Here is a 57,671-nt window from a genome sequence, read left to right as displayed (position 1 = left end):
GCACTTCCGGAAATTGATCGCGAACGGTCTGCAACAGCGGCATGGTTAGCGATGAAGCCGCGGTGCCTGGGGCAAGCCCAATCGATACCTGCCCACTCAGCACCTGACCGGCGTTAATTACCGCAGTCTGGGCCTGCTCACACTGGCGCAGAATGGTGCGCGCATGACCATAGAGAATCTTACCCGCCTCAGTTGGCGTAACACCGCGCTTGGTACGAATCAGCAACTGCTGATCCAGTTCATTTTCCAGCGTCGCGACCTGCTGACTGAGTGCAGGCTGGGCGATGTGCAACACTTCTGCTGCCTGCGTCAGACTGCCGATATCGACGATTTTCACAAAGTACTTCAGTCGTCTTAAATTCATCTTGCCTCCGTCACTCACCCCGAATAGCGAAATGGGTCTGACCCCATCGCCCTGATAACAGAAATTTTGCAAGATGCAGGCCAGGTTTAATAAATTCAGGCCATCAGGCAGCCAGATTTTTCCTAACGGCCCGGAAAATAAGCGTTTCTGATTACCTCTTATGGGTTAATAAGGATCAGGAATGGCTGAGAAGAGAGAGTAAAGCAGTCAGGCGCACTGTGACAGTGCAGACGCTGCGAGTAAGACGTGCAGAAAAGTGATGACAGGCTGTACAGTTTGAGTGCAGTGGAAACGCATTGCACCTGATGAAGGCTTGCAGGGCCTGAACAGAGGCGTGAAAAGCAGGGAGTAAATGTAACCGCTATCAGCAGGATTTCTTATCGCTGGCGAATGCCGGATGATAAAAAGCAACCGTTGCCCTCTCCCGCATCCGGAAGAAGGCAACGGCTACCAGTTAGCGTTTTTTGCGGTTACGGTGCATGTCGATAGAGACCGCAGCCACAATAATCATCCCTTTGATGATGTCCTGAATGTACGCATCGACACCGACGAAGGTGAATCCGCTTTTAATCAGTCCAAGAATCACTGCGCCAATTAATGTTCCGGTGATACGGCCCACGCCACCCATCAGGCTGCTGCCACCGATAACGGCTGCGGCAATCGCATCCAGCTCGTACGACATCCCCATGCTTGACTGACCGCTGCTGACGCGCGCCGCCAGTACTACACCCGCCAGGCCAGAGAGCGCGCCTGCAATGGTGTAGACGATAATAAGATACTTATTAACGTTGATACCGGAGACTTTCGCCGAGGTCATGTTGCCGCCGATGGCGTAAACATATTTACCGTAGCGGGTATGCTTCAGGGCGATATGGAACAGCAGCGCCACCACCAGGAAAATCACTACCGGCATGGCACCCTGTCCGATTGAGGTGAAGCCATCGGAAAGGAAGCTGATCGGATTGCCCTGGGTGTAATACTGCGCCAGACCGCGTGCCGACACCATCATGCCCAGCGTGGCAATGAAGGGCGGAATACCGGTGCGGGTGATCAGCACACCATTGACCACGCCCGCCAGCAAACCGACGCCGATACCGGCTGCGATAGGGATCACCGCAGGCATATTCACCAGCGACGGATACATTGGCGACAGGCTGTCAGAGGTCTGCGCCAGGCTCGCGGCCACCACCGCCGCCAGGGCGATAACGGACCCGGAGGAGAGATCGATACCGGTGGTGATGATGACCTGGGTCACGCCGACGGCGATAATCCCGATAATCGCCACCTGCAATACAATCAGGATCAGACGGTTGGTGTTGAGCAGGAAAGACTGGTCACGCACGTACCAGCCGAACATTTCAAAAATTAACGCAATCCCCACCATCACCACGAAAATGCCGGTATCTTTCGGCAATTTATGACGCAGGCTGGCAAAAAAAGAGGGTTGCTGCGGGGCTGCCGGGGTGGCAGTAGCTTTCATATTGCTCATAGTGGTCTCGCGCCTCACTCGGATGCCAACGACAGAATGGTTTCCTGATCGGCTTCTTCTTTATCGAGGATGCCGGTTATACGCCCGCCGTGCATGACCATTACCCGGTCGCTCATGCCAAGAATTTCCGGCAGTTCAGAGGAGACCATGATGATAGCCACGCCACGGTTGGCAAGTTCACTGATTAAGCGGTAAATCTCCGCTTTCGCCCCGACGTCAATGCCGCGCGTAGGTTCGTCCAGAATCAGAATCTTCGGTTGCGCCAGCAGCCAGCGGGCAATCAGGACTTTCTGCTGATTACCGCCGCTGAGGTTATTGATGATTTGATCCATGGTCGGCGTTTTGATGTTGAGACGACGGATTTGATCCATGCAGTCCTGCGCCATCTTCACATGGCTGACAAACCCGCTTTTGCCGCTGTACTCCGGCATGTTAACGATGCTCATGTTCTCCATTACCGATAGCACCAGAAACAGGCCGGACTTTTTACGGTCTTCGGTGAGGAACGCCATGCCCTTTTCAATCGCGGTTGAGGGTGAGTCGATTGTCACCGGCACGCCATCAATCAGGATCTCGCCGCTGTCGAAGCTCTCCATGCCGAACAGGCTCTCCATCACCTCGCTGCGACCCGCACCCACCAGTCCGGCGACGCCGAGGATCTCCCCCCGGCGCACACTGAAACTGACGTCGGTGAAACGATCTTTACAGGTGAGATTGCGCACCGTCAGCACCTCTTCACCAATTGCGCTGTTGAATTTCGGGAACAGCTGGGTCAGTTCGCGTCCCACCATCTGGGTAATCAGCGACTGGCGGGTATATTTCGACGTCTGATCGCTGGCGATCCAACTGCCGTCACGGAAGATACTGACTTCGTCGGTGATGGTGAAAATTTCATCCATCTTATGGCTGATGTAGATGATCGCTTTGCCCTGCTCCCGCAGGTCACGAATGATGGTAAACAGATGCGCTACTTCGGTTTCTGTCAGCGCGGAGGTGGGCTCATCCATGATCACGATGTCTGAATCCCATGACACTGCTTTGGCAATCTCAACCATCTGCTGCGACGCGATGCTCAGCTCACCCACCATCCGATCGGCTTTCAGGCGGATATTCAGGCGGTTCAGCAATTCCTGCGTCTTCTGATTAAGTCGGGCGTGATCGACAAAGCCAAATCTCATCGGTTCGCGACCCAGCCAGATATTCTCGGCGACGGTCATGTAAGGCACCAGGTTGAGTTCCTGGTGGATCATTGAAATGCCGGAACGCAAAGCGTCCATGGTGTCCTGAAACTGCACCGGCTCCCCTTTAATTTTGATGGTGCCCTGATCGGGACGATACATCCCGATCAGGCACTTCATTAAAGTGGATTTGCCCGCGCCATTTTCGCCCATCAAGGCATGTACCGTTCCCGGACGCACCCGCAACGACACGTTGTCGAGGGCTTTAACGCCGGGGAAGAACTTGCTGATGCCTTCGGCTTCAAGCGCAAAAGCGTTCATACATCACCTCCGTACAGCTGGGTCGGGAACGACTATTTCAGGTTACGCTTGGTAAACTGTTCCATGTTTTCTTTAGTAATCAACTGGTAGGGGATATTGATGACTTTCTGGACTTTCTCGCCATTCACCAGTTTGATTGCCGTCTGCACCGCACCTTCACCCTGGCCCTGCGCATCCTGGAATACGGTCGCGACCATCTTGCCCTGCTTCAGCATCTGCAGCGCATCGGGTGTGCCATCGACGCCAGCGATCAGGATTTTGTCCGGATTTTTACCCAGTGCCTGCAGCGCACCGATCGCCATTTCATCGTTGTTAGAAGCAATGGCATTGATCTCATCACCGGCAGTCATCCAGTTACTGACTACGTCTACCGCATCGTTACGGGTAAATTTGGCGGTCTGTTTCTGAACAATTTTGATGCCAGGGAATTTAGCCGCAACCTCTTCCACACCTTTGGTACGGTCACGGGTCGCTTCATTCGCCAGGTCACCCATCAGGATGGCAACGTTGCCTTTGCCGTTCATCGCTTTAGCCAGCGCTTCCATCTGTAAGCGTCCGGCCAGTTCCGAATCGGACCCGACGTAGGCCATTTTGCCGGTCAGCTCAGCCTGTGGACGGCGGTTGACAAAGATCAGCGGGATACCCGCTTTGCTCGCCTGGTCCATAATCGGTTTCACCGCATTGGTATCGACCGGGTTGACGATCAGCGCATCAACACCCTGACCGATAAAGTTCTGAACCTGCTGCAGCTGCTGTGAAACGTCGCCTTTTGCATCCTCAACCTGCCCTTTAACGCCATCTTTCTGCATCTCTTTCTGCATAGAGGTACGCAGAATGGTGAGGAAGTTGTCATCAAACAGCGCCATGGAGACGCCAACTGAGATATCTTTTGCCATAACCGCGGCAGGTAACATGCAGGCTAACAGTGAGGCGACAATCGTTTTTTTAATGTTCATAGGGACCCTTCTTATTTGTTAACTTGCTCAGCGGCTGTGACCGCGAATGAAAAATATCTTTTACATTCACCCAGCCTGTCTGGCGTCTGTTTCGGGAAATTTGAGGTAAGACTTCAGGTTCTGACTATTTTTGTGATCGACCACTCCTTTTCACAATCACTTGATCTGCAAACAGTTAACTTCAAAATAGCGTTTCACTTTCAGACGATAATGACGACCGTGATGATAAGCAGTTTATTTATTCCATATAATCACGTTTTGAAATTTTTATCATAAAAGCACTGAAACGGTTGTTTTAACATCGGCAAACAACAAAACTTTGACATGCCTCTAACATCTGCGGAGAAATGCCCGCAAAGTGAGATCCTGTTGGCAGTTTGAAAATCCAGCAGAATCGGGTAAAAATCGCCAATCCGCTGCTTTTACGAGCATCTGAACGCAATTCGGTAAACAGGGCTTTGACAAGCGGGATCTGCGCCGCTAATATTCGCCCCGTTCAAGCGATTCCTCTGTAGTTCAGTCGGTAGAACGGCGGACTGTTAATCCGTATGTCACTGGTTCGAGTCCAGTCAGAGGAGCCAAATTTATGTTTTCATGCATCTTCACGAATCTTTATACGATTTAGATTCAACGAGTTAGTGTGAAAAGTCTTCCCGATGCATTTTCAGTTTTCCCTCCGCATCGGGAGAATTTGGTGGTCAGATTTGGGGTCATGTTGGTTCGATGACGCAGCGACCCCCAAATGTCTCTTAACGACTCAAAAATCCGCAACTTAAAATCATCTGCAAAACCCTTCAAAATTTCCGATTGCCATGGTCTGTACCTGTTGGTTAATCCAGGCGGTTCACGTCTCTGGTATCTCAAATATCGTATCAATGGTAAAGAATCCCGTCTCGGCTTAGGAACCTATCCTGATGTCTCTCTGGCTGACGCTCGTCAACAGAGTGATGGTATCCGTAAATTGCTGGCGCATAATATCAACCCAGCACAACAGCGCTCCGCTGAAAGAGCCACTGCGTTGCCAGAAGAAACCTTCAAGTCTGTTGCACTGAGCTGGCATAAAAGCAACCGTACATGGTCAGAGTGTAAGCACACCCGTTTTAGTTCCACGCACTTTTTGAGATTTCCGGATTTTCAGCCATCAGCCGGTATTCTTCCGGCGTCAGGTTGTTCAGGGATTCATGGGGACGTTCACTGTTGTATTCATTCAGCCAGCGATCCGTTATTTCCCGTACTTCATTCAGTGTTCTGAACAGATAAAAATCCAGTATTTCTGTCCGGTACGTCCGGTTAAACCGCTCGATGAAGGCATTCTGTGTTGGCTTTCCCGGTTTGATAAATTCCAGCATCACACCATGTTCTTCTGCCCATTGTGCCAGCGTCAACGAGACCAGCTCGGGGCCATTATCCATCAGCATCTTCAGCGGATAACCACGGTTTGCCACGATCCTGTCCAGCACTCTCACGACCCGCTGAGCCGGGATGTTCAGGTCAATTTCTATCGCCAGCGCTTCCCGGTTAAAATCATCCACCACATTGAAGGTCCGGAAGCGCCTGCCGCACACCAGCGCATCGTGCATAAAATCGATGGACCAGCTCTGGTAAAGAGACTCTGGTGTCGCCAGCGGAGCCGGATTACGCACCGGCAGGCGTTGTTTTCCCTTACGGCGAAAATTCAGTTTCAGCAGGCAGTAAATCCGGTGAACTCTTTTGTGGTTCCAGCTGTTCCCCTGCCTGCGTAGCACCTGAAAAAGCTTTTTAAATCCGTATCGCGGATAGCGCTCAGCCGCCACGGTCAGCGCCATAATCACCGGCTCATCACGTCGCGTATCCGGCTGATAACGAAATACCGTCCTGCTCAGCGACAACGTCCTGCATGCCTGGCGTATGCTCATCGTAAACTGCGTGGTCAGATAGTCGGCGAGCTCACGTTTTATCGCTGGTTTTAAAGCTTTTTTTCGATGACGTCTTTCAGCGCCCGGCATTCCAGACTCAGATCGGCAAACATCTGCTTCAGACGACGATTCTCGTCCTCAAGATCTTTCATCTTTTTGATATCAGAGGCTTCCATACCGCCGAACTTTGCTTTCCAGTTGTAGTACGAGGCCTCAGAGATCCCTGCCTCGCGGCAGACGTCTTTAACGGTGCGTCCGGCTTCGACGGACTTCAGAACGGCGATGATCTGGTGTTCGGTGAATCGTGCTTTACGCATGGCGATCTCCTCCGGGGACATAATCAGTATGCCGGAAGATCTTTAAAAGTGAATGGTGCGGATTACAGGGATACTTACACTCCGTTCAGGGGAGTGTTTATCATGCCGGAATTCTGTTTCTGGATGGAGCAGGATTTCGGGTCAGGGTCAGATAGCGTATTTGTTGCAAATCTCCCGGGTAAAAACCCCGCCTTTGGCCTCGCGGAGGATACTGATGATCTTTTCGTCGGTAAAACGTTTCTTCATTTGAATGTCGTCACATTGCTGATGAAGACATTACTAACATCGCGGTGTATTAATCAATAGGTGAGAAGGTCAGCTTAATTGTGATAGCGACAATATAGCGTCCCTTTCTTGTAGAGGGCAGTTATCTGTTATAAACTTAGTTTTATCTAATACGTTAGATGCCAAGAAAAAAAGTAAGATAAGACAATGATACTTGTTATTTTTCACCCAAAGAGACGGGAGTTCGGCGACGGTGTTCATTCCAAATAATATAAAAATAATAGTGGAAGATGATAATGGAGAAACGCGTTTTTCTCAGGGTTATTCCGATTATCTTTCAAATCCTTCATCCGATATAAACATGTCACTTTATGGGTCAACTCTATTAGATGTTTTGGTAGAGGAGTCTTTAATAAATGAAAATTTGCAACTAAAGCATATTTTCACAGGAAATCCTCATGCTGACGCAACCAGACTAGTTGGCAGTATTGCTGAGGCATTGGTAGTTAAGACATGTAATAATAACACTGAAGTAAATAGAACACTGGGAAAAATAGCTCGTGGAGGAACAAGAAACAGTTCCACACTAGATAATTTTGTTGCTGTAGCAACTGGCTCACAGAACACAAAGAACTTGTATCCAAACTATTACAATCCATGTGATACTCAAAGAGATATTATATGGGTTAAAAAAGACGAAACACAAAATCAATTACTATGCTTATCACCAGCGCAGACATCAAACTCAGCAAAACCAGCAGGAATACAGGTTAAAGCTAGTCATGATGGGATTAATTACGTAGTAAACTCAATTACTGACTATCATTACCCCGTTTTGTACTTTGACTTAAACAATGACTTCGAAGCCGTAAAACAAGCTATACAACGCACACATCAATATGCAACCCTCATACATCCGAGCGATTTACAGCATGAGTTGAAGCATGTGTTGAAAGGTTTTTTTTACATTGTAGTGGATATTATTAATGGCAGTGTTCCAATCCGTAGGATAATAGATCACTGCAAGTACAACGGACTCACAGAAGTTTTATCAGGAATTGATGCATCAGATGTAAAAGGTGGAAGCAACTTAATACTCCCACCATCAGTTAATAGTAGAAGATAAGCTTGAATTTAAAATACTTGCAAAGCTTTTTTCATCTCTATCACTTATAAAGCTTTGCAATAAAACCCAGTCTACCCATGCTGACACAAGAGGTTTGAGGGCTAACCGAACGAAAATGTGCATTAAGAGATAAATAACCATTATAAAAAAGGCTTTGTTGAACAAATCGAACTTTTGGACGCACTCAGGATCAGATCGGCACATTCCTGATCCTGTAGCGGTATCTAGTGGGAAAAACAAGTTCAAAATGTCTAACTGGAATGCCTGCAACAAAGCACTTGTCAATCGGGACTATTGACAGTCTGGTTGGCTGAACTACCTTAAAATATTTGCCAAGTAATAATAATTTTCAAATCACAGTTACTTGATAAACATTAGCATTTACCGCTTCTATATTGTACTATACACTTTAACTCATCCGTTAGACTTTATGTATCCACCTAGAATTAAGATGGAAGAACACCTTTTCCCCCAGGAATTCCGCTCTTGATTTTTTGCATATATTCATTCATACAAAACACTATTCCATATCCAGTTTCATCTGCTGTCCCATTTGCGCAATATATACTAAACATTTTCAAAATAGTTGGTGTTTTATTGCTTAAAAGTGTCGGCAATGTAATTAGAGTTTGTCCCATAAAAATAATAGGCCGAACCACTTTATCTGCAAAAATATCATCCCATTCTTGTTGTGGACGATTTAAATTTGCTTGCTCAGCTAAATTATCTAACTGAGCTTTGAGTGCTACAATACCTTCACTCAGATTATTGTAATTCCCGTTCCACAGAGCATCGTGGTCCAATGCACTCTTAGCATTGATAACAACCATTCCTCTATCTGCAGAGCATTTAGGATCATCTATCTGTAAAGCACCTTCACGAATACGTTCAAAAATTGTCTGTCCTTGAATTGTAGAAATTGTCTTAATTGCTAACGCCCATCTTTGGGAGGTTTCCTCACTATTATCTTTTTTTAAAGTAAACATAACATCAGGATTGTCGCCTTTCGCATTTGTTGGTGAATCAAGTTGTACATCTGTCCCAACATGTACAGCTAGACATCCAATGTAAAGCTCTGCTATTTTTCTAGCTGTATCATCGGAAGGTCCACTAGCTACATTTTGTCCTAGTGAGGCGTAATCATATTTTTGTTCTCCAATAAGCCGAAGATGTGGTAAGAAAGTAGGAAAATCCTGTAACGGTTCAACCGTTAATACTTTTGCACCTAGATCATAAAGGCCAGCAGCACTGCGCAGGATATCAAGTTTACATTCTTCATCTTTAATTAAAATTGGGTTTTCCCAAATTTCAATCAACGCAGTTAGTGAAAGAAGTTCATTTTCCAATTTAGAGCTAACACCCGGATTAATTCCATGTTTCCGCAACATTTCAAGAAAACGGTCTCCAATATTATTTGCGAGACTAAACGGCACAATACTCATAAAGAATAATCCTTTTTGTAAATGCTATTATTGTTAAATAATTAATACGAACATAGAAATGTCAAGGTTCAAAGTGTATCCACTATATCAAACGTATCTCAATGAGACTAAAAGGTAATTTGTGTGACCCGCATAAAGATGAAAAAACGGCGGCCATCCATAAAACGCTGGACGAGTGCAGTGCAAAACATCCGGTCTTTTAGAAGATTGGGGTTGCTAGCGGCTACGCCGACGCTAGCAATTGGCCGCTGACTATCTACTAAATGTCGGCCATAACCAATCACACGCGATAAATCACGGACGAATAAATCCGTAGTCAGTCCAAAGATGGAATCTTCACTGACATCCCAAGGATTGAATTAATTTCTGCTTTGAAGTCGAATCCAAGCCAGTTTTGAACTGGCTCGCCAAATTCGTCGTGCTTCGCACCAAAGAGGCTCATTCGTCCCCCCTCCAGTATTCCAAATTGCAAGGTGCCACCTACTGTGTCATGTTTCCTAGCCCGCATTCTTGCTTCAAGTGCGACTCGTGGCTCCCTGCCTTTATGGTTGTCACTAGGACAGGCTAACAACCGATCAATGTCAGCACGGAGGCTATCTGTATCGTCTCCAATAACGGCCACCTCTCCACCCAGGAGATCGACCCGCTCAGCAATCTGGGAAAACTCCCCAATTGAATTGAATTTTGGATGAATCCAGTAACAATCGAGAGGAAGACTATTGAGCTTGTCATCCGGCGGTAAACCGAATATGACGAACTCGCAGAAAGGCGCTCTATTGCTGGCATACCCAACGCTCGCATCACGCGTATAACGTTCAGATAAGTACCGAATCAGGTCAGCAACAGCGGCAAGGCCAGGGGTAAAAATTCTACGATCTTTTTCAGTCTGGGGATGAAGGTTAGGGAGCATCATTGCTGCTGCCGAATAGGTCATAAGCGCAGGGGTTACCGCGCCAGCATATACAATACCGACGTCGTAACAAATAACCGGGCCGCCTACAATAGAGCCAGGGAGAGTACCCCAAGCACCTACTTGTAACCGCAGGACCTTCATCGCTTGATCCGTGACTCTGCTTATGGATGTGTGCCCAGCAGAAGTGGTTTGCGCCGTAAGCAAAGAATCTGCAACTGCCCATACTTTCGATGAATCATGGTCGAACCAGACCACTGCATTTGTCATCTTGACTTTTCCTATCAGGTAGGCTTGCCGAGCCTTCCCATTTTGTTGGCTCTATGAGCTGATTCGTAAGTTGAAAAGCTAAAAGCTGAGACGCCAAGCCTTGCAGTGCCATCTGGCTTCAAAGTTCTACATAAGTGGGCCAGTCGATGGTTTCTTAATCCTACCCAGTTGGGAAAGGAAATCCAACTGCTCTCGCTACCTGTTATCTAGATTTTACCCCGATTTATGGCATTACCTGAATTTAAGTAGAGAAGCCTGCGCCCTGATACGCGGTGTCTACGAAATTCCAGGGCGCGGCTATGGCGACAACCCCACCGCACAGATACACACAGTATCCAATCTTGACTGGCGCTGACGAGTGCCACGGTCCGGAACGGTCAAACGCGCCCTCGTACGCCACCTGGTCAAAATCGTACGTGCCGATGTTGACCCGGTCCGTAACCCGTTTGGCCTAGTGCTCAACTGCTTCGACAGTGCCCCGAAACGTATCACAGCCCCCACACCTGAGCCACCGAGTCGTGGCGGTTTGGTTACACAGGGAGAAATCCCATGAAGCATCACCCTCTCCGTCTCATCTGGCTGGAGTTGTTGACCCTGATGGTGACTCCCGTTGCCCATGCCGTGGAGATACTGCGCTGGGAGCGACTTGAATCGCCACGGATAATATTCATAGCCAGCTTGTTGAGGACAACTATTGCACCAATCCACCAAGATTAGCCACAATATTACTGCGTTGCTACTTTCTCTAAAGGTGGTCATTCTGGTGGTCTTGACAGAGAGGGAATTCAGGTTTATCTTATTTATTAAACAGTTACTGGCAAAGGCGATCCCAGTCAGAGGAGCCAGAATTAGAAAAGCCCGCTCAGGGAAACCTGAGCGGGCTTTTTGCTTTTATGTTTTCGGTCACTACGGCATGACATCCCCGTCTGAATGGCTTACACCTCAAACCCGTAGTGCGAGCCGTCCGGCAGTTCCACCACCAGCCGCAGCTTACCCCCTGCCGCATCGATATAGCGCTTGAGCGTGGAGAGCTTCAGGTCGCGGCCCGGCTTCTCCATGCCCGCCACGGTAGGCTGTGTAATGCCCAGCGCCTTTGCCATTTCGACCTGTGTTTTCTGCACTTTCTCGCGCAGCTCGGCAAGGTGAATGTTGAGCAGGATATCCGTCGCCATCGCCTGTGCGTCGGCAACGACTTCCGGTTTTTCATCCGCAATAAGCTGTTCAAGCGTTCTGCCCATCTGGTTACTCCTCATCTTTAAAGCTATTCAGCCAGTGTGTGAATTCCCGATCGGCAACCGGAAGCATCTCCTGATAAAAACGCTTTTCATTGCCCACCTTATTTCCGGCACAAAGCACAATCGCCGTTCGGTTTGGGTCAAAAGCAAAGAAAGCCCTTATCGGATCGCCGCGGCTCTGAATACGCAGCTCTTTCATGTTGATATAAACAGAGCCTTTTAGCGTATCCGCATATGGCCTGGACAACCCCGGCCCTTTTTCGCGCAACACCATTAATGCTGCCAGTACGCAGGCGCGATCGCTCTCATTAAGCAAGGTAAACCAGCGATCGAACCTCTCCGTCGTTTTAATCATCCACACGAGATCTCCTTATTAATATAGGTTAAATACTATATAGGTGTAAAGCGATAATCGAGTGTGATGCAGGGGGATTTCAGATGCCTGTGCTTTTAGTGCAAAGTGAGAGAAGCGTTCAGCCGGGTCAGTGATGAATCCACACAACCTTCATCGTTTTGCGAGCTGTACCGGATTGGTTATGGGGTGAGATGATGTGAGGCGTTGTTATCAATAAGAAAGCCCGCTCAGGCTTCCCTGAGCGGGCTTTCACTTTGTTTGCATCGCTTCCCTGCCAATGCAGAGTGACGCTTTTAGCGCGTGATTACGGCAGCGCGATACGGGCAATCTCGTCAGTGCCTTTGGTGGAGGAATCTTTGTTGAATTCCGCCTTAAGCGTGACATAGAGCGTGTTGTTGTCCGGGCCAATCAGCAGGCTGTTTGGGTTCTTGTCAAACGACCAGCTGTTTTTCACCGCGTAGGTGGTGGCATCCAGTTGCAGCACTTTCTTCGATTCGCGCTGGCTGATGTAAAGCTCATTGCGTTTAGCGTTGAACTTGATGCCCATCGCATCGCCTTCGATACGCTTGATCACTTTGCCGGTGCGCTCATCAAAGATCAGCGTGGTTTTGCCTTTGGAGTCGTCAGTAACAAACAGGCGACCGGTAGCAGGATCTTCCGCCATGTTCAGGAACAGATACTCTTTGCCATCGCCTGCGGTCCAGCGCTTCTCGATTTTATGGCTGCGTGGATTGATCACCAGAATTTCACCCGAGCCGTTAGCCGCATAAATGCGCTCAGTCAGCGGGGAATAGATGATACCGGTGACCCATTTCCCGGCGTTTTTAATCTCGGTTTTCAGCTTAAAGGTTCGGGTATCCACGACGGAGATATAGCCCGGTTCGGCTACGCGACCGACATAAAGCTCGTTGCCGTGCCACAGGACTTCACGCGCACCCGCCGGATAGCCCTCTTTACTGATCTTGCCCGGGAACACCAGACGCTGCAGCACTTTGCCACTCTGGGCGTCCACTTTGGAGATCGCGCCATCCAGTGAGTTGGTGGTGTAGAACACCTGACCGTTTTCATCGATAGCGGTACCGAAGTTTTTCATGTCGGTATGCGTTTCGCCTTTGGTCGTCAGCGTGGCCGGATCGAGACGATAGATCATGCCGCCGTTCACATCCTTAAACGCCTGCGCGCTGGCGACAAACAACGCTTTTGACGCAGGGGAGTAAGCCATTTCGTACAGACCATCACCCAGAGCGCGTTGTGTCACTGCGGTATTAACCGGTTTTGGGGCTTCAGCGGCAGGCGCATCGGCTTTTTTAGCTGGTGCCTGACACGCTGTCAGGCTAAAGGCAGCGGCAACTGCCATGGCAACAGCGGCTTTGCGCGGGCTTAACGATTTCATGCTGAACTCCGTCAGGGAATAAAGAATGAGAATCATACGCATTAACAGCCAGTAATCAAATGACGATGCTGCTATCCATGCCTGTCCGGTCATTTAACCCGCATTAAACCGCTTAACTGCCCCGTGAAATTCCACCTGAATGCCCCTTTTCTGCTTTCAAATCTGATAAACACCAGCAACTAAAAGGCTTTAAATTTTCCTATCACATTGAATTATAAATAATAAACATAAAGTTACACTTTCGATTGAATCCTTTGAAGAATATATAAAGCAAATGATTATCATTGGCGTTCTCATAACTGGCTGAGCGTCTTTTTCCAGAAGATGAGTGGATAAAAAATAACAACCAAAGACACAACGGTTTAACTCAATACCAATTTTTAATGGAAAATTTTATGGCTCGTAGTGGCAGGGAATCAGGTTTCAGAAACAGCTTTAGCGTCTCATTACTGACACTGGCGATACACACCCTCTTCCACCCCGCCCTGGCGGCGGAGGAGACATCGCAGGATATGGTGGTCAGCGCCACGCCTGACGAAACCAGTGACAGCGGTAAGCAGAATTACGCGGTGCAGACCACCCGCGCGGGCACCAAATTAATGCTGACACCGCGAGATGTGCCTCAGTCACTCAGCGTGGTGACGCAGCAGCGAATGCAGGATCAGGATCTGCAATCGGTTAATGATGTGCTGACCAACGCCACCGGTATCTCCACCAATCTTATCGACAGTGAACGCTCCGAGTACTATTCACGCGGCTTGAAAGTCAGCAACTTCACTTTCGATGGCATTCCGACCTCGGTTAACGATACATGGAATTACGGCGACGCGGCGTCCGACACGGCAATCTATGACCGTATTGAAATCGTGCGCGGTGCGACCGGCCTGATGACCGGAGCGGGCAGCCCTTCGGCCTCGATCAATATGGTGCGTAAACATGCTGACAGCAAAACCGCGACCGGCACGCTGAGTGCCAGCTATGGCAGCTGGAACAAGCAGCGCTACGTGGCGGATCTCTCTGCCCCGCTTAACAGCGATGGCAGCCTGCGCGGCCGTGTGGTGACCGGTTATACCGATCAGGAGAGCTGGCTGGATCGCTATCAAAAAACCAAAAAATTCATCTATGGCGTGATTGATGCGGACCTTACCGAGAAGACGACGCTGTCACTGGGCTACGACTATGAAGATGACAACACCGGCAATCCAACCTGGGGCGGCCTGCCGATGTTTTACAGTAACAACGCCACGACACATTACGACCGCAGCATGAATTCATCAGCTAACTGGGCGCGTTACAACACTAACTCGCGCAAAGTTTTTGCGGATATCGACCATAACTTCGATAACGGCTGGAATATTCATATTAATGGCACGCACGCCGAGAATACCTTCAGCGATAAGCTGCTCTATGTGATGGGCAATCCCGATCAGGAGAGCGGTGAAGGCACTACCGGTTATGGCAGTATGGATCGCGGCAAGCGTAAAATGGATTCAATCGATGGCTTTGCCAGCGGCCCGTTTGAACTGCTGGGTCGTCAGCACCTGTTGATGGCCGGAGCAAGCTACAGCCGCCAGCATAATGCCGCTTACAGTCAGGATGGATTCAGCGATGCGGAGGCGGGTGAAATCACTGCCGCCGATATGGGGATTTTCAATAATAGCTGGAGCGGTAACGTTGCGGAGCCGGAGTGGCAGGGCTGGTATCTCAACGCTGATGACACTGTTCGTCAGAAATCGGTCTATAGCGCTGCACGTCTGTCGCTGGCCGATCCGCTGTCGCTGATTATTGGCGCTCGCTATACCCAGTGGAGCACCCATGGCAGCAGCGGAGAGATGACTAAAAATAACACCACGCCTTATGCAGGGCTGGTGTATGACATTAATGACACCTGGTCCGCCTATGGCAGCTACACCGCCATTTTCCTGCCGCAGACTTATCGCGATACTCACGGTAGTTACCTCTCACCGGTGACAGGTAAAAGTTACGAGACCGGTCTGAAATCGGCCTGGAACGATGGCCTGCTGACCGCCAGCGTAGCAATTTTCCGCATCGAGCAGGATAACGTTGGACAGGCAATTGATGGTGTTTATCTGAGCGGCAATGAGCAGGCCTATGACGCCGCCAAAGGTGCAGTGAGTAAAGGTGCCGAGTTCGAGCTGAATGGCGCGCTGACCGATAATCTGCAGCTGACCTTTGGCGCAACCCGCTATGTGGCACGCGATAAAAGTGGCCGGTTCAACAGCTATCAGCCGCAAACCTCATTCAAACTTTTCACCCGTTATCAGTTAGCCGCGATCCCCGAGCTCACCGTTGGTGGCGGAATTAACTGGCAGAACCGGGTGTTTAAAGATGTGACCAATGCCAGCGGCGACAGCGTACGGGTATATCAGGGCAGCTACCCGCTGGCCTCGTTGTTTGCCCGCTATCAGGTGAATAAGCAGGTTGCCGTACAGGCCAACGTCGATAATCTCTTCGACCGTGAATATTACAGCTATATGAACAGCTACGTTTACGGTGAGCCACGTAACCTGAATGTCAGCGTTTCTTATCAGTTCTGATAATGGTGAGCTGAGAGGCCAGACAGCCCGCGATTGCGGGCTGTCTGAGGGCTGATTTAACGGGCAGGATGCGTGTCAGGGCTGTCCTTCCATATTCCAGCGCGCTGATCCCATCACATCGAAAACATGCTGGTCGGTGAAAGCCGGAAATCTGGCGCGTTTTGCCGCCACTTTGAGCGCGTTGCAATAATCTTTATCGCCCCCTTTGATAATAAAATTATCCAGGGTGCCATCAATTTTGAAATCCAGATGGGCATTACAGCGTTTCCCCTTCCAGGCGTGCGGCTCTGATAGTGCAGCATCCAGCGCTTTTTTTATGCCAGATGCCTGCTGACCATAGATATCGTTGTCCCCGACTTTTCCTGAACGGTTATAGCTGCAGGTTTCGAGTGCGCTTTTTTTAATGCATTCGTGTGGAGTGAGAGGCGCACAACCGGCTAACAGGGCACAGCAGAAAATGGGAATGATCTTTTTCATGGATAAGTCCTTTTAGGTGAAAAGGGAACGGCGTCCTGCTCCCTGGTTATTCTGATATCAGGCTAAGCTAAACCCCTGCAAAGTGAATCAACACAGGGTTATTTTCCCGTTTTTTTTCGCCAGAAGAGAGAGAAAGCAATCGCTGTTAATACGCCAATCAGGGGCATCGTGGCCGCGCCCGCCAGAAAGTTGTGCTGGTCGATGCGTTTGTCCCTGCGGATATCCGCGAAGCGTGCGAGTGCCTGTTTTTCATCTGAGGCACGAACTTCCTCGAACTGTTTTTTATAACCCTGCTCTGTCAGATCGAAAGCTCGTGTTACGTCCGATCTTTCAAGTGCAACAGTGTATTTGCCTTTGGTATAGAACCTGTATTCTGACATTCAGCGATCTCACATCCCGGGGATAGATTTGCACTATATCGGGTATGAATGGGTTTGCAGAACGCTTTTGGAAAATAGTGCGGCACAATACAGGCTCCAGCCTCCCTGCTGAGTTAACCGCATCTCCTTTTCCAGCAAACTGCATGCAGTATTGCGGTAATATTTCCCGTGATGACCGTGGCTGTTAACTCTCTTCGGTTATCACTTTAAGCCCCAGATTCTCCCGCAGCGTAGCAAACTCATACTCATCGCGAAACAGTCCGCGACGACGCAGTTCCGGGATCACCAGCTCCACAAACAGATCCAGCTGTTCCGGCATAATGGCTGGCATGATGTTAAAGCCGTCCGCCCCGCCCTGCTCCAGCCACTGCTGGAAGTCGTCGGCGATATCTTCAGCGGTACCGACAATCACGCGGTGTCCGCGTGAACCGGCGGCGACGGCGGCCAGCTCACGCAGCGTCAGATTCTCGCGCTTTGCCATATCGGTCATCAGCTTAACGCGGCTCTGATTACCTTCGCCCAGCGGAACCTCCGGTACCGGGCCATCCAGTGGATATTGGCTGAGATCCATACTGAACCGCAGTGAGAGCTGACGAAGCCCGTTCTCAATATCCACCAGCGTATTCAGCTTTTTCCACAGCGCCTTCGCCTCCTCACGCGTGCGGCCAATAATCGGCATGACACCGGGCATGATCACGACATGATCCGGGTTACGCCCGGCGGCAATGACCTGCTCCTTTTGAGTGCGATAGAACGCTTGCGCTTCCTCCAGACTGGCGGAGGCGGTAAAGATCACTTCCGCTGTCTCAGCCGCCAGCTTCTGACCATCAGCAGAAGAACCTGCTTCGATAATCACCGGACGTCCCTGTGGCGAACGCGTGATGTTCAGGGGGCCTTGTACCTGAAAATGCTCGCCCTGATGGTTGATCGGTTTGATCTTCTCATCAACAAAATAGTCCCCGGTCGCTTTGTCGGGCTGTACTGCCCCCGCTTCCCAACCCCGCCACAATTTGTCTGCCACCTCAAGGAACTCCCGCGCACGGGCATAGCGGGAAGCGTGGTCGGGCATATCGCTGCGGCTGAAGTTACGTGCAACGTCAGTGGAAAACGAGGTCACGACGTTCCACGCGGCCCGGCCACGGCTGATGTGATCCAGTGACGAGAAACTGCGCGCCAGCGTAAAGGGATCGCTGAAGGTGGTAGAGGCGGTTGCGGCCAGGCCAATACGTCTGGTGTGGACCGCCAGCGCCGCCAGCATCGTCAGCGGTTCAAGGCGTGCCATGGTCGACGGCAGACGATACATGCTGGTTGCCAGTGCATCACCCACAAAGAACAGGTCGAACTTACCCGCTTCGGCTTTTTTAGCCAGCGTGATCAGCCAGTCGATGTCAGTGGGATCGCCCAGCTGTTCCGTCAGACGCCAGCCGCTCACGTGCTGACCCACCGGTTGAACAAACAGGCCGAGCCGCAGGCGACGTGATGGAGTGAAATGATTCATGAACGATTCCTGGTCTGTAAGGTGTAAAGGCGCGCCGCAGCGCGCGCTTAAAAAAGGGTGTCCGTCGCCAGCAGCGCCTGCTCCAGCGCGCGGGCGGAGACGCTAAACGGCAGCCGTTCTGCGCAGGCCTGGGGGAATTTAATCTGCTGCGCGAGGTTGCGCAGCGCGCTATGGCGATCGCCGCGTAACACCGGCAGCTTCAGCGGCATATCGTAGTGACGCAGCAGCGCAAGGAGTTCTGCATCCGCGACACCGTCATGTTCCATCAGCGACTGCACCAGCAGGCTGAAGCCGACTTTCTCACCGTGCAGCCAGTGATGCAGCTCCGGCAGGTGCGTCAGTCGATTGTGAATGGCGTGCGCAAAGCCCGGCGTCGGCAGCAGGTCGCGCACACTATTCGCCAGCCCGGCGAGCACGATAGTGGCATCAATGACTCTGACCAGTTCAGGCGTGACCCGCTGCTGCTGGCAGGCCAGGATCGCGGCGTCTCCCTGCTGCCGAAAAGTGTCCAGCGCCTGCCGCGCGGTCATCACCTTAAGATCCAAAGCCAGATCATCAGGGTTGTGCTGCTGATAAGGCCGGAATTCATAATATTTGGCCAGCGCATCCACAATACCCGCTTTCAGGTAGCGCACATCGCTCCGGGCGATCACTTCACTGTCCACCAGCACCAGCTCCGGCATTTTCCCCAGCGGCTGGCTGTGCAGATGGCCGCCTTGCTCGTTATAGATGATGGCAATCGGTGACCAGGCCGCGCAGGTTGCCGCCTGGGTCGCAAAGTTAACCAGTGTGACCGCCGGCAACTGGCTGGCAGCGGCTTTAGCCGCATCCAGCACGCGTCCGCCCCCAATCGCCAGCAGCAGTTCTGCGCCCTGCTGTTCGGTATGGTGTTTTAAGCTGGCGATGGCCTGTTCTGTACATTCGCCCTCTAAATAGTCGAGCTGCCAGCGGATGCCATTCTCTTCAAGACTCTGGCTTAATTCCGGATTAACCGCCTGCCACGCCTGAGGAGAGGTAAAAATACGAATATGGGTGGCATAGGGTTTAATAAACTGACCGGCGCGGATGCGCAGGCCCGCCTCATGCGCATAGGCTCGCGGAGATGTAATGGCTAACACAGCAGCATCCTGATTATATAAAATAGAAAAAGACTTTTATTACAGTGAGTTAATAGCGCTTCATGGAATTTAATTTCTTTTCTGAATACTACGACAAATAACAATTTAAGCAATCAAAAACCGGCCATTTCATATTCACAAATCCGCATTAGGTTAGTTATTTTTCACACATAGCGACCCGGCTTTTACTGTTAATCTCTCATTCTGGCTGAATGAATTAACTGCCTGCCTGGCAGTTTTCCGGGAAATATTATGCAACTCGATTTTCGTCAGGTCAGAGAAGATGAGGTAGATGTTTATCTGGCGCTGATGCATGCCGCCTATGCACCCGTTAAAGCACTGGGCATTAAATTTGATGCCGCCACGGCTGACCGCGCTACAGCATTACGCCATCTGCAGAATCATGGCGTGTATGCGCTCTACATGCGTGACCAGATGGTTTCATCAGTGACCGTTCGCTATCCCTGGGGGCCGCTGCCCGGCCCGTTTGGGCTGCCGCATATCGGCTGGTTTGGCGCGCATCCCGACTATCCCGGCCACCATTTTGGTCGCCAGGTTCAGGATCGGTTAGAGCAGGAAATCCTGATCGATCAGTTGCATGCCCCTGCGGTCTCGCTGGGCACCGCCACCCATCACCCCTGGCTGAAAGAGATGTATCTGAAACGTGGCTTCCAGCCGATGCATACCCGCGATCTCGGTAAAGGTCACATCACCCTCTATATGAAAAAAGTACTGGACCCGGCGGCACATGATGCCTGGCTGAGCCGCCAGACAGCAGCAGAAGGAAACCCGCTATGAGCAGCGATAATCCCGCATCACTGGGCGAACAGCCGATCGCGTTTCGCCACGAACTACACCGTTTTCCGGAGCGACCGCAATGAACCTGAGCGTAATGCTGGCTGAACATATCCTTTATGGTCAGCCGGATGAGTCAGCGCACCAGCACGCGCGTGAAGGTGTGCGGGACTTCCTGGCGGTGAGCTGGCCGGTGTTACAGGGCGAGGTGCCGGATAGCGGCTTACCGGCACTGCGCACAATCTACCGCGACGGCAGCGTGCGCTCGCAGGCGCTGCTGCTGGGCTATGCCGGACATGCGCTGGACTACGATGATTTTCATGCCGATTTTCGCGGTCACCCCAGCGTAGTGATCCTGCCCGCCCTGCTCGCCTGGCAGCAATATCAGCCAAAGCGCCTGAACCGTTTTCTGGATGCTTACGTCACAGGTGTGGAAATGGCTGGTCGTCTGGGACTGGCTGTCAGCCAGCAACATTACGCGCTGGGCTATCACAACACGGCAACGCTGGGCACCCTGGCAGCGGCGGCGGCACTGGCGCGTTTGCTGGCGCTGGAGAGTGATGCAACCGCGACCCTGCTGGGGATCGCTGCCACCCAGGCCAGCGGGCTACGCGCGCAGTTTGGTTCGGCGGTGAAACCACTGCACGCTGGTTTTGCCGCCGAACGTGCGGTGTCAGCGGCTCTGCTGACACTGGCCGGAATAGATGGCCGTCAGGCGGGTGTGATTGAGGCTTTTCTGGCAGCCAGCAGTTCGGGTCAGGCGCAGCCGGAGAAATTGCTGGAAAACTGGGGCCGCCCCTGGCGGATTAGCGCGCCCGGACTGGAGTTCAAACCTTTCCCAACCTGCGCAGGCACCCACAGCGCAGCGGAAGCGGCACAAATGCTGCGCCAGCAGTGGCTGGCAGCCGGCAAACCTCTTGATGCGCTGCTGAGCCAGATTGTCGATATCACCGTCGCCTTCCCGCCAGGCGGTGACATCGCCGCTTCCATATCCGTTCCGACGCACGGCATTGAAGCGCGTTTCAGCCTGGAATATGTGATTGCTGCGATGCTGATCTACGGCGATCTGCGTTTGCAGGATTTCGCCGAAGGCGATCTCAATCATCAGATTATGCCACTGGCCGCCCGCGTCCGTCGTACTCCCGATAACAGCGCGCCGCCCGATGCGATTAATCCCGCCCTGCGCTTCCATGACGTCACGCTGACGCTGAGTGATAGCACAAAGCTGCATCAGCGCCGCACGCGCCAGCAGTCACTGGCAGAGAGTGTGGATGTAAACAGGAAACTGCAGCTGGCGCTGAAGGCGTCGTCGCCCGATCTGCTGGCAGCCAGTGAGCTGCGTTCAACGGCAGATTTGCAGGCGCTGGGCCGCGCAGTGCTGAGCGCCCTGTAACCGACTCATAACGGGGGAATAAAGGCCTGCACCGGCGTGACTTCCCCGGCAAATTTACGTACCTGCACCACCGTAATCTGCCCGCTACATCCCTGTGCCAGAGATGACGTCCCGATATCCAGCGTCAGCACATTGGGATTACCGTGACGACAAAGCGGACGGGCGGCAGTGGCGTCGACCGGATCGTACCAGGCACCGGTTGGCAGCTGTACCACGCCAGGCATAACCGTGTCGGTGAGACGTGCGCTGGCGAGCACATGGCCCCGATCGTTATAAAGCTCAATGATGTCGCCATCCGCGATAGCCCGGGCTGCGGCATCCTCGCTGTTGAGGCTACAGACTTCGCGCCCGCCACGCTTGCCACTCTGACTGAAATCACCAAAATCGAGCTGACTGTGCAGGCGCGTCGCGGGCTGATTGGCAATCAGCCAGAATGGGTAGTCGGCGCTGGGTTTTTGCTGGGGTTCACGCCATACCGGATGGCCGGGACAGTTGTCATAACCAAAGCTGGCGATAGTGGCGGAGAAGATCTCAATTTTGCCGCCTGCTGTGGGCAGCGGTGCGGCGTCAGGGTCAGCGCGAAACGCATTGATCATCCGTCCACCATCCTTCACCTGCGGCAACGCCAGGATGCCCTGCTGCCAGAACTGATTGAAATCCGGTGTCTGCACCTGATGCGCCGCCAGTTTTTCCTGTAGCTGATGGTAAAGATGCTGCAACCAGCCTCGCGCATCGCGCCCTTCGCTAAACGCTTCTTCCCGGCCAAGTTGCCTGGCCAGCTCACGGAAAATCGTGTAATCGTCCCTGGCTTCGGCGTAAGGCTGTGCCACTGGCTGCATGGCGATTAAATGGCGATCGGTCGGCGCACCGCCGATATCCTCACGCTCCAGGGTCATGGTGGCGGGCAGAACGATATCAGCATGACGCGCACTGGCGGTCCAGACGCTCTCATGCACGATGAACGTATCCAGCTGGCAAAACGCCTGACGCAGCCGGGCCAGATCCTGATGGTGGTGAAACGGATTGCCGCCCGCCCAGTAAGCCAGCCGGATATGAGGATAAGTAAGCTGACGGCCATTGTAGTCAAACCTGGTGCCGGGATTGAGCAGCATATCGGCAATACGGGCTACCGGAATAAAGCGGTCGATGCCATTTTTGCCCTGCGGCAGGGACGGAAAGCTGACCAGATTGTGATGTTTGCCATAATGGCCCAGCGCACCCAGTGCATAGGTATAGCCGCCGCCGGGCAGCCCGGGCTGTCCGAGTGCCGCCGCCAGCACCAGGCCAAGCCAGACCGGTTGTTCGCCATGCTCGGCGCGTTGTAAGGCATGGGCGACCGTAACCAGTACGCGCTTGCCGTGCAGCTGTCGGGCGAATTGCCTGATCAGGTCGCTGCTGACGCCACAGATCGCGGCCGCCCAGGGCGCGTCACGCACCACGCCATCCTCTTCACCCCGGATGTAGGCCACCATCTGAGGCCAGCCGACACAGTAGCGCGCCAGAAATGCCTCATCGGTTAACCCTTCGGTGATTAATACCGCCAGCAGGCCGAGTATAAACGCCGCATCCGTTCCGGGTCGCAGCGCCAGCCACTCACCCTGTGCTTCCTCTGGCAAATCGCTTTTCAGTGGGCTTACCGAGATAAAACGGGTGCCGCGCTGTGCCGCACGCTGCATAAAACCGCGCTCGGTATGCTCACTCAGGCCGCCGCTGGCCACCTGGGCATTTTTCAGCGCCAGCCCGCCAAACGCCAGCACCACCTCGCTGTGACCGGCAATCTCTTCCCAGCTCACGCCACGCCGGGCGACTTCATTCATGTCGCCCACAATATGCGGCAGCAATACCGATGCCGCGCCGGAGCTGTAGCTGTTAACTGAGCGAACATAACCGCCCAGCGTGGTGTTCAGGAAACGGTGCACCTGACTTTGGGCGTGATGGAAACGGCCTGCGCTTGACCAGCCGTAAGATCCGCCAAAAATCCCCGCCGGGCCGTAAGCCTCACCGACCCGCTTAAGCTCCTGTGCAACCCGATGACTGGCTTCCTCCCAGCTAACCGCGACATATTCATCTGCCCCACGACGCCGATCCGGGCCAGGCCCGTTTTCCAGCCAGCCACGCCGTATCATTGGCCGTGCGACGCGTGCCGGGTGATTAAGTGCATGACGGAAGTTTTGCAACAGCGGACTGGGGTCGGGATCGCCCCCGAACGGCTCAATAAGCAGTTGATCGCCGCTGCGCTCAGCGTGAAAAGCGCCCCAGTGGGCGCTGTGCATTACCGGTTTTTGCGTCATCCTGCTTCCTGGTTATCACAAAAGAAACGGTGCTCAGAGCACCGTTGCGATAAAGTTTCTGACGCGTCCGTTGTCTGGATCGTCAAGTACCTGCTGCGTCGGGCCAGCCGCCACAATTTTGCCGCTCTCCATAAAGACGATGTTATCGGCGACCTCGCGGGCAAATCCGATTTCATGGGTGACAACCACCATGGTGATACCGGAATGCGCCAGCTGTTTAATGACCTGCAGCACTTCACCCACCAGTTCCGGGTCAAGCGCCGAGGTCGGTTCATCAAACAGCATAACGCCAGGATCCATCGCCAGTGCGCGGGCAATCGCAACGCGCTGCTGCTGACCACCGGAAAGGTTTTGCGGCCACTCATCTTCGCGACCAGACAGCCCCACCTGTTTCAGCAGCGCCAGTGCTTTGCTGGTCGCCTGATGGCGACTCTGCTTTTTCACCCGCATCGGCGCATCCGTGATGTTCTGCAGCACGGTACGGTGCGGGAACAGGTTAAATTGCTGAAACACCATGCCGATTTCCGCCCGCTGGCGTGCAATGGCACTGCTGTTGAGTTCGTGCAGCGCCTGGCCTTTTTGTCGGTATCCCACCATCTGGCCGCCGATACGGATGGTGCCACCATCCAGCTTCTCAAGGTGATTAATGCAGCGCAGCAGCGTGGATTTACCGGAGCCGGATGGCCCCAGAATCACCGTGACCGACCCGGCAGGTATATCCAGGTTAACGTCGTCGAGGATGGTTACGCCAGAGAAGCGCTTAGTGACCCTGCGCAGTGCAATTGCTTCAGCCATTGCTCACACTCCTTTGTGTTTTCGGCAGCGAAAAGCGCGGCAACGACGGCCAGAGGCTGCGCTTTTCACGCCGCGTGACACCGCGGCCAAAATAACGCTCCACGTAATACTGGCCCACCGACAGCACTGAGGTCATCAGCAGATACCACAGGGTGGCGACCAGCAGCAGCGGGATCACTTCATAGGTGCGCTGATAGATAATCTGCGCCGAAAACAGCACATCCTGCAGAGAAATCACTGACACCACTGCCGTGGTTTTCAACTGGCCAATGATCTCGTTACCCGCTGGCGGCATAATGGCGCGCATCGCCTGCGGTAAAACGGTATGACGGAAAATCTGAGCCGGGCGATATCCAAGCGCGCGTGCCGCTTCAATCTGCCCATTACCCACGCTCTGGATACCCGCGCGCACAATTTCTGCGGCATAGGCGGACTGGTGCATGACCAGCGCGATCACTGCCGCACTAAACGGGCTGACCAGCGCGTTGGACTGTGCACTCCAGATCTCACCTAAACCGGGAATCGACAGCGCTATTCTGGGATAGAGCGCCGCGATGTTGTACCAGAGAAACAACTGCACCAGCATCGGCACACCACGGAAAAACCAGGTGTAGGCCCAGCTCACCGCAACCAGAACCGGGTTTGATGAGAGACGCATCAGCGCCAGCACCGTGCCGAAGGCAAAGCCCAGCACCACTGAAATGGCGGTGAGCTGCAGCGTCATTAACACCCCCTGCAGAATGGAGGGCGCAGTGAAGTTTTCTGCGATGATCCCCCACTCAAAGCGCGGATTGTTAATCATCGAATGTGCCATCGCCACCACGCACAACAGCACCACCAGCGCACTCAGCCAGCGTCCGTAGTAGCGTTTACTGACGATTTTCAGATCGTCAGTGTGGTTCTGAATCGCACTCATTTAAAAATCTCTTCGTTGCGTCGGGCTTCGGTCACAGCACCAAATCCGATTCCCCAGTTATCGAGGATTTTCCGGTAGCTGCCATCTTTGATTAAGGAGTTCAGCGCGGCCTGCACGGCAGGTTCAAGCGGAGAGGCTTTCGGGAAAGCGACAGAGACCGGTGCATCGTTAACGGTGATTTCGCCGCTCATAGTCAGCGGTTTGATTACCTTAACCTGCCACAGCAGCCCCTCATAAGGCCCCAGGAACAGCGGTACGCGCCCGCTGACCACCGCCTGCACGCCAGCCGGACGATCCGGGAATATCGCTACCTTGATGGGCTGCTTACCTGCGGCCTCACAGGCTTTACTGGCTTCTTCCAGCCGCGTAACCTGGGTGGTACCGGAACCGGCGCCGACCTCTTTGCCGCAGACGTCACTGAGTGATTTAAACGGGGCGATACTGGCGTCTTTTCGGGAAATAATTCCCAGCAGGCTGGCGTTGTAGTAGCCGACAAAGTCGATCTGTTTCAGGCGGGTCGGTGTGGCATTTATGTTCGACAGCGCCACATCGTAACGTCCGGTTTTCAGACCGGGAATGATGTTGTCGAAGCCGCCCGTGTCGCGCCACTCTACCGCGATACCCAGACGTTCACCCACCGCATTCATGATGTCGATTTCGCGACCGGCCAGCGTCTTATTATCTTCTTTATAAAAGGTAGTTGGCGGCGTATTCGGGTTTGTTCCTGCCACAATGTAGCCACGCTTGAGGATATCCGCAGGAATCAGCGTTTTCAGCGCCGGATCGGCTTTAACATGTATGCTGCTGTCAGCAGGCACTGAGGGTTCTGCCGCAAAGCTGACGGATGCGTTGAGCACGAGTGTGAAAAGGGTCATTCTTTTTATCAATTTCACCGGAACCTTTCTCCTGATATTTAAAATGTTCCCCCAGAGGGAAAAGCGATCGTGACCTGTTGTCAGCGCTGAAAGAAAGCCAGATAAGCGGCGGGCTCCAGAGCTTTTATCATCCTCGTAACGTTCTGTTGTCATTCTCAGTGAAGACCGGCGGCGATCACAAATGCTAAAACCGGGAATATTTTGCTGGAATATGGCAATGGCGCGCGTTGCGAGGCTGTTGAACAGGCGCTGGCATCCTGTGACCGAAGAGATGAGCAGTTTGGTAAGGATTGGCGAGGCGAGAAAACGTCATACTGCGGTTAATTAATTGGCACAGCCAGGCTCTGATGATTAATAAAAATATAATTTCATTGATAAGTATTTATTGAAAAATCATCCCTCTGCGCCTGACCGATTCTTTTATCCGGGACTTATTTGATCAAAATCAATAACTATTTATTCAGGTAATGTAAAGACTGCAGCAGGCACGGGAATCATAATTTTAATCAAAATTATCAATACATTACACGAAGTAAATCAAAGATTAGCAGGCAGATAGTTTCCCTTGAGAATAATGAAAGCCTCAATAATCAGATCATTGAGTAAGCATAAATAATATTAAAGATTAGTCTGGCGCTGACGATAAGAAGATTATCTTTGAATTATTTAACAGCCTCTTCTCTGCTTCTGATATCTCACTAAAGGTGAACCTTATGGGCCTTGCTCAACGCATCTCCGATATTAAAATTGGGAAAAAACTGGGCGTCGGTTTTATCGTCGTCATTGCTGCCTCCCTCGCCATTACTTTTATCGCTTTCGATTGTTTTCGCAGTATTAAAGACAACTCCGCCCGGCGCACGATTACCGTGGAGATGGTAAACACGTTAAGCAAGGCACGCCTTAACCGCACCCTCTACCAGTACACCAAAGATCCCAAATTTGCCACGCAGAACGTTCAGGCCCTGAAGGAGTTAGATGCCCTTTATAAACGGCTGGATGGATTCAAATGGGATGAGATGGGCCAGCAGAAAGTCGCGCTGATGGGGCAGTTACTTAACGATTATCAGAATCAGCGCCAGACATTCGTGACGGCTGCGCAGGCGACAAGCAGCGCCTTTGATGCCATTAAACCGGGTGCCCTGATTGCGCTTGCGCATCAGTTTGAATCACTCGATATGGCTCTGACACCCGATGCGGCGCTGCCGGTCATGCACCTGGCCGCAGCGCTGTTTGATGCGGCCAATGTTGAAAAAGCGTTTCTCGATAAGCCGTCTGAGGCCAGCAGAGAGGCGATTCTTGAAGAATACACCGCTATCAACACCCTGAGCGAGCAACTGGATATTTTCGCCCAGCCGAATATTAATGACGTAACGCGAAATGTGCTCAGCACTCTGACGCAGCAACGCCAGGCTTTAACGCGCTATGTCGATGCGACAGAGAAAGAAAAGAGCGAATCGGCGGGCCTGACCACCACCGCAGAGCGGCTCAATGCGGTGGTCTCCGATACCTTTGCCTATCAGTCCCAGCTATCCTCTGAATTTATCAAACAGGCGGAGTGGCGCATTGCTTTTGCCGCGCTGATTTGTGTTGTGCTGAGTCTGCTGATTGCCTGGCGGATCACCCGCAACATTACGCTGCCATTGAAAGAGACGCTGAACGCAGCGCAACGTATTGCCAGCGGTGATTTAACAACCTCACTGAAAACCACACGTGGTGATGAGTTAGGTCAGCTGATGCAGGCGGTAGATGCAATGAACATCAGCCTGCAGAACATCATCTCCAACGTGCGTGATGGCGTCAGCAGCGTGGCGCGTGCCTCGGCGGAAATCGCGGCAGGTAATACCGATCTTTCATCCCGCACAGAACAGCAGTCTGCCGCAGTGGTTCAGACCGCGGCCAGCATGGAAGAGCTCTCTTCAACGGTGAAACAGAATGCGGAGAACGCTCACCATGCGAGTCAGCTGGCGACAGACGCGTCAGTGAATGCCGGACGTGGTGGCGAGATTATCCGTGACGTTATCGAAACCATGAACAACATCAGCCAGAGTTCGGGCAAAATCGGCGAGATCATTCACGTCATCAACAGCATCTCCTTCCAGACCAATATCCTGGCCCTTAACGCCGCCGTCGAAGCGGCACGAGCCGGAGAGCAGGGTCGCGGATTTGCGGTAGTTGCCGGTGAAGTCAGAAATCTGGCCCAGCGCAGTTCACTGGCCGCCAAAGAGATTGAAACGCTGATACGCGAGTCACTTGATCGGGTTCATGATGGTTCTGAGTTTGTGGAACGCGCCGGTACCACCATGGATGACATCGTCCGCTCTGTCAGTCAGGTTAAAGATATTATGGGTGAAATTGCTGCCGCCTCTGACGAGCAAAACCGCGGCATTTCTCAGATCGCCACGGCAATGGCCGAGATGGATACCACGACGCAACAGAACGCCGCGCTGGTTGAAGAGTCCTCCGCCGCAGCCAGCTCACTGGAATCTCAGGCTGATGAACTGGAAAAAACAGTGGCCGTATTCCGTCTCTCTCCCGGACAAAGCAGCGTCAGCCGGGGCGCACCTGCCCTGTCGCCGCGTTTAGTGCCCGCAGTGCCCGTTAATGCATCAGCAGACTCAAGCTGGGAAAGCTTTTAACGGTTAGCGAAGCGTTAATTCTGTCTGACCGTAAATAGAGCCAGCCTTAATTGATTGAGGCTGGCTGAAATAACAGCCCTCTTCAGACAAATAAGTGATCTGATTAATCAGAAGATAATAAGCCGTAGCGGTTAACGCGGGAATGACAGGGTCAGGCGAGCATCCGGAAACTGAGGGAAGGTCATATTTCGGCCACGACAGCTGAAACAAGCTGGCTCGTGCCTGATGATTCCGGTTTATATCCCGGCTGGCTTTGAAATGAGGGTAGATAAGAATCGCGATCGGTCTGTACAGAAAGCGATGGAGAGAGAGTTGTCGTCCCTGACAGCTTCTCCGGCCGGTCTACGCTTTCGCGCAACCGATGAGGTCATCCGCTTCGTCGTTTTCCGGCCGGAGCCGGACTACGTCCATTGGCATCAGTTCCGTTACTGCTAGTTCAGCTCTTCGTTCAGGCTTGCAAGCGTCTGCAGGTACGGCACCTGCTGTTGAGCAATCGCCGGTGACTCAAAACTACTCAGCCAGCTTCTGGCTTCGGCGATTTTCGTCAGCCGATCCGCGTTGCTTTCAGATTTCGCCATATAACCCAGTTGGGTAAAGAGTGTTGCGATACTGATTTCTTTTTCACCCAGGGCAAGGCTTAGTGCCGCTTCGCCAATAATGACGTGGCCTTTCTCGTCGTTTTGAAATAACACAGAAAATCCTCCATTAGATACGAATTGATGACAACCTCACCAGAGACTGTAGTCGTAAAAGAGAGAACTGCCCGAATTTATCACTAAAAATCGCGCAACTTGCTGAACAAATGTACTTAATGTTTTTTTTCCGGATTGTTCTGTTTGTCTCTGCCGCCCTTCCTGTCAGACTTGCTTTTAAATTCACGATGGGATGTCACCATGAAACTTTCCATTCTCCTTACGCTGCTGGCTGCGACGGTCTGCTCCGTTTTTGCTGCCCATGGCAAATTTGAAACGCAGCAGGCTGGCCAGTCACTCTTCACGCAAAGCGGGGGAACGATCAGCGAAGAATAATGGCTGCGCGCAGCATCGTCAGTGACCGGCCAATCGGTTATGATCCGTTGCCATTTACCTGCCGGTTGCCCGATGTCTGCCATTATCGATACGTTTATCGCCCCGCCATGCTTTGATGAGATAACCCTTCTCTTTCAGGACGACCATCTGCTGGTGATCAATAAACCCAGCGGTTTGCTGAGCCTGTCAGGCAAAAATCCGCAAAACCTCGATTCGGTGCATCATCGGCTGGTGAAGCTTTTTCCTGGCTGCGCGCTGGTTCATCGGCTCGATTTTGGCACCTCCGGGCTGATGGTCGTCGCACGCAGCAAAACGATTAATGCGGCACTCTGCCAGCAATTCAGCCAGCGCAGCGTGCGTAAAGCTTATCAGGCGCTGCTGTGCGGGCACCTTGCCGATGACGAAGGCGTCATTGATGCCGCGATAGCGAAAGATCCGGCGCAGTTTCCCCGGATGGTGATTTGCCCGATCCAGGGGAAACCTGCGCGCTCACGCTACCGGGTCATAGAACGCGGTTATTATCAGGAAAAAAAGGGAAAGGGATTGCCGGTCACGCGGGTTGAACTGATGCCGGAAACCGGGCGCACCCATCAGCTGCGCATTCACTGTCAGCAGCTGGGGCACCCGATTCTGGGCTGTGATCTCTACGGCGGGCTTTTGTTGCCTGGCGCGGATCAGGCAGAGAGACTGATGCTGCACGCCAGCGGATTGACGTTTGTTCATCCTGTCAGCGGCAGCACGCTGCAACTCTCTGCCGACAGCCCGTTCTGAATGCGTCAGCGCGCTGTTACCACATCAAATCATCGGGCACTTTGAAATCAGCATAAGGATCATCTTCGTCCTGTGCTTCTTCACTTAATGCACTGTTTAATACGATGGCACTGGCATCACGCTGCGCAATTTTATCCGCTACGCTGGCCGGGATGATGGCGTACTGGCTCTCGCCATTATTGTCAGCCGCCAGGCGGGCAATGGCGAGACGCCCATTGATCAGCTGAGTCTGCGTCAGCTTATCCACCATAATCTTTTTGATCAGGTTATTGTCGGTGAAGTTGAAGCTGATGTTGCCTCTTGCCACGTCAATTTTGTTCATTTCGATCAGCTGTTTGACCTGCGCTTTGTACTCTTTAGACAGCACAGCCAGCTTCTGCTGCTCGTTCAGCTGCTTATCCCGCTCAAGCTGCGCTTTTTTGTTATCTTCCACCGCCGCTCTGGCTTCACGTGCCTGAACCCTGGATTTCTTCGCTGTCCGCTGAACCTTGTCCATTTTTTTGCTGGATACTAATCCCGCTTTCAGCATCTGCTCTTGCAAGGTGAGTTTTGTCATTGTCGTCTCTGAACCCGTGAAATAATGTCCGGGATTATACCTGTAATCATCCGGGCTGTACCAGGTTGCCGCACCTGCCACGCCCGCGATTGCGGGCAGCCTCTCAACACTGTGCTAACATTCCCCGGTCAAAATCACCTTATTGAGCACCATGTCAGAGCTAACAAAACGTAAAAATGACCCTGAAGGGCTGAAAAAACGCATCATCGCAGGCGCACTGAAAACCTTCGCGGAGTTTGGTATGCAGGGTGCCAGGATGGAGCAGATTGCTGAGCATGCGCAAACCACTAAACGCATGGTGGTCTATCACTTTGGCAGTAAAGAGCAGCTTTATATCCACGTGCTGGAGCAGGTTTATCAGCAGATACGTCAGCATGAAACCGGCCTGAACCTGGCGGCGATGGAGCCGGAACTGGCCATGACCCGCCTGGTGGAAGCCAGTTTTGATTACCATGTCGAGCATCCCGATTTTATCCGGCTGGTCTGCAGTGAGAACCTGTTGCGCGGGCGCTACATTACCCAGTCGCCGCAGATTAAAGCCCTTAACCGCAGCGCGCTGGATCTGCTGGATGACATTCTGGCACGCGGTCAGCAACAGGGCGTGTTCACTGCCGATGTGCAGACCATCGATGTCCATCGCCTGATCAGCAGTATCTGCGTTCATCACGTCTCAAACCGCTACACCTTCAACGCCCTTTTCAGCCCGGACAACAGCGAAGCAGAGAGTATCCGCCGCAATCGTCAGCTGGCTGTAACCGCAACGTTACGCTATATCCGCAAATAATTGCCCGCAGGCCGGGCTGCGCTTAGCCATAGTCTACGCTTACTGATACTTGTCACTAAAATGCAATAATAAGGAATGCTGTTGTGAGCAGAGATGCACGCCTCTATCCGCTTCGTCAGACCCATGTTGAACCCGATGATGATGCGCTGTGGAACTGGGCGCAGAACGCGCAAATCGGCAGCCGTCACCAGGTTCAGCGTCCCGCCAGTGAAGCGGAATTACAGAGACTTATTCGGGAGTCACACGGCCAGATTCGGGTGATCGGCAGCAAGCTGTCGCCTGGTCGTATGCTGCATGTCAGTGATGACGATGTGCTGCTCGATCTCAGCGCCCTGAGCGGCCAGCTTGCCAGTGATGAACAGAGCGTGACCTTTGGTGGCGCGACCCCGCTTGAGCAGGTCTATCGCAGCCTGACCGAAATGAACCGCATGCTGGCTTCATCGCCAGGCGTGATTGCGATTCAGACACTGGCGGGCGCGATGGCGACCGGAACGCACGGCCAGGGATTGCAGCAGAGTTCGATTGCCGACGAAGCGCTGGCAATCAAAATGGTGCTGGCCGATGGCAGCGTGCGCGAATTTGTTCGTGGCGACGCTGACTTCCCGGCAGCGCAGGTCTCACTGGGCGCACTAGGCATTGTTACCGCGGTAACCCTGCGTACCCAGCCGTTTAGCATCTTCACCTGCCACAAATATGCCGTCTCTGCCGATACCCTTGAAGAGGATCTGCTGCGCTGGAACAACGACTATCCGCTGAGCAAAGCCTGGTGGTTTGTCGATGACAACCTGATGCACGTCTGGAACGCCCATGAGGCGAGTGACGAAGAGCGTCAGCGCTACGAAGCGCAGGGTCGTCAGGTGGTGGAACATGAGGGCGATGTTGACGAAAGCCTCAACGACACCATCGACCAGACGCTGGCGCATATGCACCGCGATACGCAGATTGAGGGCAAAGGGGGAAAACAGTTTCGCACCGTCACCCGTTTTCGTGATTTCACCGATGTTACCGGTGACATTTACCAGCTCTTCTGCCGCGGCATTGCGGTGCCGCAGATCAATGTGGAAATCGGCGTGCCGCTGGCAAAAACCCCGGCCATCATTCGCCGCATCAAGCAGTGGTATGCCGAGAACCGTCCGCATATGCACTACCCGATTATCCTGCGCTGCACCGGTGCATCATCGGCCTGGCTCAGTCCGGCCGCTGACCAGCCAACCTGCTTTTTCGGCTTCGTGGTCTATTACGCCGACGATGGTTCGCTGTCACAGGAAGGCCTGCACTTCCTGACTGAAGTGGAAAAACTGCTGGCCGAAGAGGGCGGACGCCCGCACTGGGGCAAATATTACGATGAAGAACGCTACAACTGGCGTGAGATCTATCCGCAGTGGGACACCTTCCGCGCCCTGCGCAGCCAGCTCGACCCAAATGGCCGACTGGGTAACGACTACATCACGCCACTTTTTGACTGATTGAGGAAAGCTATGTTTGCCTGGGTAACGCTGTTAACTCAACCCGATTATCTGGTGGGCGTGAAAGCGCTGCACCGTTCGCTGCAACAGAGCCACAGCCAGTGGCCGCTGGTGGTGATGACCACGCCGGCGATTTCAGCGTCTGACTGTCAGATTTTGCAGGATGAGGGCTGTGTCATTAAACCGGTCGACCCCCTCTATCCGCGCGACGATCTGGATCAGCACTACGCATCGGCGCAGTTCGGCGAAGTCTGGACCAAGCTGCGCGCCTGGCAGCTCACCGATTATGAGCGCGTCGTGTTTCTGGATGCCGATATGCTGGTCCTTCAAAACATGGATGAGCTGTTTACCCTGGATCTGGGCGATAACCCGCTCGCCGCCTGTCACGCCTGCCGCTGTAATCCCAACCAGATTGCCTCTTATCCGGCAGAGTGGCAGCCTGAGCAGTGCCACTATACCTGGCAGGCGCGCGGTGAAAAGGCGCCAGAGAGTGTGGATCTTTACCTGAACGGCGGTTTTCTGGTGCTGAAGCCCGATAATGCGATGTTCGACGCACTGGAAAAGCGTATTGCCGCCATTGATGATCTCAGTAACTATCCCTTCTCCGAGCAGGATCTGCTGAACGAAGTGTTTGCCGATCGCTGGAAGCCGCTCTCTTACATCTACAATGCCTTGAAAACGCTGCCGTTTCAGCACAGCGGTCTCTGGCACGATGAAGAGGTGAAGAACCTGCACTATATTCTGGCAAAACCGTGGAAACGCGATCTTGGCCAGCCCGAGAGTCAGCGCGATCGCTTTTATGCGCTGGATAAATTGTGGTGGGAAAAAAGCGGTCTGATCTGATCGGCTGCGGGCGGGAAGCCAACGTTTCCCGCCCTGCCCGCCAGTGTTAATCAACACATCGGCAATACCCTTTATCCCTCTGATTCTGCCCTATACCTCAATCCAGCGGCGTTGCACTGCTGAGTGAGCAATCGCTTCCAGCACCTTCTGAACCTGCAGTCCCTCTGCAAAATCGGGCCACATGCGATCGCCCGCCGCGATGCCGTTGATCAGGTCGCGAATCTCCACCGTTTTCTGGTCGTTAAAGCCGATGCCGTGTCCGGCAGAAACACAGAAGTTCGCGTAATCAGGGTGCGCTGGTCCGGTCAGGATAGTTTTAAATCCCTGACGCCCGGCCGGTTCGTCATGCAGATAAAGCTCCAGCTCCGCCATGCGCTCCTGGGTGTAGCGCAGTGTGCCTTTAGTGCCGGTGACAACGTAAGTCAGGCCCATTTTTGCGCCACAGGCGATGCGTGAGGTTTCAATCACGCCGTGCGCGCCGTTATGGAAGCGCAGCAGCGCGCTGGCCTGATCTTCGTTTTCGACCGGTAACTGCCGCGCAGGCTCTTTCGGGTCGGGCCGGGAGGCGATCACCGTCATCATGTCGCCGCTGACCTCAGCAATGTCACCCACCAGGTAGTGCGCCATATTAACGATATGCGCCGCCAGATCGCCCAGCGCACCGAGACCTGCCAGCGCTTTCTGACAGTGCCAGTCGAGCGGCGTTTCCGGTCTGGCGAGATAATCCTCGTTATGGGTGCCGTAGAAATGCACCACGTCGCCTATCTCACCATTGGCAATGATCTCTTTCGCCAGCTGGCTGGTAGGGTTTTTCATATAGTTGAAGCCCACCAGCGTTTTGACTCCGGCCGCATCGGCTGCCGCCACCATCTCCTGCGCATCCGCCACGCTTAATGACAGCGGCTTTTCTGAATAAACGTGTTTGCCATGGCGTATCGCCTCCAGCGCCATCTCTTTATGCAGGAAGTTGGGGGCGCAGATATCCACGACATCAATCGCCGGGTCGCTGACCAGCGCGCGCCAGTCACCCGTCGAGCGCGCGAAACCAAAGGTCGCCGCCTGACGGGCGGCCAGCTCCGGGTTCACTTCAGCCAGCATCTCCCGCACGATTTTGCCTTTTAGTGCAAATACGGTGGGGGCCTGCGCATAAGCAATCGCGTGGCAGCGTCCGATATAGCCGCTGCCAATCATGCCGATTCTGACTTTGTTCATTTCAACTCCGGAGATTCAGTTCAGGGTTGAAATGGAATCTACGTTTCGTTTTTATTGCTGACAAAGCCAGAATCCACACTTTGTGACGCCCGTAAAAAACTATCCGGTTAAATCACGCGCCTGGCCGCCTGACAAGGGCTAGACAGCGCCATAACACCTCATAAACACCTCAGTTTTACACGTGCCGTTTTGCCGGATGAGTCAGCCGCACAGGCCGCTCTTTCAGTGCTTAAAACGCCATAATGGCGACTATTTCAGCAGTCGCGCTAATTTATGAAAAAGAGCTTTGACATGGCCCGGCGTGGCCGTTACTATGCGCCCCGTTCAAACGATTCCTCTGTAGTTCAGTCGGTAGAACGGCGGACTGTTAATCCGTATGTCACTGGTTCGAGTCCAGTCAGAGGAGCCAAATTTGAAAAGCCTGCTTAGGAAACTAAGCGGGCTTTTTGCTTTTCATACTTCTGAAAAATTTCTGCGTCTTACTAAGTTTGTTTCCTCTTCAAATCCCCGGTTCTTTTCGTTATTGCCTGATACTTACACATTCGGTTCCGCCCTCACTTAAAGGTTCATTTCTGACCCCTACATCTCATACTCTCTTTAACAAATGCATTAGTAGTGACTTAAAGTGTCATAAATGACCTTTCATCAGCATATTTCGCATTCTGGCGGTAAGATGAGAAGATGCTGCCGTTAATAGGTTCAAAAATGACCCTATTAGCACTATAGTCGGACCATATCGTTTCAAAAAACGTACTGAGAATGCAGAAAAGGTCAAAAATGAATCTTGATGAGATTAAATCTTCGTTGCTAAGCCTTTCTGAGTCAGAGCGGCAAAAGGTATTGGCGGGGTTCGCTTTGAGTAGAGAAGCCACAACAGAAGCGGACAAACCGGACACCCGATCGGAGCTGAGTGATCTAACGTTTCCGACACTGCCACAATTACTGGCCAATGAACTCAAACGACAAAACATCACCTATGAAGAGATGGCGATTCAGATTGGTGTATCACTCTCAACATTTAAACGACTGATTGCTAAGCCATCTTCTGCAAAGGCAATAAATCTTCACGCCTTGCTTAAAGAACTGGGTATAAAAGTATGGCTCGAAAAATAGAGGTGTGGCTTTACAACACGCTGGCAGGAACACTGAGTGAAGGGCAAAGCGGTTATACTTTCTGCTACCTGCCCACTTATGTCGGCTGTGCGATATCTCTCAGCATGCCGGTAAGACCTGAGCCCTATTTAAGTGAAGAGCTACATCCCTTCTTTAAAGGTTTAGCGCCGGAAGGCTGGTTGCGAAAACGCTATTCTGAAATTCAAAAAATTGATGATAAGGATCTGTTCGGCTTACTGATGGAAAATGGCAACGATTTGCTTGGGGCAGTCGTCTTTAAAGAGATAACATCATGAATTCAGAACGCTGCCTGATCACATTAAAACGGCTTAAAGAATCTGAGCTAAAAACCGGCTACTCAACAAAAGGCATCCGGCATCTGCTGGGTAGTCTGAATGTGGCTCTTAGCCTGCCGTTTACGCGCAGTCAGTTTATTCAGGAACTCCCTGAACGTCAGAAAGGCATGAGCATTTCAGGCTATCAACCCAAACTGTCGCTTCGCCTGGCAAAGGGAGAACTGGTGGTCGTCAGCAATGATGGCACCTATATCCTGAAACCCTCTCCGGAAGAATACCCACACCTGGCAGAAAACGAGCATGCCACTATGTGCGTTATGCAGCGTCTGAAATTTGACGTCCCCCCGTTCGGGCTGATGCCATTCAGACACGATGAAAATCGGCCAGGCGAACTGGCGTTTGTCATTAAAAGGTATGACCGGACAGCGTCAGATAACGCGAGATTACATCAGGAACAGCTGGATGGCGCGATGGGTCTCGGCGATAAATATGGCAGGATTGATAATCATAAAGCCATCAGTTACGAGAAAGCCGCTAAATTCCTGAATACCAGAGTGAACAGCAGTTTAAAGAGTAAACGTGACCTCTTTTTGCGCATCGTGTATGCCTATGTGCTGGGAAACAATGATTTTCATCTGCGCAATATCGGGATTATCCTGCCTCCGCAGGGTTCACCCTGGCTGGCACCGGTTTATGACTTTATCAGCGTTGTGCCCTACCCTGCAGCGTTTGGAGAGTATTTAGCTTTGCCCCTGCTGGAACGCGAAGAAAATGATGCAGGAAACGCACCGGGGATGAATTCAGAGTACGGAGAATATCTGGGTGCAGACTTTATCCTGCTTGCCCAGGGTATGGATATTAATCCGACACTGGCACGAAAATGGCTTTCCGAGGTGGTGAGTCATCATCAGCTTATTATCGATACTTATAATGAAAGTCATATGCCTGAATCGCAGCGGGAAGCCGTACTTGCCTACGTGGCCCGAAGAATCACGTTACTGGCAGTGACCGAAATTTAAATGATGCCATTAACCTGTTGTGCCTGGGTTGTAAAAGGATAGTTAAGCGGTCGAATAACTCACCTGCTCTCATAAAAAAAAACCCGCTAATATCAGCGGGTTTCAGGTTTTATAACGTCAACAGCAATCAGAGTTCAAACCGATCCAGATTCATCACCTTGGTCCAGGCGGCAACAAAGTCTTTGACGAATTTTTCACGGGCGTCGCTGCTGGCGTAGACTTCCGCCGAGGCGCGTAACACCGCATTGGAGCCAAACACCAGATCGGCACGCGTGGCGGTAAAACGGGTTTCGCCAGTGACGCGATCCCGTCCAATGAATTTCTCATTGGTCGAATCGGCGGCTTTCCACTCGGTGCGCATATCCAGCAGATTCACGAAGAAGTCTGTGTTCAGCGTCCCTGTGTGGTGCGTGAAGATGCCGTGCTGGCTGCCATCAAAGTTAGCACCCAGCGCACGCATTCCGCCAACCAGCACCGTTAACTCCGGCACGGTCAGGGTCAGCTGCTGCGCTTTATCGATCAGCAGATTTTCGGTGGTGGTTTTGCCGAAGCCAGTACCGTAGTTACGGAAACCATCTGCACGCGGTTTCAGCAGATCGAATGACTCGATATCAGTCTGATCCTGACGCGCATCAACACGGCCCGGAGTAAATGGCACCTCAATTTCAACGCCAGCTGCTTTCGCCGCCTGCTCAACGCCGACCACACCCGCCAGCACGATCACATCTGCCAGTGAAGCCTTGTGCGCTTCGCGTTGCACCGCTTCCAGCGTCGGCAGCACGCGTGCTGCGACGGCATTGACGTCCCACTCACGCTGCGGCAGCAACGCCAGGCGGGCACCGTTGGCACCGCCACGTTTGTCGCCGCCACGGAAGGTTGATGCCGAAGCCCAGGCAACCGAAACCAGCTCGCTGACGCTGAGGCCGGTTGCAGCAATCTTCTCTTTCAGCTGCGCGATATCCGCCACGGTTGGATGATAAACCGGTGCAGGCAGCGGATCCTGCCAGATCAGATCTTCCTGCGGGACTTCAGGTCCGATGTAGCGCGCTTTTGGCCCCATATCACGGTGAGTCAGTTTAAACCAGGCACGGGCAAAGGCTTCGTTGAACGCCTGCGGATCGTTGTGGAAACGACGCGAAATCTTTTCAAACTCCGGGTCAAATCGCAGCGTCAGATCGGTCACCAGCATGGTCGGCTTGTGTTTCTTCGCGGCGTCAAACGCATCCGGGATAATATCCGGGGCATCAGCTGCCACGAACTGGATGGCACCCGCCGGGCTGCGCGTCTGAACCCACTCATATTTGAACAGGTTCTCGAAGAAGTAGTTACTCCACTGGGTTGGCGTCTGAGACCAGATTACTTCCAGACCAGAGGTAATCGCATCTGCGCCAACGCCCGTGCCGTGGCTGTTGACCCAGCCCAGGCCCTGCGCCTCAATCGGTGCAGTTTCCGGATCGACACCGACGTGGCTGGCCGGTGCGGCACCGTGGGTTTTACCCAGCGTATGTCCACCAGCAATCAATGCCACGATCTCTTCGTCGTTCATGCCCATGTTGCCGAAAGTGGCGCGAATAGCCGGGGCCGCAGAGGCAGGATCGCCGCTGTGTTCCGGACCTTCCGGGTTCACGTAGATCAGACCCATTTCGGTAGCGCCCAGTGGCGATTGCGCCAGGGATTCCGGGTGACGGTGTTCCAGCCAGGCGGCTTCTTCACCCCAGTTCACATCCATATCCGGTTCCCAGACATCTTCACGTCCGGCACCAAAGCCAAAGGTACGGAATCCGGAGTTTTCCAGCGCGACGTTGCCCGCCAGAATGTAGAGGTCGGCCCAGGAGATCTTCTGACCATACTTCTGTTTAACCGGCCACAGTAAGCGGCGCGCTTTATCCAGACTAACGTTGTCTGGCCAGGAGTTTAGGGGTGCGAAGCGTTGCTGACCACGACCTGAACCACCGCGTCCGTCCACGGAGCGATAGGTTCCGGCGCTGTGCCAGGCCATACGAATAAACAGGCCGATGTAGCTGCCCCAGTCAGCGGGCCACCAGGCTTGTGACTCGGTGAGCAACCCTTTGATGTCAGCTTTCAGCGCTGAGTAATCTAATTTGGCAAATTCTTTACGGTAATCGAAGGATTCATCAAGCGGATTCGAACGGGATGAGTGCTGGTTCAGCAGGTCAACCCGAAGTTGATTAGGCCACCAGTCGCGGTTGGTTGTTCCGCCGCCCGGCGCCTGATTTTCCTGAGAAGGCTTACCAGCATGAAAAGGACATTTGCCCTCGGGCGCTTCGCGATCGGCTTCGACAATAGGCTTTGCATCTTTTGCATCTTCATCAATGGAATTGCTCATGGTCACACCTCTTTTTTGTATTTTCATCGCTACTCTATAGAGGATTTTCAGGATCGCACACCTGTCTCATCCTATCTGTTTGATAGCTTTTACCTTTTCATATACCTTCTTCAAAAGCTTAAAACAATGAATTGACGGTTGCTGCCAGGCTGCAGAGAGCAGCGAAGCGGCAACCGTCACCCTGAGACTATTCCGACAGCGCCGGTTTCACAACTGCCGTTTTGCTGCCCGGCAGGCGGATGCGGAACCAGATAGCGTACATTGCGGGCAGGAAAACCAGCGTGATCAGGGTGCCGCCCAGCGTGCCACCAATCAGGGTATAGGCCAGCGTTCCCCAGAACACCGAGTGGGTCAGTGGAATAAACGCCAGAATCGCCGCCATTGCCGTCAGCAGCACCGGACGGGCACGCTGCACTGTCGCTTCGACCACTGCATCAAAGGGTGCCAGACCCTCCAGTTCATTGTGGTGGATCTGCCCTATCAGAATCAGCGTGTTACGCATCAGTATGCCCGACAGGGCAATCAGCCCGACCAGTGCATTAATACCAAAAGGCTGACTGAACAGCAGCAGCGTCGGCACGACGCCAATCAGCCCGAGGGGCGCAGTCAGAAAGACCATGATCATCGCCGACAGAGAACGCACCTGCAGAATGATGATCAGCAGAGTGATCGCAATCATGATCGGGAACAGCGGGGCCATCGCCTGGGTCGCTTTACCGGACTCCTCTATTGAACCGGCCAGTTCAATGCGGTAGCCCGCGGGCAGCGTCGCGATGATCGGTTGCAAGGCTTTGTTCAGCGCCGTCGAGACGTCAGGCGGCTCCAGGGAATCGGCGATATCACCCCGAACGGTGATGGTCGGCGTGCGGTCGCGCCGCCGCAGCACGGGATCTTCCATTTTCACCTGCACATCACCAATCTGCGATAAGGGGATACGCTGACCCGCGGTGCCCACCAGCGTGAAGTCGGCGATTTTAGCCGGATCGAGGCGGGCTTCTCCGGCCGCACGCCCCACCACCTGGACCGCGCGGATATCTTCCCGCACGGTAGTGACAGGCACGCCCGACAGCAGAAACTGTAATTGCCGGGCGACGTCACTGGATGTCAGCCCCACTGCCTGCAGCCGGTTCTGATCCAGTGAGAAATGCAGCGTCGGCACGGGGGCGCCCCAGTCAGTGTTCACCGTCCTCATCATCGGGCTGGCCCGCAGTACGGCTTCCATCCGATCGGCAATCGCGCGCAGATGGGCTGGATCAGGCCCCATCACCCGCCACGCCACCGGATAAGGGGAGTATGGGCCAAACACCAGCTGCGTTACACGAACCTGCGCTTCAGGCACCAGACAGCTGGCAATGGCGGCGCGCAGCTGCGTTTTCAGTGCCTCACGCGCGTCCTGACTGTCGGTCAGTACCACCAGCTTAGCAAAGGCCGGATCGGGCAGTTCCGGTGCCATCGCCAGATAAAAACGCGGTGGCCCCTGACCAATATAGGTGGTGACGATTTTTGCCTGCTGCTGCTGTTTAAGCCAGGTCTCAACCTTTTCAGCCGCTGCGCGGGTCTGTTCTATGGCGCTGCCGTAGGGGAGCTGAACTTCAACCAGCACTTCAGGCCGGTCTGAGGTCGGGAAAAACTGTTTTTTCACCAGCGCCATACCGAGCACAGCGGCGATAAACAGGGCAATCACCACGCCTGCCACCCAGCCTTTACGGGCAATCACGCGGGTCAGCAGGCGGCGAAAGCGGTTGTAGTGGCGGGTGTTGTAGATCGCTGCGTGGCCGCCTTCTACCGTTTTGATGGCTGGCAGCAGCTTTACGCCGAGATAAGGGGTGAACACCACCGCGACGATCCAGGAGGCGATCAACGCGATGCCGACTATCCAGAACATATTGCTGGTGTACTCGCCCGCCGTGGACTGCGCAAACCCATTGGGCATAAACCCGACGGCCGTAACCAGGGTGCCTGCCAGCATGGGTGCCGCCGTATGACTCCAGGCATAGGCAGAAGCCTTAATGCGGTCGTAGCCCTCTTCCATTTTCACTACCATCATCTCAATGGCGATAATGGCGTCGTCCACCAGCAGGCCCAGCGCCAGAATCAGCGAACCGAGCGTGATGCGGTCAAAGTTTTTGCCGGAAGCCTCCATCACCACAAACACCACCGCCAGGGTGAGCGGCACCGCAGCCGCGACCACTACCCCGACACGCCAGCCCATGCTGACAAAGCAGACCACCATCACCACCAGCAACGCCACGACGAACTTAACCATAAATTCATCAACCGCCGAGCGGATATTGACGGACTGATCGGTGACCTGAGTCAGTGAGAGCCCCAGCGGCATCGCCTGGTTAATGCGGGCGGTTTCAGCCGCCAGTGCCTTGCCGAGTTCCAGACCGTTCCAGCCTTCACGCATTACGATACCCAGCAGCAGCGCCGGTTCGCCCTGATTGCGCACCATAAAGGTGGCGGGATCTTCGTAACCCCGGGTCACCGTAGCCACGTCCGCCAGCTTCAGGCTTCTCCCCTGCGCCACAATCGGCGTCTCACGGATTTTTTCCAGTTTATCGAACGCGCCATCCAGCCGTATAAAGACCTGCGGCCCCTGCGTATCAATCGATCCCGCTGGCGTCAGGACATTCTGATCGTTCAGCGCAGCAAAAATTGCCTGCGGAGTGATGCCGAGTGTCGCCAGTCGATCGTGTGAAAACGACACATAGATGCGTTCACTCTGCTCACCGATGATATTGACCTTTTTCACGCCAGGCAGATGCAGCAGTCGCTGACGCAGTGATTCCGCTTCACGAACCAGCAGGCGCTGCGGCTCCCCTTTTGCCTTCAGCGCCAGCAGTGCAAAGGTCACGTCGGAGAACTCGTCGTTGATCATCGGCCCGATGACCCCGGCAGGCAGATTTCTGCTCTCATCACCCAGCTTCTTACGCGCCTGGTAAAACTCCTCCTGAACCTGGGAAGGCGGCGTTTTGTCCTGCAGGGATAACATAGTGAAAGCCAGACCGGGGCGCGTGTACGTCTCGCTACGGTCATACCACCTCAGCTCCTGCAGACGCTTTTCCAGCGGCTCGGCCACCTGATCCTGCATCTCCTGAGCCGTCGCACCTGGCCAGGCGGAGATAATCGTCATCTGTTTTACGGTGAACGGCGGATCTTCTGCCCGTCCCAGTTCGAAAAAGGACAAGACGCCCGCCACGGTAATCAGGATGATCAGAAACAGCGTAATAGCGCGCTCGCGCACGGCCAGCGCTGACAGATTAAAGCGTCCCTGGCTCATGGCTGGCTCCCGGCAACGGCAGCGTCATCGGGGCGCACGCGCTCCCCCTGCTGCAACAGATGCGCGCCCAGCGCCACTATCTGATCGCCAGCATTAAGCTGACCCGTGACGGTGGCCGCCTCGTCACTTATCGACACCACCGTCACCGGCCGCCAGGCAACGGTAGCGGGCTGGCCGGTAATATCCCAGACGCCTGGCCCTTTACCGGCATCGTAGATCGCCGCCAGCGGAACCTGCAGCAGCGGTTGCGACGGTTTATTCGGCAGCGTGATTGTGACGGTGGCTCCCAGCGGTGCGCTGGCCAGTGCGCCCTCCAGCACATATCTCGCCTCAAAGGTGCGCGTCATCGGATCGGCCACATCAGCCAGTTGGCGCAGCCGGGCGGAAACCGGCGCACTGTCCGCACCATACAGCGTTGCCTTTGCCTCACTTCCCACTGCCGGGCGCAGGGTCTCCGGCAACTGAACACTTGCCTCGCGCTGTCCGGCTCTGGCCAGTCTGATGACAGCCTCACCGGCACTCACAACCTGACCCGGCTCCGCCAGCGTTGCCATCACCACGCCATCGTCATCAGCCAGGAGCAGCGCATATCCGCTGGCGTTACCTGCAACGCTGGCCTGCGCCTGGGCGGCTTTCAGCTCAGCCTGAGCGGTGGCCGCAGCGGCCCGAATCTGGTCGTATGCCGACGCAGAAACTGCCCCGGTTGCCACCAGAGTGCGGTAACGCGCCTGATCGGCGCTGGCCTGTCTGACGCGTGCCTGCGCGGCGGCAACGGCCTGCTGCTGAGCCTGGGCCTGCAGCCGGAGATCTGCCGGGTCGAGCCGCATCAGCGGCTGACCGCGCTTCACCCGCTGGCCGCTGTCCACCAGCCGTTCGAGGATTTTTCCTGAGACCCGAAAGCCGAGGTCGCTCTGAACCCGGGCAACCACGACGCCACTAAACGCACGGCTGCCATCGGTGGCGCTGATGACCTTTGTGACCCTGACCAGCGGCGGCTGCGTGCGCGGATCGTCTTTGGGTGAATTATCCCGGCAACCCGCCAGCGCCAGTGGCAGCAGACAAACAACCAGAATGGCAGGATTGAACCTGAGCATAGATTACCTTCAACAGTAAGCAGGAGAGTGACGCCATTCTCTTATCATGTGACCAATACTGTCAATAGTCACAAATTGCGTAAAGGCATTGTCCGTTCATACAGGTTATGAAAACACGTTAAACCAGGGAAATGCGTTGATGAAGGGTTCAGGCCTACCCTGAGCAGAGGAAACATCCCATTCAGCAATAAGTGACGAAATAAATTATAAGTCACAAAATCTGCATATTCCGTACACTGGAAACAGAGTGACGAAAAGGCTCTGTCAGGGCATGGAATGGCTCATCAGAGAGAAGTTCAGAGAGAATAAAGCAGAAAAAGCGGGGAGTGATGACGCGCGTTTACAGAAGAATCACCGCAGGCGCTTTGTCATCTGCGCCTGCGGTGGATCTCACAGCGCCCTGCTCTTCAGGGCGCTCTGTCACTTAACGCCAGCCGAGTTCCGGGGCGACATACTTCAGGATCGCCTCAATCACATGGGCGTTGTAGGCGACACCAAGCTGGTTTGGCACGGTGAGCAGCAGGGTATCGGCTTCGGCAATCGCCTCATCCTGCGCAAGCTGCTTAATTAACGCCTCTGGCTCTGCGGCATAGCTGCGGCCAAAGATAGCGCGGGTTTTCTCATCGAGAAAGCCGACGGAATCCTGGTCGTTACCGCTGCGGCCAAAGTACGCGCGGTCCATATCATTCACCAGCGCAAAGATGCTGCGACTGACGGAGACGCGTGGCGCATGCTGATGCCCCGCCGCTTTCCAGGCCTCACGGTAGGCGCGGATCTGTTTAGCCTGCTGAATGTGGAACGGCTCGCCGGTTTCATCATCTTTCAGGGTTGAACTTTGCAGGTTCATGCCCATTTTTGCCGCCCATTCTGCGGTGGCGTTGGAGCCGGATCCCCACCAGATGCGGTCGCGCAGGCCTTCAGAGAGCGGCTCAGGACGCAGCAGGCCTGGCGGATTGGGGAACATGGGCTGTGGATTTGGCTTAGCAAAACCTTCGCCGCGCAGCACCTCCAGAAACTCTTCGGTGTGACGACGGCCCATATCCGCATCGCTTTCTCCCGCTTTCGGTTCAAAGCCGAAGTAACGCCAGCCATCGATTACCTGCTCAGGTGAACCGCGGCTCAGACCCAGTTGCAGACGACCATTGGAGATCAGGTCTGCCGCGCTGGCGTCTTCCACCATGTAGAGTGGGTTTTCGTAGCGCATGTCGATGACACCGGTGCCGATCTCAATCGTTTTAGTGCGCGCTGCAACGGCAGCCAGCAGCGGAAATGGCGAGCTGAGCTGACGGGCAAAATGGTGGACGCGGAAGTAAGCGCCATCTGCGCCCAGCTCTTCGGCGGCGACCGCTAAGTCGATCGATTGCAGTAACACATCCTGCGCGGTACGGGTGGCGGACTGCGACGAGGGCGTCCAGTGACCAAAGGATAAGAAGCCAATATTTTTCATCTGTATTTCTCCTGACAGGCGGTAAACGCCCGTGGATGCAAGGCGATTTCTGATAGAGAAAGGTTACGCCCCCGGAGCCGCGACTGATAGTCAATATCTTTCAGCGCCATATTCAGGAATTTCGACATAGCTAAGCAGATTATCCACTTTGCCTTTGCCCACCCTTTCTTTCACTGTTCAGATTCCCGCTTCCGCTGTCAGGTGAATCATGCACACCGGTTATCTCTCTCTACAGCAGCGCGCCTGGCTTAAAGCGCGTGCACGCAGCTGGCTCTGGCGCAGCGAATTGCCGACCTGGCTGCTAATCGGTGTGATCTATGGTGGCTGGTTTGCGGTGATGCTGAACGCGCAGACGCTGGGACGGCTGCCCGCCACCCTGCTGCTGATCGTCTTCACTGGCTGGTATATGTCGCTGCAGCATGAGCTGATCCACGGCCATCCCACCCGCTGGCCGCGGGTGAATCAGCTATTTGGCACCCTGCCGCTGGCGGTCTGGTATCCCTACGGACTCTATCGCGATTCTCATCTGGCCCATCATCGCAATCACACCCTGACCGAGCCGGATGAGGATCCGGAAACCTACTACCTCTCCGCTGCTCGCTGGGCGAAGTTACCGCGCTGGCAGCAGCAGCTGATTCATCTGCGTAACACTTTTTTGGGACGGTTGCTGCTCGGCCCGCTGCTGGATGTGGCGGCGACCTTCGGCGGGATGTGGCAGGCACTGCGCCGTGGCGATCGGCCCGCGATAGCGATGTGGCTGCTGCACGGGACGCTGCTGGCACTACTGTTTTTCTGGATGGCGCGGCAGGGATTTTCACCGCTGTGGTATCTGCTGGCGGTGAGTTATCCGGCGCTGGCGCTGACCAAAGTGCGATCCTTCTATGAGCATCGTGCGGCGGACGATCCGCTGGCACGGTCAGTGAATAATGAAGCGGCGTGGCCGTGGCGCATGCTATTCCTGAATCTGAACTACCATTCAGTGCATCACGACCTCCCCGGCGTCCCCTGGTATGGCCTGCGCCGCCTCTATCTGCGCGATCGCGAGCATTACTACCACCGCAATCACGGCTTTCGCGTGGCGGGCTATCGGGTCTGGCTGCGTCAGTTCTGGGTCAGACCGGTCGGGGTCAATGTCCATCCGGGACGATCAGCGGAGAAAACGCATGAATAACCTGCTCGCCTTGCCGATGTATGCGATTCACCCGCCCGCCACACGGGCACTGATACAGGCTGTGGTTATCCTGCTGACGCAGCACGGCATCGCTACGCAGCCGGTCTGGCCTGAGGATCTGCTGACACACTGGCAGGATAACCGATTGCTGCTGAGCCAGACCTGCGGCTATCCGCTGGTCAGCCAGCTTCCTGCGGTTCAGCTGGTTGGCACCTTTCACTATCAGGCCCCAGGCTGCACCGGCCGTGACTATCGCAGCTGGCTGGTGGCGCGGGACAAACAGGCGACGCTGGCCGATTTTAACGACCAGCGGGCCGTAGCTAACAGCCTGGACTCTCACTCCGGCTATAACGCGCTGCGGTTTGTGGCTGCGCTTCAGGGCGTGAGATTTTCGCAGCTGTTGCTGAGCGGTGGGCATCGTCAGTCGCTGGCAGCACTGCGTGATTCACAGGCGGATATCGCGGCTATCGACTGCGTCAGCTGGGCGCTGCTGGCGCGCTATGAGCCGGATGCGCTGCGCGGCCTGCATATCATCGGTGAAACGCCAGCCGCACCCGGATTGCCGTTGATCACGGCAGCCCCGACGTCAGTGGACCGGCTGGAGAGACTCCGCTCGGCGCTGCATCAGCTGGTGAACGATCCCGCCTGGCGCACCGTCTGCGACGACAATTTGATCGGCGGATTCAGCCCGGTGCAGCGAGACGATTATCAGGGCGTGCTGGCGTGGGAACAGCAGGCTGCCGCGCTGGGCGTCACCCGGCTGTAACACACCCCTCTGTTTCGAACTGCTTACCGGGCAGGGAAAATCTGATTTCTCTGCATCGTCACCTCCCTGCCCGCGCTTTCCCGACCTCTCATTTCATGCTCCCCGACGCGCTCTGACCGAGGCTAAGACTGGTAAGCCCGGTCACGGCGTTCTAAGGTAGAGGTTTTCAGCAGAGGGAGAGAGGGATGCGCATTCTGATGGCAGGCGCCGGCGCGACCGGTGGATATTTTGGTGCACGGCTGGCTCAGGCGGGCCAGGATGTGACTTTTCTGGTCCGTGAACGGCGTTATCAGCAGCTTCAGGCCAGCGGCCTGGTGTTGCAGACGCCGCAGGGCACTGAAACGCTACAGCCGCAACTGGCCCAGGCGAGCAGCCTGACAGGCCACTATGATCTGATTATCGTGACGGTGAAGAGCTTTGCCCTTGATCAGGTGATGGAGGATATTTCACCTGCAGTGGGTCCGGAAACGCTGATCATGCCGATTCTGAACGGATTGCGGCACATCGCAACGCTGCAACAGCGTTTCGGCGAAGATAGGGTGATTGGCGGCCTGTGCAAAATCAACGCGACGCTGGGTGACAATGGCGAAGTAATCCAGATGACGCCGCTGCATCAGCTCTATTATGGCGCGCTGGACGGTAACAACGATGCGCGACTGCAGCGGGTTGATGCGGCGCTGCGTGACTGTCAGGTCGATACCCGATTCAGCGATAACATCATGGATGAGCTGTGGGAGAAGTGGCTGCTGCTGAGCACGCTCGGCGCGGTTTGCTGCCTGGCGCGCGGGAATACCCAACAGATACTCACCTCGCGCGGCGGCGAAACGCTGTTACAGGGTGTTTTCTCGGAGATTCTGTCAGTCATTACTGCCGAAGGCTATCAGACGCGTCCGGCGGCCACTGCCCGCATTCTTGAGCTGTTAAGCGATCCGGCCACCCCGATGACCTCCTCAATGTACCGCGATTTAACCCAGGGCTTTGATATCGAAGCCGATCAGGTGATAGGTGACCTGCTGCTGCGGGCGAAACGCCATAGTCTCGCCACGCCACTGCTTAACGCGGTGGATGTGAACCTTCAGGTCTATCTGCAGCAGCGTTAATGGCCCTGCCAGATACCGTGACCGGGTGCTGCAACGGACCCGGTTTTTGTGGTCGTGAAAGTGTGGTGTGCAGCAGCAGTGCAGCAGGAAAATTTGCTACACTCGTCGCTTCATCTTTTGGAGAGTTCAATGACTTCCCGCTCCGTGACCCTCGATGATGTCGCTCAACTGGCCGGCGTCTCATATCAAACCGTTTCACGTGTTTTAAACCGTTCTGAACAGGTGTCAGCCCGCACGCGGGAAAGGGTTGAGGCGGCGATGCTGCAGCTCAATTATGTGCCCAATCGTGTGGCGCAGCAGCTGGCCGGTAAGGCGACGCGCACGCTGGGTCTGGCCACCAGCGACCTGGCCCTGATGGCTCCTGCGCAGATCGCCTCGGCGATCCAGCAGCGCGCCGCCGGGGCGGGTTATCATCTGGTGATCGCCATGGACAGTGGTAACGATGCGGCAGCAACGGTGAATGAACTGCTGGCACAGCGGGTCGATGGACTGCTGATCAACCTGCCACTGGAGGCAGATGAGGCGCAACAGATCCAGTTGCTCTGCGGCAGCAAACCGGTGCTGTTTCTGGATGTCGAACCCCAGGCGGCGGTAGCGCAGTGTCAGTATCCGAATGAGTCTGGTGCACGTGCCGCCGTTGAACATCTGGTGGCGCTGGGTCATCGTCAGATTGGTTTGTTAAACGGGCCGCTTCGCTCGGTCTCGGCCCGTCAGCGTGAAAATGCATGGCGTAAGACGCTGGCCGATCATCAGCTGACACCGCACTGTTCTTTACGCGGCGACTGGAGCGCGCAGTCGGGTTACCAGGCGCTGCTGGCGCAGCTTCCCGACGATCTGCCGCAGGCGCTGCTGGTGGCGAACGATCAGATGGCGTTGGGTGCGATGCGGGCGCTGCATCAGTATGGCGTAGCCATTCCTGGCGAGATATCGGTGATTGGATATGATGACACCGCCGAGAGTGCGTGGTATCAGCCGCCGCTGACCACGGTGCGGCAGGATTTGCACGCTCTTGGCGCGCAGAGCGTCGAGCGGATGCTGGCCCGGCTTCAGGGAGCAGAGGCGTCAGACAACGCGCTGGAAACCACGCTGGTGATCCGGGAGACCACCGCCCCGCCTGCTGATGAGCGGGTCAATTTAGTGGCGCTGTCACAGCAGTTACAGGTGATCGCCCGCAGGCTGGCGGGAAAATAACCCTGCGCTGACGCAGGCAATAAAAAACCCGCCCCACCGGAGTGGATGCGGGTTTGCATAGGACGTCTGGCGCTTGCGCGCTGCTATCTGCCCTTACGCTTTCGGGTGTTCGCCCACGCCCATCGCTTTGATCTTTTTCGACAGCTCGCGACGCTCTTTAGACAGGTCGGCGTTTTTGATGATGTACTCATCCACGCGATCTTCATAATCCACACGCATGCTGGCGATGATTTCCTGAATAGCCTCAACGCTCATGCCGGGTTTGATATATTCGCTCAGGTTGTCGAGCAGCAGTACACGCTTCTGGTTGTCGCGAATTTTCTTCTCGTTGTCGACAATTTCACGCTGCAGTTTGTTTTTGCGGCGGAACATACGCACGAACTCCAGTACGTCCTGAAATGATTGCTTGGCATTTTCCATGATGGCACCTTTCTTTGAGCCTGCTGACGCAGGGAGAGAGTCAAAACGATCAGCTTAGCGGCTAGCCCGCCAGGTAAGCAATTTTCACAGCTAAATTCAGACTGGCTCTTATCTTAGCGCAAAGAAACCCTGTTTCACATTAAGTCATTGTCTGAGGTGATTATTTGCGCAGCGCCATTCGCATCAGGTCGGTCATCCGCTCCAGCTGTTTTGCCAGTTCCAGTGTCAGCCAGACGTAGCCGTAGATCGGCGTCTCCTCCAGACCTTCGCTGCCCGCTTCCGCGATCAGTCGCCGCAGTTCGCCACTGATTTCGGTCAGCTCGTGACTGTTAGCCACCACCTCTTCCGTTTCCCCTTCAATCGCCATGACCGACAGCGCCCGCAGCGTGTTCTCAGTCATCTGCTGGGTGCGGCGCAATGCAGGCGCGTTAAGCATAATCAGATGGCTCTCGCGCGATGCCCACCAGGCATTAATCTGCATCTCAATGGTGTAAACCATATTACGGTTGATGGTCTGGATCGCTTCAAGCACCGATTTTGGAATGCGCGTCTCTTTGCTTGACGGCTCCAGCAGCGCCCGCATTTTGATCACGCTGCTCAGCAATTTGCCCAGCGGCTTGTTCAGGCGTGGCTTTTCAACCAGGTTGGGTGAGAAACCGGCGTGATAGATTTTTGCCATTTCCGCCAGCGCGTCGGAGAGCTGAATGCGCCAGTGTGTATAGGCACGCTGCGCCCAGATAGCGGTAAACAGCAGCGCCATCAGCGAGCCCAGAATCACATCACCGCCGCGCCACAGTGCCATCGTGAAATCGCCGGTTGGTGCGCCCACGACCACGCTCAGCGTAATCCCGATCAACAACGCCATGTAGGGATGTTTGCCCAGCGTCAGGTAGCCGCTGATCATCATGATGATGCCGCACCAGGCCAGCATCATCGGCATCGAGATCAGCTCCAGCTTCAGGGCGATCAGACCGGATATTGACCCGGCGACCGTGCCGCTGATGCGCTGCAGTGCACGTGGAAAGACATTTCCCCAGGTGGAGATGGGCCCCATCACCACCACCAGCGTAATCAGTGGCCAGGTGCCTTCAGGGATATCGGTCGCCCGCACAAAGATAAAGCAGAGCAAAAAGGCGATGGCAATACGCACACCGTGGACGGAGCGATAATGGCGATAAAACCAGAACTCCAGTTTTGATATGGGCTTATCGGGACGCAAAATGACTTTCCGGTTGCGGGAACATGGTGTGGCTATCTTAACGCTGAACGCGGCTCAGGCTTAGCGCGGGCCGGATATTTAAAACAGTTTTGACGTTCGCTTACAATTATCAACATCCGCCTCACATACTTTCCCGGTAGTTAAAAACAACTTAGTGCGATTTTTTAACCTTTATCAGCTCTCAGTAACACATTCAGGGCAGCCAGCGTGCAAGTAAAAACGGGCAGCCCGCAGGCTACCCGTTTTAGTGCTGACAATCGGCTAATCAGAACTTCTGCTTGAGATAATCCGTCAGGCGGGTAATCACGCCTGCAGGTTCAACCGCACTCAGCGCCACCAGCGGATAGTGGGCAATCTGCTGATCTTTATCCATCACCTGAATTTCACCAATGACTTCGTTGGCTTTCAGTGGGGCTTCCAGATCTTTGCGATCGATAACATACTTCGCCTTCACGTTCTGCACTTCACTGCGCGGCAGTGACAGATAAACATCTTCTGCGGTACCTACATCCACCTGATGAGGATTGCCGTACCAGACGTTTTCGCTGCCAATCTTCTTACCGGCATGGAACAGCTGAACGGTATCAAAGGTGTTCTGTCCCCAGACCAGCAGTTTACGCGCCTGCTCTTCGCGGCCTTTCGGGCTTTTACCGCCCATGACGACGGCGATCAGGCGATGCTTGCCCACCACATTCGAGGCGATGATGTTAAAGCCCGCGGTCTCCGTGTGACCGGTTTTCAGCCCATCAACGTGGAGATTATTATCCCACAACAGGCCATTACGGTTGTTCTGGGTAATGCCATTCCAGGTCAGGGTCTTCTCACTGTACATGGCGTAAAAGTCAGGCTCACCATCAATAATGGCGCGTGACAGTTTCGCCATATCCAGCGCGCTGGAGAACTGACCCGGCGCATCCAGACCATGAACCGTTTCAAAATGGGTATTCTGCAGGCCGAGCTTCTCAACGTAGTGATTCATCATGCCGACGAAGTTCGCTTCGCTGCCCGCCACATAATCAGCCAGGGCAACGCAGGCGTCATTACCGGAGTCGATGATGACGCCACGGCTTAAATCCCGGACGCTCAGCTTATCGCCTGGCTTCAGGAACATCAGCGAGGAGCCTTTGAACACCGGATTACCCGCCGCCCAGGCATCTTTTCCGACCGTAACCATGTCGTCACGGCTGATTTTCTTCTGGTCAATGGCGCGATCAACCACGTAACCGGTCATCAGTTTGGTCAGGCTGGCGGGATTACGGCGTTCATCGGGATTGCCAGCGGTCAGAACCTGTCCTGTAGTGGCATCCATCAGCACCCAGGAAGCCGCATCAACCGCCGGAGGCGTCACAGGAAAGGGAATCGCATCAGCCTGCGCCAGCGAGGCCCAAAAAACAGTAGCGGTAACGGTGAACAGCAGACGCCTTTTCAACACTTCATCCTTAATTGCACGGGAGAGAAAATTTCTAAAACGAAACGGAAACAGCCGCACGTTTTACGGCAAAAGCGTTGTGAAGGTTTGAATAAATTGAAAAAAAGTATGAACTGGCTCTGCGGATTGAGGCTCAAAACCGGCGCTTTGCCGTCCTGCAAACATAGCCATAGCGGTTCGGAGCGTTTTTTGGCTCATCGACAACTCGCTAACGATGTTCCTGTGTCAATCCTCTGGGTTGGTTGAGTGGATTTTTATGTTTGCCGTCCAGGTGGCATGATACCCGACCACTACGCTATATATAGAAAAGCCCACCGGGGCGGGCTTTACATTCAGTCACTCAGGCTTTTGATAAAATCGCATTAAAAAAGTCAGCCACTTTTTTGCTTATGACCAAAGTCCCGATAAAACTGGTCAGGTACAATGCGTATCCTGAAACATTTTCAGGAATATCAAAATACCCCCAATCCAGTATGCCGGCACTATGCAAAAAAGAGATATTTAATATCAGACATAAGCCCATGACAGCTAACTCTACCAAACAGGTGCATATCTTTGACTTTTTTTCTAATTGCATACGCCCCCTATTCCTCCAGAGCAACTTCCGGTACCGGATTGCGCTGCATTGCCACCAGAACCATTATTTGCGCTACCAATACAGGTGCCATATCCGTTTGACAGGACACCGGTTAGTGCTCCCAGCGGCCCACCTTTTATACCGCCCAGAGCACCTAACCCAATGGATATAACACAGCTATCCGTCCCTGCATAAATATCGTGGCTTCCATTACTGCTGCTGCTACCATGGTTACCTCCATGCTGGCTTTGACGGGCGCCAGCGCCAGCATAAGCCGGATCATAGGCACCGCTTGCACCCGCCACGCTTTTTAAATTCACATGGCTCACTATTTCCATAATTTATTCTCCCATTAGTTTTCATCCTGAAATAACAATGTTTTGCGCGCGCTTATTATTTATATCATTCAGTGCTGGAGCCTTCAAAATCATCATTAACAAACCAAACCTCAAAAAAGCAAAATACAAACAATCAGTTGCACTCTATAAGCACAGGCACTGAAAAACCTTCATGATAAAATTGCACTAATCGTCCTCAAAAAAACATATTCCTGTGATGATTCGCACAGTACTTTTATATTCCTGAAAAGGAGATGTTAAATCGTACTTTATTTTAACAGTTTCGTTTGATCACCAAACTGCTTCAGGTAAACCGCGTAACCTTACCGCCAGATTTTTTCGGTAACCAATGAGCGTGGCGAGGCCTTTAACGCGCCAGACTGTAGCGGAAGTGAAACACGATCATTATCCGGAGATATGCGAAGACTCAGGCCACAGCGCCTGAAATTTTTGTCGTACCGGAATATGGTTTACCATACAGGGATGGCGTCAGCCGCTGCGCGGAGCCGCTATAATGGCTCTGTACGGCTGAACCCGCAGTCAGCGCGCATCAGACATAATGATCAGAGCTAAATTCTGCCTGCGCGCACAGGGATACAGAGCGAACAGAAAGCCGTTTTATCGCTTTCTGTTCATTAAGTCAGTGAACGCAATGAACGGATATGAAATTTGAATAACGACCGCGTACAGCCCACTTTCCTCTTTCACGATTACGAGACCTTCGGCACCAGCCCCTCTCGTGACCGGCCAGCCCAGTTTGCCGGCCTGCGCACCGACAGTGAGTTTAATCCGGTCGGCGAACCCGAAGTGTTTTACTGCCGTCCGCCTGATGACTATCTGCCACAGCCCGAAGCGGTGATGATCACCGGCATTACTCCGCAGATAGCGATGAGTCGCGGCGTGATCGAAGCTGAGTTCGCTGAACGCATCCACGCGTTGTTCACCACGGAGCAAACCTGTGTGGTGGGCTACAACAACGTGCGTTTCGATGATGAAGTGACGCGCAATATCTTCTATCGCAACTTTTACGATCCCTATGGCTGGGCCTGGCAAAACGGCAACTCACGCTGGGACCTGCTCGACGTGATGCGTGCCTGCTACGCGTTACGGCCAGAAGGGATCAACTGGCCGGAGAATGAAGAAGGTTTTCCCAGCTTCCGACTGGAGCATCTGACCAAAGCGAACGGCGTGTCCCATGAAAATGCGCACGATGCAATGTCCGACGTTTACGCCACGCTGGCGATGGCGAAACTGGTGAAAGAGAAGCAGCCAAAACTGTTTGAGTTTTTGTTTACCCATCGTAACAAAAACAAGCTGATGAACCTGATTGATATCCCGCAGATGAAACCGCTGGTTCATGTCTCCGGCATGTTCGGAGCCGCGCGCGGTAACACCAGCTGGATCGTACCGCTGGCCTGGCATCCCGATAACCGTAATGCGCTGATTGTGGTGGATCTGGCGGGCGATATGTCACCGCTGCTGCAACTGGATGCCGATACGCTGCGTGAGCGTCTTTACACGCCGAAAAACGATCTCGGCGATCTGCCTGCAGTGCCGGTCAAACTGGTGCATATCAATAAGTGTCCGGTGCTGGCGCCTGCCAGTACGCTACGGCCGGAAGATGCGGCCCGGCTGAATATTGATCGTCAGCACTGCCTGGCGAATCTGGCGCTGCTGCGTCAGCAGCCCGAGGTGCGGGAAAAGCTGGTCACGCTATTTGCCGAAGCGGAGCCGTTTACACCGTCAGATGATGTGGACACACAACTCTATGATGGCTTCTTCAGTGATGCCGACCGGGCGGGGATGAATATTATCCGTCAGACCGCGCCCGCGAATCTGCCTGCGCTGGACCTGAGCTTTGAGAGTGCACGGGTAGCGAAACTGCTGTTCCGCTACCGGGCGCGTAACTTCCCCGGCACGCTGGACGATGCCGAGCAGCAACGCTGGTTGCAGCACCGTCGTGACGTGCTTAATGCCGATCGGGTGCAGGCGTTTATGCAGGAACTGGAAGCTCTGGCGAATCTGCATGAAGCGGATGCAGAAAAGGTTGGGCAGCTTAAAGCGCTCTATCTCTATGCGCAGGAGTTGGTTTCCTGAAGCACTAAGAGTCTGACCCGGTATCGCCTGCCGGGTCAGACTTTCTGATGCTGCTTAATCAGAGCACGGTCCACGCCAGCCAGGTCAGCGCAAAGCCGCTCAGCCCCATTAGTGTTGTCAGCACCGTCCAGGTGCGTAAACCGTCGGCCACCGAAAGTCCCAGATAACGGGTCACCACCCAGAATCCCGCATCATTGACATGCGACAATCCCAGACCACCAAAACAGGCCGCCAGGGTAACCAGTACTCGTTGCATATCCGTCACGCCGGTCACCGCCTGCGTCAGCAGCCCGCTGGTGGTCAGGATCGCCACCGTGGCGGAACCCTGTGATGCACGCAGCGCCAGCGACAGGATAAATGCCGCTGGCACCAGCGGCAGATGCAGCGTTTCAAGGGTGACCGCCAGCGCTTTACCCACGCCCGACTCCACCAGCACTTTGCCGAATGCACCACCGGCCCCGGCCACCAGAATCACGCTGGCTGAGGTGGGAATGGCCCGGCCGGTCAGATCTTCCAGCTTATCTTTGCTCCAGCCACGCCGTACGCCCAGCAGCCAGGCCGCCAGCCCTAAGGCAATCAGCAGGGCAATCGGCGGTGTGCCGATCACGGTCATCACACTACGCAGCAGACTCCCTTCAGCCAGCAGTGTGTGTGACAGAGTTCCCAGCACGATCAATACAATCGGGACCACAATCAGGCCGCTGATGGTGAGCGCACCGGGTGGTGCCGGTTCATTCTTCTTTTCCTGCCCTTCCGGCTTGGCCATCTGCAACTGTTCCAGCACCTCCACCGACAGAGGGTAGTGGCGACGGTTCATGAATTTCGCTACGTAGTAGCCGATGATCCCGACCGGCACGGAAATCGCGATCCCCAGTATCATCAGCCATCCCATGTCA

The 57,671-nt window shown here is 54.0% G+C and carries 49 protein-coding genes, 2 tRNA genes and 2 pseudogenes (2 of these 53 cut by a window edge); 22 read left to right on the top strand and 31 right to left on the bottom strand.

Translation table 11 applies throughout. The features are described from left to right. From nac to ACXKZD_RS07055, 4 genes are all read right to left on the bottom strand, one after another. Positions 1 to 364, bottom strand: partial view of a nitrogen assimilation transcriptional regulator NAC gene (gene nac / locus ACXKZD_RS07070; RefSeq protein ID WP_223564005.1) — the beginning only. It extends 554 nt beyond the left edge of the window; the window shows 364 of its 918 coding nt (coding positions 1–364); it begins with the start codon at positions 362 to 364; its stop codon lies beyond the left edge, outside the window. A 454-nt stretch (positions 365 to 818) separates the two neighbouring features. Continuing rightward, positions 819 to 1,844, bottom strand: coding sequence for an ABC transporter permease (locus ACXKZD_RS07065; RefSeq protein WP_170933484.1), 1,026 nt, complete (start codon positions 1,842 to 1,844; stop codon positions 819 to 821). Between the two features lie 23 nt (positions 1,845 to 1,867). Next, on the bottom strand, positions 1,868 to 3,352 hold the full coding sequence (locus tag ACXKZD_RS07060) for a sugar ABC transporter ATP-binding protein (RefSeq protein WP_187511790.1): 1,485 nt from the start codon (positions 3,350 to 3,352) through the stop codon (positions 1,868 to 1,870). Positions 3,353 to 3,384: 32 nt separating this feature from the next. Continuing rightward, positions 3,385 to 4,308 carry a sugar ABC transporter substrate-binding protein gene (locus tag ACXKZD_RS07055; protein ID WP_010247907.1) on the bottom strand — a complete coding sequence of 308 codons (924 nt, stop codon included), beginning with the start codon at positions 4,306 to 4,308 and terminating at the stop codon, positions 3,385 to 3,387. A 505-nt stretch (positions 4,309 to 4,813) separates the two neighbouring features. Here ACXKZD_RS07055 and ACXKZD_RS07050 point away from each other — a divergent pair. Then, positions 4,814 to 4,889, top strand: a tRNA-Asn gene (locus tag ACXKZD_RS07050). Between the two features lie 161 nt (positions 4,890 to 5,050). Further along, a pseudogene (locus tag ACXKZD_RS07045) lies at positions 5,051 to 5,392 on the top strand (Arm DNA-binding domain-containing protein); the annotation flags it as partial. Between the two features lie 16 nt (positions 5,393 to 5,408). Here ACXKZD_RS07045 and ACXKZD_RS07040 read toward each other — a convergent pair. Beyond that, positions 5,409 to 6,520 (bottom strand): IS3 family transposase gene (locus ACXKZD_RS07040; RefSeq protein WP_443484751.1). Its coding sequence is split into 2 segments (ribosomal slippage): positions 5,409 to 6,259 and positions 6,259 to 6,520, totalling 1,113 coding nucleotides; the frame shifts between segments, so codons are not numbered across the junction. Positions 6,521 to 6,998: 478 nt separating this feature from the next. Here ACXKZD_RS07040 and ACXKZD_RS07035 point away from each other — a divergent pair. Then, positions 6,999 to 7,871: a hypothetical protein gene (locus ACXKZD_RS07035; RefSeq protein ID WP_264352651.1), complete on the top strand. Its 873-nt coding sequence runs from the start codon at positions 6,999 to 7,001 to the stop codon at positions 7,869 to 7,871. Positions 7,872 to 8,317: 446 nt separating this feature from the next. Here the strand turns inward: ACXKZD_RS07035 and ACXKZD_RS07030 are convergent, their stop codons facing one another. Continuing rightward, a complete protein-coding gene (locus ACXKZD_RS07030) occupies positions 8,318 to 9,313 on the bottom strand; it encodes a hypothetical protein (protein WP_264352650.1) in 996 nt (331 codons plus the stop codon). Between the two features lie 125 nt (positions 9,314 to 9,438). Here ACXKZD_RS07030 and ACXKZD_RS07025 point away from each other — a divergent pair. Beyond that, positions 9,439 to 9,513 (top strand): annotated as a pseudogene (locus ACXKZD_RS07025) (hypothetical protein); the annotation flags it as partial. A gap of 116 nt (positions 9,514 to 9,629) precedes the next feature. Here the strand turns inward: ACXKZD_RS07025 and ACXKZD_RS07020 are convergent. Next, positions 9,630 to 10,493, bottom strand: coding sequence for a hypothetical protein (locus ACXKZD_RS07020; RefSeq protein WP_264352649.1), 864 nt, complete (start codon positions 10,491 to 10,493; stop codon positions 9,630 to 9,632). Positions 10,494 to 10,851: 358 nt separating this feature from the next. On the opposite strand from ACXKZD_RS07020, the gene ACXKZD_RS07015 reads away from it, so the two are divergent. After that, complete coding sequence (locus tag ACXKZD_RS07015; protein ID WP_264352648.1) at positions 10,852 to 11,046, top strand: TIGR03746 family integrating conjugative element protein; 195 nt, start codon at positions 10,852 to 10,854, stop codon at positions 11,044 to 11,046. Positions 11,047 to 11,428: 382 nt separating this feature from the next. On the opposite strand, the gene ACXKZD_RS07010 is transcribed toward ACXKZD_RS07015, so the two are convergent. From ACXKZD_RS07010 to ACXKZD_RS07000, 3 genes are all read right to left on the bottom strand, one after another. Continuing rightward, positions 11,429 to 11,731, bottom strand: coding sequence for a helix-turn-helix domain-containing protein (locus ACXKZD_RS07010; RefSeq protein ID WP_010247918.1), 303 nt, complete (start codon positions 11,729 to 11,731; stop codon positions 11,429 to 11,431). A 4-nt stretch (positions 11,732 to 11,735) separates the two neighbouring features. Continuing rightward, the gene (locus ACXKZD_RS07005) at positions 11,736 to 12,089 is read right to left on the bottom strand and encodes a type II toxin-antitoxin system RelE/ParE family toxin (RefSeq protein ID WP_010670918.1); all 354 of its coding nucleotides are present in this window, start codon (positions 12,087 to 12,089) and stop codon (positions 11,736 to 11,738) included. A gap of 298 nt (positions 12,090 to 12,387) precedes the next feature. Further along, on the bottom strand, positions 12,388 to 13,476 hold the full coding sequence (locus ACXKZD_RS07000; RefSeq protein WP_029519393.1) for a YncE family protein: 1,089 nt from the start codon (positions 13,474 to 13,476) through the stop codon (positions 12,388 to 12,390). A gap of 395 nt (positions 13,477 to 13,871) precedes the next feature. Between ACXKZD_RS07000 and fhuE the strand changes: the two genes are divergently transcribed. Beyond that, the gene (gene fhuE / locus ACXKZD_RS06995; RefSeq protein ID WP_488981962.1) at positions 13,872 to 16,034 is read left to right on the top strand and encodes a ferric-rhodotorulic acid/ferric-coprogen receptor FhuE; all 2,163 of its coding nucleotides are present in this window, start codon (positions 13,872 to 13,874) and stop codon (positions 16,032 to 16,034) included. A gap of 75 nt (positions 16,035 to 16,109) precedes the next feature. Here the strand turns inward: fhuE and ACXKZD_RS06990 are convergent, their stop codons facing one another. The 4 genes from ACXKZD_RS06990 to ACXKZD_RS06975 all read right to left on the bottom strand — a co-directional run bounded on the left by ACXKZD_RS06990 (position 16,110) and on the right by ACXKZD_RS06975 (position 19,507). After that, entirely contained in the window at positions 16,110 to 16,511 is a 402-nt protein-coding gene (locus ACXKZD_RS06990) for a cell envelope integrity TolA C-terminal domain-containing protein (protein WP_010247930.1), read from the bottom strand. A gap of 98 nt (positions 16,512 to 16,609) precedes the next feature. Beyond that, entirely contained in the window at positions 16,610 to 16,891 is a 282-nt protein-coding gene (locus ACXKZD_RS06985; protein WP_010247933.1) for a hypothetical protein, read from the bottom strand. 184 nt (positions 16,892 to 17,075) lie between these two features. Then, complete coding sequence (locus ACXKZD_RS06980; RefSeq protein ID WP_033788362.1) at positions 17,076 to 18,389, bottom strand: LLM class flavin-dependent oxidoreductase; 1,314 nt, start codon at positions 18,387 to 18,389, stop codon at positions 17,076 to 17,078. Positions 18,390 to 18,436: 47 nt separating this feature from the next. Next, a complete protein-coding gene (locus ACXKZD_RS06975; RefSeq protein ID WP_033772156.1) occupies positions 18,437 to 19,507 on the bottom strand; it encodes an iron-containing alcohol dehydrogenase family protein in 1,071 nt (356 codons plus the stop codon). 252 nt (positions 19,508 to 19,759) lie between these two features. On the opposite strand from ACXKZD_RS06975, the gene ACXKZD_RS06970 reads away from it, so the two are divergent. Further along, entirely contained in the window at positions 19,760 to 20,305 is a 546-nt protein-coding gene (locus ACXKZD_RS06970; protein WP_033758314.1) for an N-acetyltransferase, read from the top strand. Between the two features lie 79 nt (positions 20,306 to 20,384). Continuing rightward, on the top strand, positions 20,385 to 21,695 hold the full coding sequence (locus tag ACXKZD_RS06965; protein WP_010670926.1) for an MmgE/PrpD family protein: 1,311 nt from the start codon (positions 20,385 to 20,387) through the stop codon (positions 21,693 to 21,695). A 5-nt stretch (positions 21,696 to 21,700) separates the two neighbouring features. Here ACXKZD_RS06965 and ACXKZD_RS06960 read toward each other — a convergent pair whose 3' ends face one another. Genes ACXKZD_RS06960 through ACXKZD_RS06945 form a run of 4 tightly spaced genes read right to left on the bottom strand, consistent with a single transcriptional unit; the run spans position 21,701 to position 26,572 of the window. Then, the gene (locus ACXKZD_RS06960) at positions 21,701 to 23,986 is read right to left on the bottom strand and encodes a molybdopterin-dependent oxidoreductase (RefSeq protein WP_187505585.1); all 2,286 of its coding nucleotides are present in this window, start codon (positions 23,984 to 23,986) and stop codon (positions 21,701 to 21,703) included. Positions 23,987 to 24,019: 33 nt separating this feature from the next. Further along, the gene (locus tag ACXKZD_RS06955) at positions 24,020 to 24,781 is read right to left on the bottom strand and encodes an amino acid ABC transporter ATP-binding protein (RefSeq protein WP_010670928.1); all 762 of its coding nucleotides are present in this window, start codon (positions 24,779 to 24,781) and stop codon (positions 24,020 to 24,022) included. Continuing rightward, positions 24,774 to 25,697, bottom strand: a complete 924-nt coding sequence (locus ACXKZD_RS06950) for an amino acid ABC transporter permease (protein WP_182500179.1) — start codon at positions 25,695 to 25,697, stop codon at positions 24,774 to 24,776. The genes ACXKZD_RS06955 and ACXKZD_RS06950 overlap by 8 nt, the downstream gene beginning before the upstream one ends. Next, positions 25,694 to 26,572, bottom strand: coding sequence for an ABC transporter substrate-binding protein (locus tag ACXKZD_RS06945; protein ID WP_010247954.1), 879 nt, complete (start codon positions 26,570 to 26,572; stop codon positions 25,694 to 25,696). Before ACXKZD_RS06945 ends, ACXKZD_RS06950 begins: the two co-directional genes overlap by 4 nt. Positions 26,573 to 27,285: 713 nt before the next feature. Between ACXKZD_RS06945 and ACXKZD_RS06940 the strand changes: the two genes are divergently transcribed. Continuing rightward, positions 27,286 to 29,208 carry a methyl-accepting chemotaxis protein gene (locus ACXKZD_RS06940; RefSeq protein ID WP_324700769.1) on the top strand — a complete coding sequence of 641 codons (1,923 nt, stop codon included), beginning with the start codon at positions 27,286 to 27,288 and terminating at the stop codon, positions 29,206 to 29,208. A gap of 431 nt (positions 29,209 to 29,639) precedes the next feature. On the opposite strand, the gene ACXKZD_RS06935 is transcribed toward ACXKZD_RS06940, so the two are convergent. Both ACXKZD_RS06935 and ACXKZD_RS06930 read right to left on the bottom strand, forming a co-directional pair. Next, positions 29,640 to 29,900, bottom strand: coding sequence for a hypothetical protein (locus ACXKZD_RS06935; protein ID WP_010247965.1), 261 nt, complete (start codon positions 29,898 to 29,900; stop codon positions 29,640 to 29,642). Between the two features lie 116 nt (positions 29,901 to 30,016). Further along, the gene (locus ACXKZD_RS06930; protein WP_176442661.1) at positions 30,017 to 30,319 is read right to left on the bottom strand and encodes a hypothetical protein; all 303 of its coding nucleotides are present in this window, start codon (positions 30,317 to 30,319) and stop codon (positions 30,017 to 30,019) included. On the opposite strand from ACXKZD_RS06930, the gene ACXKZD_RS06925 reads away from it, so the two are divergent. Continuing rightward, on the top strand, positions 30,309 to 31,007 hold the full coding sequence (locus ACXKZD_RS06925) for an RluA family pseudouridine synthase (RefSeq protein WP_033758322.1): 699 nt from the start codon (positions 30,309 to 30,311) through the stop codon (positions 31,005 to 31,007). The two genes, ACXKZD_RS06930 and ACXKZD_RS06925, sit on opposite strands and share 11 nt — an antisense overlap. A 16-nt stretch (positions 31,008 to 31,023) precedes the next feature. On the opposite strand, the gene ACXKZD_RS06920 is transcribed toward ACXKZD_RS06925, so the two are convergent. Beyond that, a complete protein-coding gene (locus tag ACXKZD_RS06920; RefSeq protein ID WP_010247968.1) occupies positions 31,024 to 31,563 on the bottom strand; it encodes a DUF2058 domain-containing protein in 540 nt (179 codons plus the stop codon). A 151-nt stretch (positions 31,564 to 31,714) separates the two neighbouring features. Between ACXKZD_RS06920 and ACXKZD_RS06915 the strand changes: the two genes are divergently transcribed. From ACXKZD_RS06915 to ACXKZD_RS06905, 3 genes are all read left to right on the top strand, one after another. Continuing rightward, positions 31,715 to 32,347 (top strand): TetR/AcrR family transcriptional regulator, encoded by a 633-nt coding sequence (locus tag ACXKZD_RS06915; RefSeq protein WP_010670932.1) that lies wholly within the window; start codon positions 31,715 to 31,717, stop codon positions 32,345 to 32,347. 83 nt (positions 32,348 to 32,430) lie between these two features. Next, complete coding sequence (locus ACXKZD_RS06910; RefSeq protein WP_033758324.1) at positions 32,431 to 33,813, top strand: D-arabinono-1,4-lactone oxidase; 1,383 nt, start codon at positions 32,431 to 32,433, stop codon at positions 33,811 to 33,813. Between the two features lie 12 nt (positions 33,814 to 33,825). Then, positions 33,826 to 34,656, top strand: coding sequence for a glycosyltransferase family 8 protein (locus tag ACXKZD_RS06905; protein WP_033758327.1), 831 nt, complete (start codon positions 33,826 to 33,828; stop codon positions 34,654 to 34,656). Between the two features lie 90 nt (positions 34,657 to 34,746). Here ACXKZD_RS06905 and ACXKZD_RS06900 read toward each other — a convergent pair whose 3' ends face one another. Then, complete coding sequence (locus ACXKZD_RS06900) at positions 34,747 to 35,868, bottom strand: Gfo/Idh/MocA family protein (RefSeq protein WP_033758329.1); 1,122 nt, start codon at positions 35,866 to 35,868, stop codon at positions 34,747 to 34,749. 333 nt (positions 35,869 to 36,201) lie between these two features. Between ACXKZD_RS06900 and ACXKZD_RS06895 the strand changes: the two genes are divergently transcribed. From ACXKZD_RS06895 to ACXKZD_RS06880, 4 genes are all read left to right on the top strand, one after another. Then, a tRNA-Asn gene (locus ACXKZD_RS06895) sits at positions 36,202 to 36,277 on the top strand. A 368-nt stretch (positions 36,278 to 36,645) separates the two neighbouring features. After that, positions 36,646 to 36,981 carry a helix-turn-helix domain-containing protein gene (locus ACXKZD_RS06890; protein ID WP_033788343.1) on the top strand — a complete coding sequence of 112 codons (336 nt, stop codon included), beginning with the start codon at positions 36,646 to 36,648 and terminating at the stop codon, positions 36,979 to 36,981. Next, positions 36,966 to 37,277 (top strand): HipA N-terminal domain-containing protein, encoded by a 312-nt coding sequence (locus ACXKZD_RS06885; protein WP_033758331.1) that lies wholly within the window; start codon positions 36,966 to 36,968, stop codon positions 37,275 to 37,277. The genes ACXKZD_RS06890 and ACXKZD_RS06885 overlap by 16 nt, the downstream gene beginning before the upstream one ends. Beyond that, positions 37,274 to 38,296 (top strand): type II toxin-antitoxin system HipA family toxin, encoded by a 1,023-nt coding sequence (locus ACXKZD_RS06880; RefSeq protein ID WP_033758332.1) that lies wholly within the window; start codon positions 37,274 to 37,276, stop codon positions 38,294 to 38,296. Before ACXKZD_RS06885 ends, ACXKZD_RS06880 begins: the two co-directional genes overlap by 4 nt. Before the next feature lie 127 nt (positions 38,297 to 38,423). On the opposite strand, the gene katG is transcribed toward ACXKZD_RS06880, so the two are convergent. From katG to ACXKZD_RS06860, 4 genes are all read right to left on the bottom strand, one after another. Further along, positions 38,424 to 40,643, bottom strand: coding sequence for a catalase/peroxidase HPI (gene katG, locus ACXKZD_RS06875; protein WP_033758333.1), 2,220 nt, complete (start codon positions 40,641 to 40,643; stop codon positions 38,424 to 38,426). A 187-nt stretch (positions 40,644 to 40,830) separates the two neighbouring features. Continuing rightward, positions 40,831 to 43,926 (bottom strand): efflux RND transporter permease subunit, encoded by a 3,096-nt coding sequence (locus ACXKZD_RS06870; RefSeq protein ID WP_488981961.1) that lies wholly within the window; start codon positions 43,924 to 43,926, stop codon positions 40,831 to 40,833. Beyond that, complete coding sequence (locus tag ACXKZD_RS06865) at positions 43,923 to 45,020, bottom strand: efflux RND transporter periplasmic adaptor subunit (RefSeq protein ID WP_033758337.1); 1,098 nt, start codon at positions 45,018 to 45,020, stop codon at positions 43,923 to 43,925. The genes ACXKZD_RS06870 and ACXKZD_RS06865 overlap by 4 nt, the downstream gene beginning before the upstream one ends. Before the next feature lie 424 nt (positions 45,021 to 45,444). Beyond that, a complete protein-coding gene (locus ACXKZD_RS06860) occupies positions 45,445 to 46,467 on the bottom strand; it encodes an LLM class flavin-dependent oxidoreductase (protein ID WP_010247994.1) in 1,023 nt (340 codons plus the stop codon). 208 nt (positions 46,468 to 46,675) lie between these two features. On the opposite strand from ACXKZD_RS06860, the gene ACXKZD_RS06855 reads away from it, so the two are divergent. The 4 genes from ACXKZD_RS06855 (at position 46,676) to ACXKZD_RS06840 (ending at position 50,695) form a co-directional block, all read left to right on the top strand. Then, on the top strand, positions 46,676 to 47,638 hold the full coding sequence (locus ACXKZD_RS06855; RefSeq protein ID WP_187484466.1) for a fatty acid desaturase: 963 nt from the start codon (positions 46,676 to 46,678) through the stop codon (positions 47,636 to 47,638). Next, positions 47,631 to 48,404 (top strand): phosphate/phosphite/phosphonate ABC transporter substrate-binding protein, encoded by a 774-nt coding sequence (locus ACXKZD_RS06850; protein ID WP_488981960.1) that lies wholly within the window; start codon positions 47,631 to 47,633, stop codon positions 48,402 to 48,404. The genes ACXKZD_RS06855 and ACXKZD_RS06850 overlap by 8 nt, the downstream gene beginning before the upstream one ends. A gap of 185 nt (positions 48,405 to 48,589) precedes the next feature. Beyond that, positions 48,590 to 49,504: a ketopantoate reductase family protein gene (locus ACXKZD_RS06845; RefSeq protein ID WP_163798716.1), complete on the top strand. Its 915-nt coding sequence runs from the start codon at positions 48,590 to 48,592 to the stop codon at positions 49,502 to 49,504. A gap of 129 nt (positions 49,505 to 49,633) precedes the next feature. Continuing rightward, positions 49,634 to 50,695, top strand: a complete 1,062-nt coding sequence (locus ACXKZD_RS06840; protein ID WP_033758346.1) for a LacI family DNA-binding transcriptional regulator — start codon at positions 49,634 to 49,636, stop codon at positions 50,693 to 50,695. Between the two features lie 93 nt (positions 50,696 to 50,788). Here ACXKZD_RS06840 and tmaR read toward each other — a convergent pair whose 3' ends face one another. The 4 genes from tmaR to ACXKZD_RS06820 all read right to left on the bottom strand — a co-directional run bounded on the left by tmaR (position 50,789) and on the right by ACXKZD_RS06820 (position 54,340). Beyond that, entirely contained in the window at positions 50,789 to 51,115 is a 327-nt protein-coding gene (tmaR, locus tag ACXKZD_RS06835; protein ID WP_004571340.1) for a PTS system regulator TmaR, read from the bottom strand. Between the two features lie 160 nt (positions 51,116 to 51,275). After that, positions 51,276 to 52,334, bottom strand: a complete 1,059-nt coding sequence (locus ACXKZD_RS06830) for an FUSC family protein (RefSeq protein WP_010670945.1) — start codon at positions 52,332 to 52,334, stop codon at positions 51,276 to 51,278. A gap of 265 nt (positions 52,335 to 52,599) precedes the next feature. Beyond that, positions 52,600 to 53,763, bottom strand: a complete 1,164-nt coding sequence (gene dacD / locus ACXKZD_RS06825) for a serine-type D-Ala-D-Ala carboxypeptidase DacD (protein WP_187495728.1) — start codon at positions 53,761 to 53,763, stop codon at positions 52,600 to 52,602. A gap of 340 nt (positions 53,764 to 54,103) precedes the next feature. Next, the gene (locus ACXKZD_RS06820) at positions 54,104 to 54,340 is read right to left on the bottom strand and encodes a hypothetical protein (RefSeq protein ID WP_033758354.1); all 237 of its coding nucleotides are present in this window, start codon (positions 54,338 to 54,340) and stop codon (positions 54,104 to 54,106) included. A 1,007-nt stretch (positions 54,341 to 55,347) separates the two neighbouring features. On the opposite strand from ACXKZD_RS06820, the gene sbcB reads away from it, so the two are divergent. Continuing rightward, positions 55,348 to 56,775: an exodeoxyribonuclease I gene (gene sbcB, locus ACXKZD_RS06815; RefSeq protein WP_192072808.1), complete on the top strand. Its 1,428-nt coding sequence runs from the start codon at positions 55,348 to 55,350 to the stop codon at positions 56,773 to 56,775. Between the two features lie 58 nt (positions 56,776 to 56,833). Here the strand turns inward: sbcB and ACXKZD_RS06810 are convergent, their stop codons facing one another. After that, positions 56,834 to 57,671, bottom strand: the 3' portion of a protein-coding gene (locus tag ACXKZD_RS06810) for a GntP family transporter (protein WP_187484464.1). It continues 518 nt past the right edge of the window; 838 of the gene's 1,356 nt are visible here — the last part of the coding sequence; its start codon lies beyond the right edge, outside the window; the stop codon is at positions 56,834 to 56,836.

The sequence above is a fragment of the Pantoea sp. ABR1s genome (assembly GCF_057812235.1).
The sequence above is the reverse complement of the archived record's forward strand: the minus strand, read 5'-3'. Positions and strand labels throughout refer to the sequence as shown.

Bases quoted from the DNA above. Each gene is read 5' to 3' on its own strand.
- ACXKZD_RS07065 (WP_170933484.1), bottom strand. From the start codon at position 1,844: ATGAAAGCTACTGCCACCCCGGCAGCCCCGCAGCAACCCTCTTTTTTT.
- ACXKZD_RS07060 (WP_187511790.1), bottom strand. From the start codon at position 3,352: ATGAACGCTTTTGCGCTTGAAGCCGAAGGCATCAGCAAGTTCTTCCCC.
- ACXKZD_RS07055 (WP_010247907.1), bottom strand. From the start codon at position 4,308: ATGAACATTAAAAAAACGATTGTCGCCTCACTGTTAGCCTGCATGTTA.
- ACXKZD_RS07030 (WP_264352650.1), bottom strand. From the start codon at position 9,313: ATGAGTATTGTGCCGTTTAGTCTCGCAAATAATATTGGAGACCGTTTT.
- ACXKZD_RS07020 (WP_264352649.1), bottom strand. From the start codon at position 10,493: ATGACAAATGCAGTGGTCTGGTTCGACCATGATTCATCGAAAGTATGG.
- ACXKZD_RS07010 (WP_010247918.1), bottom strand. From the start codon at position 11,731: ATGGGCAGAACGCTTGAACAGCTTATTGCGGATGAAAAACCGGAAGTC.
- ACXKZD_RS07000 (WP_029519393.1), bottom strand. From the start codon at position 13,476: ATGAAATCGTTAAGCCCGCGCAAAGCCGCTGTTGCCATGGCAGTTGCC.
- fhuE (WP_488981962.1), top strand. From the start codon at position 13,872: ATGGCTCGTAGTGGCAGGGAATCAGGTTTCAGAAACAGCTTTAGCGTC.
- ACXKZD_RS06990 (WP_010247930.1), bottom strand. From the start codon at position 16,511: ATGAAAAAGATCATTCCCATTTTCTGCTGTGCCCTGTTAGCCGGTTGT.
- ACXKZD_RS06985 (WP_010247933.1), bottom strand. From the start codon at position 16,891: ATGTCAGAATACAGGTTCTATACCAAAGGCAAATACACTGTTGCACTT.
- ACXKZD_RS06980 (WP_033788362.1), bottom strand. From the start codon at position 18,389: ATGAATCATTTCACTCCATCACGTCGCCTGCGGCTCGGCCTGTTTGTT.
- ACXKZD_RS06970 (WP_033758314.1), top strand. From the start codon at position 19,760: ATGCAACTCGATTTTCGTCAGGTCAGAGAAGATGAGGTAGATGTTTAT.
- ACXKZD_RS06965 (WP_010670926.1), top strand. From the start codon at position 20,385: ATGAACCTGAGCGTAATGCTGGCTGAACATATCCTTTATGGTCAGCCG.
- ACXKZD_RS06960 (WP_187505585.1), bottom strand. From the start codon at position 23,986: ATGACGCAAAAACCGGTAATGCACAGCGCCCACTGGGGCGCTTTTCAC.
- ACXKZD_RS06955 (WP_010670928.1), bottom strand. From the start codon at position 24,781: ATGGCTGAAGCAATTGCACTGCGCAGGGTCACTAAGCGCTTCTCTGGC.
- ACXKZD_RS06950 (WP_182500179.1), bottom strand. From the start codon at position 25,697: ATGAGTGCGATTCAGAACCACACTGACGATCTGAAAATCGTCAGTAAA.
- ACXKZD_RS06945 (WP_010247954.1), bottom strand. From the start codon at position 26,572: ATGACCCTTTTCACACTCGTGCTCAACGCATCCGTCAGCTTTGCGGCA.
- ACXKZD_RS06940 (WP_324700769.1), top strand. From the start codon at position 27,286: ATGGGCCTTGCTCAACGCATCTCCGATATTAAAATTGGGAAAAAACTG.
- ACXKZD_RS06925 (WP_033758322.1), top strand. From the start codon at position 30,309: ATGTCTGCCATTATCGATACGTTTATCGCCCCGCCATGCTTTGATGAG.
- ACXKZD_RS06930 (WP_176442661.1), bottom strand. From the start codon at position 30,319: ATGGCAGACATCGGGCAACCGGCAGGTAAATGGCAACGGATCATAACC.
- ACXKZD_RS06920 (WP_010247968.1), bottom strand. From the start codon at position 31,563: ATGACAAAACTCACCTTGCAAGAGCAGATGCTGAAAGCGGGATTAGTA.
- ACXKZD_RS06915 (WP_010670932.1), top strand. From the start codon at position 31,715: ATGTCAGAGCTAACAAAACGTAAAAATGACCCTGAAGGGCTGAAAAAA.
- ACXKZD_RS06905 (WP_033758327.1), top strand. From the start codon at position 33,826: ATGTTTGCCTGGGTAACGCTGTTAACTCAACCCGATTATCTGGTGGGC.
- ACXKZD_RS06900 (WP_033758329.1), bottom strand. From the start codon at position 35,868: ATGAACAAAGTCAGAATCGGCATGATTGGCAGCGGCTATATCGGACGC.
- ACXKZD_RS06890 (WP_033788343.1), top strand. From the start codon at position 36,646: ATGAATCTTGATGAGATTAAATCTTCGTTGCTAAGCCTTTCTGAGTCA.
- ACXKZD_RS06885 (WP_033758331.1), top strand. From the start codon at position 36,966: ATGGCTCGAAAAATAGAGGTGTGGCTTTACAACACGCTGGCAGGAACA.
- ACXKZD_RS06880 (WP_033758332.1), top strand. From the start codon at position 37,274: ATGAATTCAGAACGCTGCCTGATCACATTAAAACGGCTTAAAGAATCT.
- katG (WP_033758333.1), bottom strand. From the start codon at position 40,643: ATGAGCAATTCCATTGATGAAGATGCAAAAGATGCAAAGCCTATTGTC.
- ACXKZD_RS06870 (WP_488981961.1), bottom strand. From the start codon at position 43,926: ATGAGCCAGGGACGCTTTAATCTGTCAGCGCTGGCCGTGCGCGAGCGC.
- ACXKZD_RS06865 (WP_033758337.1), bottom strand. From the start codon at position 45,020: ATGCTCAGGTTCAATCCTGCCATTCTGGTTGTTTGTCTGCTGCCACTG.
- ACXKZD_RS06860 (WP_010247994.1), bottom strand. From the start codon at position 46,467: ATGAAAAATATTGGCTTCTTATCCTTTGGTCACTGGACGCCCTCGTCG.
- ACXKZD_RS06855 (WP_187484466.1), top strand. From the start codon at position 46,676: ATGCACACCGGTTATCTCTCTCTACAGCAGCGCGCCTGGCTTAAAGCG.
- ACXKZD_RS06850 (WP_488981960.1), top strand. From the start codon at position 47,631: ATGAATAACCTGCTCGCCTTGCCGATGTATGCGATTCACCCGCCCGCC.
- ACXKZD_RS06845 (WP_163798716.1), top strand. From the start codon at position 48,590: ATGCGCATTCTGATGGCAGGCGCCGGCGCGACCGGTGGATATTTTGGT.
- ACXKZD_RS06840 (WP_033758346.1), top strand. From the start codon at position 49,634: ATGACTTCCCGCTCCGTGACCCTCGATGATGTCGCTCAACTGGCCGGC.
- tmaR (WP_004571340.1), bottom strand. From the start codon at position 51,115: ATGGAAAATGCCAAGCAATCATTTCAGGACGTACTGGAGTTCGTGCGT.
- ACXKZD_RS06820 (WP_033758354.1), bottom strand. From the start codon at position 54,340: ATGCAATTAGAAAAAAAGTCAAAGATATGCACCTGTTTGGTAGAGTTA.